Source organism: Shewanella sp. SG44-2 (assembly GCF_014164215.1).
GTDB classification, from domain to species: Bacteria; Pseudomonadota; Gammaproteobacteria; order Enterobacterales; family Shewanellaceae; genus Shewanella; species Shewanella frigidimarina.
The window spans coordinates 1-44327 of sequence record NZ_JACJEU010000034.1 but is presented as its reverse complement, the minus strand read 5'-3'; the positions used below and the strand labels follow the sequence as shown (position 1 = coordinate 44327).

At 41.1% G+C, this 44327-nt stretch carries 35 protein-coding genes and 2 tRNA genes; 14 read left to right on the top strand and 23 right to left on the bottom strand.

All coding sequences use genetic code 11. The features are described from left to right. Positions 1 to 655: 655 nt before the first annotated feature. Positions 656 to 1489 (bottom strand): CDP-diacylglycerol--serine O-phosphatidyltransferase, encoded by an 834-nt coding sequence (gene pssA / locus H5181_RS18300; protein WP_182751699.1) that lies wholly within the window; start codon positions 1487 to 1489, stop codon positions 656 to 658. Positions 1490 to 1588: 99 nt separating this feature from the next. On the opposite strand from pssA, the gene H5181_RS18295 reads away from it, so the two are divergent. Further along, positions 1589 to 2032, top strand: coding sequence for a DUF4124 domain-containing protein (locus tag H5181_RS18295; protein ID WP_011636157.1), 444 nt, complete (start codon positions 1589 to 1591; stop codon positions 2030 to 2032). A gap of 61 nt (positions 2033 to 2093) precedes the next feature. On the opposite strand, the gene clpB is transcribed toward H5181_RS18295, so the two are convergent. The 3 genes from clpB to rluD all read right to left on the bottom strand — a co-directional run bounded on the left by clpB (position 2094) and on the right by rluD (position 6534). Further along, entirely contained in the window at positions 2094 to 4667 is a 2574-nt protein-coding gene (gene clpB / locus H5181_RS18290) for an ATP-dependent chaperone ClpB (protein WP_182751698.1), read from the bottom strand. 164 nt (positions 4668 to 4831) lie between these two features. Further along, positions 4832 to 5560, bottom strand: a complete 729-nt coding sequence (pgeF, locus tag H5181_RS18285) for a peptidoglycan editing factor PgeF (protein WP_123777941.1) — start codon at positions 5558 to 5560, stop codon at positions 4832 to 4834. Beyond that, a complete protein-coding gene (rluD, locus tag H5181_RS18280; protein ID WP_059746300.1) occupies positions 5560 to 6534 on the bottom strand; it encodes a 23S rRNA pseudouridine(1911/1915/1917) synthase RluD in 975 nt (324 codons plus the stop codon). Before rluD ends, pgeF begins: the two co-directional genes overlap by 1 nt. Positions 6535 to 6657: 123 nt before the next feature. Between rluD and H5181_RS18275 the strand changes: the two genes are divergently transcribed. From H5181_RS18275 to H5181_RS18265, 3 genes are all read left to right on the top strand, one after another. Beyond that, positions 6658 to 7419, top strand: coding sequence for an outer membrane protein assembly factor BamD (locus H5181_RS18275; RefSeq protein ID WP_182751696.1), 762 nt, complete (start codon positions 6658 to 6660; stop codon positions 7417 to 7419). A 325-nt stretch (positions 7420 to 7744) separates the two neighbouring features. Continuing rightward, a tRNA-Phe gene (locus H5181_RS18270) sits at positions 7745 to 7820 on the top strand. A gap of 59 nt (positions 7821 to 7879) precedes the next feature. Next, positions 7880 to 7966, top strand: a tRNA-Leu gene (locus tag H5181_RS18265). 283 nt (positions 7967 to 8249) lie between these two features. Here H5181_RS18265 and recJ read toward each other — a convergent pair. The 4 genes from recJ to brnQ form a co-directional block, all read right to left on the bottom strand. After that, complete coding sequence (gene recJ / locus H5181_RS18260) at positions 8250 to 9974, bottom strand: single-stranded-DNA-specific exonuclease RecJ (protein ID WP_182751694.1); 1725 nt, start codon at positions 9972 to 9974, stop codon at positions 8250 to 8252. Between the two features lie 115 nt (positions 9975 to 10089). Continuing rightward, positions 10090 to 10818, bottom strand: coding sequence for a bifunctional protein-disulfide isomerase/oxidoreductase DsbC (dsbC, locus tag H5181_RS18255; protein ID WP_041412766.1), 729 nt, complete (start codon positions 10816 to 10818; stop codon positions 10090 to 10092). Between the two features lie 144 nt (positions 10819 to 10962). Continuing rightward, the gene (xerD, locus tag H5181_RS18250; RefSeq protein ID WP_182751692.1) at positions 10963 to 11868 is read right to left on the bottom strand and encodes a site-specific tyrosine recombinase XerD; all 906 of its coding nucleotides are present in this window, start codon (positions 11866 to 11868) and stop codon (positions 10963 to 10965) included. 89 nt (positions 11869 to 11957) lie between these two features. Next, entirely contained in the window at positions 11958 to 13289 is a 1332-nt protein-coding gene (brnQ, locus tag H5181_RS18245; protein WP_041412764.1) for a branched-chain amino acid transport system II carrier protein, read from the bottom strand. Positions 13290 to 13770: 481 nt separating this feature from the next. Between brnQ and H5181_RS18240 the strand changes: the two genes are divergently transcribed. The 6 genes from H5181_RS18240 (at position 13771) to H5181_RS18215 (ending at position 23725) form a co-directional block, all read left to right on the top strand. Beyond that, positions 13771 to 14526, top strand: a complete 756-nt coding sequence (locus H5181_RS18240) for a tRNA1(Val) (adenine(37)-N6)-methyltransferase (protein ID WP_123777943.1) — start codon at positions 13771 to 13773, stop codon at positions 14524 to 14526. 53 nt (positions 14527 to 14579) lie between these two features. Next, a complete protein-coding gene (gene srmB / locus H5181_RS18235; RefSeq protein WP_011636147.1) occupies positions 14580 to 15800 on the top strand; it encodes an ATP-dependent RNA helicase SrmB in 1221 nt (406 codons plus the stop codon). A gap of 453 nt (positions 15801 to 16253) precedes the next feature. Continuing rightward, positions 16254 to 17453, top strand: coding sequence for an efflux RND transporter periplasmic adaptor subunit (locus H5181_RS18230; RefSeq protein WP_123777944.1), 1200 nt, complete (start codon positions 16254 to 16256; stop codon positions 17451 to 17453). Between the two features lie 2 nt (positions 17454 to 17455). After that, on the top strand, positions 17456 to 20608 hold the full coding sequence (locus H5181_RS18225) for an efflux RND transporter permease subunit (RefSeq protein ID WP_182751690.1): 3153 nt from the start codon (positions 17456 to 17458) through the stop codon (positions 20606 to 20608). A 144-nt stretch (positions 20609 to 20752) separates the two neighbouring features. Next, complete coding sequence (locus tag H5181_RS18220) at positions 20753 to 21385, top strand: TatD family nuclease-associated radical SAM protein (protein ID WP_182751688.1); 633 nt, start codon at positions 20753 to 20755, stop codon at positions 21383 to 21385. Between the two features lie 90 nt (positions 21386 to 21475). After that, on the top strand, positions 21476 to 23725 hold the full coding sequence (locus H5181_RS18215; protein ID WP_011636143.1) for a PAS domain-containing protein: 2250 nt from the start codon (positions 21476 to 21478) through the stop codon (positions 23723 to 23725). Positions 23726 to 23885: 160 nt separating this feature from the next. Here H5181_RS18215 and H5181_RS18210 read toward each other — a convergent pair whose 3' ends face one another. From H5181_RS18210 to tkt, 9 genes are all read right to left on the bottom strand, one after another. Next, the gene (locus tag H5181_RS18210; protein ID WP_011636142.1) at positions 23886 to 25328 is read right to left on the bottom strand and encodes a hypothetical protein; all 1443 of its coding nucleotides are present in this window, start codon (positions 25326 to 25328) and stop codon (positions 23886 to 23888) included. A gap of 89 nt (positions 25329 to 25417) precedes the next feature. Next, positions 25418 to 25993 carry a hypothetical protein gene (locus H5181_RS18205; RefSeq protein WP_182751686.1) on the bottom strand — a complete coding sequence of 192 codons (576 nt, stop codon included), beginning with the start codon at positions 25991 to 25993 and terminating at the stop codon, positions 25418 to 25420. Continuing rightward, a complete protein-coding gene (locus H5181_RS18200; protein WP_123777948.1) occupies positions 25986 to 26633 on the bottom strand; it encodes a hypothetical protein in 648 nt (215 codons plus the stop codon). Before H5181_RS18200 ends, H5181_RS18205 begins: the two co-directional genes overlap by 8 nt. A 619-nt stretch (positions 26634 to 27252) precedes the next feature. After that, positions 27253 to 27993 carry a DUF481 domain-containing protein gene (locus tag H5181_RS18195; RefSeq protein WP_011636139.1) on the bottom strand — a complete coding sequence of 247 codons (741 nt, stop codon included), beginning with the start codon at positions 27991 to 27993 and terminating at the stop codon, positions 27253 to 27255. A gap of 115 nt (positions 27994 to 28108) precedes the next feature. Continuing rightward, positions 28109 to 29449: an MATE family efflux transporter gene (locus H5181_RS18190; RefSeq protein WP_011636138.1), complete on the bottom strand. Its 1341-nt coding sequence runs from the start codon at positions 29447 to 29449 to the stop codon at positions 28109 to 28111. A gap of 192 nt (positions 29450 to 29641) precedes the next feature. Next, positions 29642 to 30706 (bottom strand): class II fructose-bisphosphate aldolase, encoded by a 1065-nt coding sequence (gene fba / locus H5181_RS18185; RefSeq protein WP_011636137.1) that lies wholly within the window; start codon positions 30704 to 30706, stop codon positions 29642 to 29644. A 156-nt stretch (positions 30707 to 30862) separates the two neighbouring features. Then, positions 30863 to 32038: a phosphoglycerate kinase gene (locus H5181_RS18180; protein WP_011636136.1), complete on the bottom strand. Its 1176-nt coding sequence runs from the start codon at positions 32036 to 32038 to the stop codon at positions 30863 to 30865. Positions 32039 to 32117: 79 nt separating this feature from the next. Then, the gene (gene epd, locus H5181_RS18175) at positions 32118 to 33137 is read right to left on the bottom strand and encodes an erythrose-4-phosphate dehydrogenase (protein WP_011636135.1); all 1020 of its coding nucleotides are present in this window, start codon (positions 33135 to 33137) and stop codon (positions 32118 to 32120) included. 189 nt (positions 33138 to 33326) lie between these two features. Further along, positions 33327 to 35321: a transketolase gene (gene tkt, locus H5181_RS18170; RefSeq protein WP_102037803.1), complete on the bottom strand. Its 1995-nt coding sequence runs from the start codon at positions 35319 to 35321 to the stop codon at positions 33327 to 33329. A 539-nt stretch (positions 35322 to 35860) separates the two neighbouring features. Between tkt and metK the strand changes: the two genes are divergently transcribed. Both metK and H5181_RS18160 read left to right on the top strand, forming a co-directional pair. After that, positions 35861 to 37012 (top strand): methionine adenosyltransferase, encoded by a 1152-nt coding sequence (gene metK / locus H5181_RS18165; protein WP_011636133.1) that lies wholly within the window; start codon positions 35861 to 35863, stop codon positions 37010 to 37012. Between the two features lie 147 nt (positions 37013 to 37159). Continuing rightward, the gene (locus H5181_RS18160; protein WP_102036212.1) at positions 37160 to 37750 is read left to right on the top strand and encodes a GNAT family N-acetyltransferase; all 591 of its coding nucleotides are present in this window, start codon (positions 37160 to 37162) and stop codon (positions 37748 to 37750) included. Positions 37751 to 37900: 150 nt separating this feature from the next. Here H5181_RS18160 and H5181_RS18155 read toward each other — a convergent pair whose 3' ends face one another. Genes H5181_RS18155 through H5181_RS18145 form a run of 3 tightly spaced genes read right to left on the bottom strand, consistent with a single transcriptional unit; the run spans position 37901 to position 39074 of the window. After that, the gene (locus tag H5181_RS18155) at positions 37901 to 38257 is read right to left on the bottom strand and encodes a hypothetical protein (protein ID WP_102036211.1); all 357 of its coding nucleotides are present in this window, start codon (positions 38255 to 38257) and stop codon (positions 37901 to 37903) included. A 46-nt stretch (positions 38258 to 38303) separates the two neighbouring features. Then, positions 38304 to 38852 carry a GNAT family N-acetyltransferase gene (locus tag H5181_RS18150; RefSeq protein WP_011636130.1) on the bottom strand — a complete coding sequence of 183 codons (549 nt, stop codon included), beginning with the start codon at positions 38850 to 38852 and terminating at the stop codon, positions 38304 to 38306. Between the two features lie 3 nt (positions 38853 to 38855). Then, on the bottom strand, positions 38856 to 39074 hold the full coding sequence (locus H5181_RS18145) for a hypothetical protein (protein ID WP_011636129.1): 219 nt from the start codon (positions 39072 to 39074) through the stop codon (positions 38856 to 38858). Positions 39075 to 39196: 122 nt separating this feature from the next. Here H5181_RS18145 and H5181_RS18140 point away from each other — a divergent pair, with 122 nt between their 5' ends. Next, positions 39197 to 39622 (top strand): META domain-containing protein, encoded by a 426-nt coding sequence (locus tag H5181_RS18140; RefSeq protein ID WP_102036210.1) that lies wholly within the window; start codon positions 39197 to 39199, stop codon positions 39620 to 39622. Between the two features lie 166 nt (positions 39623 to 39788). Further along, positions 39789 to 40259 carry a transcriptional regulator ArgR gene (gene argR / locus H5181_RS18135; RefSeq protein WP_011636127.1) on the top strand — a complete coding sequence of 157 codons (471 nt, stop codon included), beginning with the start codon at positions 39789 to 39791 and terminating at the stop codon, positions 40257 to 40259. Between the two features lie 62 nt (positions 40260 to 40321). On the opposite strand, the gene H5181_RS18130 is transcribed toward argR, so the two are convergent. From H5181_RS18130 to H5181_RS18120, 3 genes are all read right to left on the bottom strand, one after another. Next, positions 40322 to 41260 (bottom strand): Dyp-type peroxidase, encoded by a 939-nt coding sequence (locus H5181_RS18130; protein ID WP_011636126.1) that lies wholly within the window; start codon positions 41258 to 41260, stop codon positions 40322 to 40324. Positions 41261 to 41579: 319 nt separating this feature from the next. Next, a complete protein-coding gene (locus tag H5181_RS18125) occupies positions 41580 to 42611 on the bottom strand; it encodes an ABC transporter ATP-binding protein (RefSeq protein ID WP_102036209.1) in 1032 nt (343 codons plus the stop codon). 2 nt (positions 42612 to 42613) lie between these two features. Further along, on the bottom strand, positions 42614 to 44245 hold the full coding sequence (locus H5181_RS18120; RefSeq protein WP_011636124.1) for an iron ABC transporter permease: 1632 nt from the start codon (positions 44243 to 44245) through the stop codon (positions 42614 to 42616). Positions 44246 to 44327 lie beyond the last annotated feature (82 nt).

The window sequence follows — 44327 nt, the reverse complement described above, 5'->3', positions numbered from 1 at the left end:
TCATCGTTGCATTGAGTTTAAATTTTTTGATTGCCAACATTCCGAAGAACAGAAGACAATTTCGAATAACTCAACACCTGTGAATGTCCACACAGATTTCTTGTTTAGATTGTTAAAGAACGTTGCTAGCATGAACATCTTTCGATTTTTCATTCAGCGGCCGTTGACGCTAGGTCGTTGGCTTGGGGTGCGTATTCTACGCTTTCCCGTGTTGGCGTCAAGTGTTTTTTCAAACTTTCTTTTCACCTTGAACTCAATGTTTTGAAGCACTTAATTCAATCTGACTGGCTAACCGCTTGCGCTGTCTGCCGTGTCAGTGGATGCGCATTATAGGCACCACACGTTTTTGCGCAAGGCCTTTTTTATGGCTTTTAGTAAAAAAGTAATCAACTGGATACTAATCAAACAAGACGGTATTAAAAATAAACAACCACGTTCGATTTTGCTTAATTAAACTCCAGTTAATATACAGAAGCGCATTAACGAATATAAAACTGGATAAGAATTATAGTACATATTTACTATTTCAATAAAAAAGACGTGATTTAATGAATACATTGGCGAATAACAACGATTACCTCAGCTACCTATATAGTAGATGAACTAATTACGTAAACTCTACAGTTAGATGCTATTGAAGAAAATCACTCTATCGTTAACTTTCATTTTTCTCGTTGCTACTATCAGTACTATTGATGTCATCGATGGTCGAGTGTTGTTGTGTCTCTGTTTTATTCAATTCACCGCCAACGATGTGGGCCACTTTTAACTTCTTAATAGCGTTAATAGTGATAACAGGTCCAGATAGTGCATATATGTAGAAACCAAGACAAAGAATAATTGCTGGTTCTACAGAAATAATAACGAACACACCTACGAGCAATAACATCACCACGAAATTTACTTTCCCTCGCCAATCGACTTCCTTAAAGGAGTGATAGCGAAAGTTACTGACCATGAGTAGTCCTGTTAAGGCAGTAATCAATGCAGCAAGGTAATTTATATTGGTAGGGTCAAGCTCATATTTAGAACCACTCCAAATACTTCCAGCGATTAAGGCTGCTGCAGCGGGACTAGCTAGACCTTGAAAATAACGTTTATCGGCAACACCAACTTGGGTATTGAAACGAGCTAATCTCAATGCCGCGCAAGCGCAATAAATAAAAGCCGCTAACCAACCTATTTTACCTAAGTCTTGTAATGCCCAATTGTAAGCAAGGATGGCTGGAGCCATGCCAAAAGAAACCATATCGGCCAAACTATCATATTCAGCGCCAAAATCACTTTGAGTATTGGTTAATCTTGCGACTCTGCCATCGAGTCCATCGCAAATCATAGCAATAAAGATAGCGATTGCCGCTGACTCGAAGTGACCGTTCATTGATGAAATGACAGCATAAAAACCAGAGAACAGCCCTGCTGTAGTAAATAAGTTGGGTAATAAGTAAATACCTTTATTTTTTACTGGGTGATTAGGTGAATTTTGCATACACTTTACACATTATCGTTTTAGTTGTTGGATTTATACTCAAAGATAGCATATTTTGAAACATTCAAGCATGTCGTCAATTAGCTCTGGGATACTCACATGGGAATTATGCGTTTAGTTTTTGGCTTAGCTACTTTTGCATTTAGTGCATGCTTATATGCCGCGACGATTTACACTTGGGTGGATGATGCTGGGGTTGTGCATTACAGTCAGCAACAACCTTTAAATGTAGATGCTAGCAAGATTTATAGTGAAGATGTGGAACCCGCTAAAATTGGCACTTACACACCACAAAAAAAAACCGCTGTTAACGCGGAGTCTGAATTAGAAACGTCAGCAAAGATCATTAATGAAAAAGACAAACAACAAGCCAAAGACATCTGTAAAAGTGCTAAGCACAGCCTTAGTGTGTTGAAGACTCACAGCAAATTAAATCAACAAGACAAAGCTACTGGTGAAACTGTCGCCATGACAGAAGAACAGAGGCAAGCTGCTATTGCTGAAAACACCGAGCGAGTCAGGTTATTTTGTCAAAGCAAGTAATAAAAAAGGGAGCTAATGCTCCCTTTGTTCAAATAACTTCAGCTAATAATGCGGTATAACATTATTGATTGAAAGCTAGCTTGCCATCTTCTACTACAACTTTAATCATTTTACCTGGCAATAATTGGCCTCGAAGTAATTTTTGGGCTAAAGGATTCTCCACTTCTTGTTGCAATGCTCGTTTTAAAGGCCTTGCACCATAAACAGGATCGAATCCAGCTTCGGCAATTAATGATAAAGCGGTATCAGACAACTCAATATCAAACTCTTTCTCAATAAGACGCTTGCGCAACAATTCAAATTGAATGCTGGCAATGTGTTTGATATTTTCTGCATCTAAGGGATGGAATACCACAGACTCATCAATTCGATTCAAAAACTCTGGACGGAAGCTTTGTGTCACAACATTCATGACCCCAGCTTTCATCTCTTCATAACTCGTATGACCAAAGCCCTCTTGGATAATATCTGATCCAAGGTTAGAGGTCATGATGATTACCGTGTTTTTAAAATCAACCGTTCTGCCTTGACCATCTGTTAAACGGCCATCATCTAATACTTGCAACAACACGTTAAATACATCTGGATGTGCCTTCTCAACTTCGTCTAACAAAATCACTGAGTAAGGCTTACGGCGAACCGCTTCAGTTAAATAACCACCTTCTTCATAACCCACATATCCTGGAGGGGCACCAACTAAACGCGATACGGTATGTTTTTCCATAAATTCAGACATATCAATGCGCACAAGAGCCGATTCTGAATCAAATAAAAACTTAGCTAGCGATTTACATAATTCAGTTTTACCGACACCAGTAGGCCCGAGGAACAAGAACGAACCGATTGGGCGTTGCGGATCGGCAAGACCGGCGCGGCTACGGCGAATGGCATTAGATACTGCATCCACAGCCTCGTTTTGGCCAATTACACGTTCATGTAATGCGGTTTCCATATGCAATAGTTTTTCACGTTCGCCTTCGAGCATTTTTGAAACAGGTATCCCTGTCGCTTTCGATAGTACTTCTGCAATCTCGACATCAGTCACTTTATTACGTAACAGTGTCATATCTTGCATTTCGGCTTGTGATGCTAAATCCAACTGTTTTTCAAGTTCAGGAATACGCCCATACTGTAATTCAGACATCCGCGTTAAGTCACCAGCACGTCGAGCAACTTCTAAATCCATTCTCGCCTGTTCGAGATCAGCTTTAATATGTTGAGTACCTGCTAATGCTGCTTTCTCGGTATGCCAAATCTCATTCATTTCAGCCGCTTTACTTTCAACATCTCTCAGTTCATGTTGTAAAAACTCAAGACGTTTACGACTGGCTTCGTCTGACTCTTTACTTAACGCTTGTTCTTCCAGCTTAAGCTGAATAGCACGGCGCTCTAATCGATCAAGCACTTCGGGCTTAGAATCAATCTGCATCCTGATACTCGATGCGGCTTCATCAATTAAGTCGATAGCTTTGTCAGGCAGTTTACGGTCTGAAATATAACGATGCGACATGGTTGCAGCTGCAACAATAGCAGGATCAGTTATTTCAACATGATGATGTAATTCGTAACGCTCTTTTAAACCACGTAAAATGGCAATGGTGTCTTCAACGCTCGGTTCATCAACAATTACTTTTTGAAAACGGCGTTCAAGTGCAGCATCTTTCTCAATATATTGACGATATTCATCAAGTGTTGTTGCGCCGACACAATGCAAATCACCACGTGCTAAAGCAGGCTTAAGCATATTACTAGCATCCATTGCGCCCTCGCCCTTACCTGCGCCAACCATGGTATGCAGCTCATCAATAAACAGAATGACCTGACCTTCTTCTTGTGATAGCTCATTTAATACTGCTTTTAAGCGTTCTTCGAACTCACCGCGATATTTGGCTCCCGCAATTAACGACCCCATGTCTAATGACAATACCCGTTTATTTTTAATCCCTTCAGGGACTTCACCATTAACAATACGCTGAGCTAAACCTTCAACAATGGCGGTTTTACCGACACCAGGTTCACCAATTAATACCGGATTATTTTTAGTACGGCGTTGTAGCACTTGAATCGTGCGACGAATTTCCTCATCACGACCAATAACAGGGTCTAACTTACCTTGCTCTGCGCGCTCGGTTAAATCTACGGTAAATTTTTTCAATGCTTGGCGTTGATCTTCAGCATTGGGATCATCAACTTTCTGCCCGCCACGCATGTCTTCAATGGTTTTTTCCATTAACTCTTTGCTTGCACCAGAATCTTTTAATGCTTTGGCAAGGGGGTCATTATTTTCCAATGCAGCCAAGACAAACAATTCAGATGAAATGTATTTGTCTTTGCGCTTTTGCGCTAACTTATCGCATAGGTTTAGTAAACGAATTAACCCTTGTGATAACTGAACATCACCACCAGTACCTTCAACTTGTGGAAAACGCTCCAACTCTTGGCTAACCGCAGAGCGAAGCGCGCTAACACGAATGCCCGCTTGCGTAAGTAAAGAATGGATAGAACCAGAATCTTGATTTAACAGCGCCATCATTAAATGAATAGGTTCAATAAATTGATGATCGCGTCCCAATGCTAATGATTGGGCATCAGAAATGGCAATTTGAAACTTATTAGTCATACGATCGAGTCTCATACAACCTCCTAGGATCTGATACATGTGGAATGGGAAATTAATTCAGAAATGAATAATTTGTTAACTTAAAGATGGGGGCATTTAATGTAAACTCAAGGTTAAAACTTAATCTGGATCAAAAAATTGTTGATTTTTTATACTTGAAAGTTGTTACCAATAATAACTTAAGATTTTAGCCAAATGAGAGAAGCCATTCGTCCAGTTTGCTTGTCACGACGGTAAGAAAAGTAATCAGGTTCAGAAAAGGTACACACATCTGCGCTATAAGTTTGAGTAACGCCTGCTGTAGATAAACGCAACTTAGCTAAGCCGACTAAATCAGCTAAATATTTAGCATTATATTGGATAAAATGAGTTGCCGCTTGCGGATTTTTATTGATAAAAGCATCACGAACATCAGGACCAACTTCAAATGCACAAGGACCAATTGCAGGACCTAAGTATGCGATTAATGTTGACGGTGGTGAATGAAACATCGCCAATGCTTGCTCGATGACGCCCTCACACAAACCGCGCCACCCGGCATGAACAGCGGCAACTTCGGTACCTTGTTGATTACATAATAATATTGGTAAGCAATCGGCCGTCATTACTACACATACATGGCCAAACTGATTACTGTAACAGCCATCAGCTAACGCTATAGCACTGCCTGGGATCAATGTTTGTACATCAACAACATTAGTACCATGAACTTGTTCAAGCCAAGTTGGCTCAGCCGGTAATGATAATTGCTGAGTTAATATTGCACGATTAGCGAATACATCTTGAGGCTTATCACCAACATGTAGCCCTAAATTCAAACTATCAAATGGGCTAACGCTGACGCCACCAAAACGATTTGTCATCGCAATGGCAACGTTAGCTGGTATTGGCCAATCGTGCTCAAGCATTATAAATACACTATCGGATTAAGCTCAGTATCGACTCGTAGTGCTTTTGTCAGCTCAACCATGTCATCAGGGATCGGCGCATGCCAAGTCATGATTTCACAGGTAAATGGATGAGCAAGTTCTAAACGCACTGCATGTAAAGCTTGGCGCTTAAAGTTTTTGAGTAATTCAAAAAACTCTGGGCTCGCTGATTTAGGCGGACGAGGACGACCACCATAAACCGGATCGCCAACTAACTCATGACCAATATGCGCCATATGAACACGAATTTGGTGAGTACGACCAGATTCCAGACGCAAACGTAAACGCGTATGAGCTCGGAACTTTTCAGACACACGATAATGAGTCACCGATGGACGACCTCCATGGATAACGGCCATTTGAGTACGTCTAGTTGCGTGACGTTCAATAGGTTCATCAACCGTGCCACCTGCCGTCATAGTGCCTAATACAATCGCTTCATACTCGCGAACAATATCACGCGCCTGTAATGCGGCAACCAAATGTGTTTGTGCTTCAACTGTTTTAGCAACAACCATTAGCCCTGTAGTGTCTTTATCTAAACGATGAACAATACCCGCTCTTGGTACATGTTCAATATCTGGACAATGGTATAATAAAGCATTCATCAACGTACCGTCTGCATTACCAGCGCCAGGATGAACAACTAAACCAGCTTGCTTGTTAATGACAATAATATGGTCGTCTTCATAAATAATATTTAAGTCGATATTTTGCGCTTTAGCACTCACTTCTTCTTCAAGTGTTGCCGTCACTTCTATCAACTGAGACTCGAAAACCTTTTCCCGTGGCTTGTCGACTGTGATACCGTCAATAGTAATTGCACCAGATAGGATCCATTCCTTGATGCGTGTGCGCGAGTAGTCAGGGAACAAACCAGCTAATGCTTGGTCTAATCTCAGACCGGTTTGTGTTGCTGTGATCTCGCTTTTTAGATTAATCTCTTGTGTCATAGGAACCGTACCCCAGTTTAGGGGTCCAAAGTGAATGTGCTATCTGTTACAATCGGATGTTTTCTATTTTACCGTGAAATGGAAAAATTCTTAACAACAACTTAAAAAGAATTGAATTCAAGTATGTATAAAATTGCCAAAGGTGCCGCCCTAGTATTACTTTCACTGGCTATAACAGCCTGTAGTAGCAGTCCAGAAGACGATGATGTTGCCAGTAAAGCATCACCTGATGTCCTGTATTCTCAAGCAAGAACGTCAATGGAATTAGGTAATTACTCTAAAGCCGTTCGTTCACTTGAAGCATTGGACTCTCGTTTTCCATTTGGTCCGCACAAAACTCAAGTTCAATTAGACTTGATTTATGCGTATTACAAAATGGATGATGCTGCCTCAGGACTTGCCAATATTGATCGCTTTTTACGCCTCAATCCAACACATCCTAATATAGATTACGTCTATTATATGCGTGGTTTAACGAATATGCAGGCAGATAATTACTTATTTCACGATTTAATGAATATTGATCGTACCGATCGTGATCCTAAAAATGCTCAAGATGCATTTAAAGATTTTGATCGATTGATTAAATCGTATCCAAATAGCAAGTATTCTGCCGACGCTCAACAACGCATGCAGTTCTTAAAGAACCGTTTGGCTAAATATTCAATTCAAGTTGCAGAATATTATATCAAAATGAATGCATGGAGTGCAGCTGCTGTTCGTGCTCAATCAGTTATGGAAAAGTTCCCTGGAACACCATCAACTGAACGCGCGTTAGAAATTATGGTTAAAGCGTATGGCGAATTAGGCCAGGAAAAATTACAACAAAACGTTAAAACCGTAATGAAAGCAAACTTTCCAACTAACGAAGTATTATCTAACTAGTCATCATTCAAACTCACGACTATTAATTAATGTTTCGCATTAAACGCTCCTCGGAGCGTTTTTTTATATCTGATTTTTCAATATTGAATAATTGAGTCGCCATTATTCAATATTTTTACTTGTTATGGTTATCACACAAGTAAAACGGCACCATAACACCATTTGCTGTAGCAACCATCATATGAATGAAGTATTTATGACAATATGATACTTAGGCTGAATTACATTCGATACGCCCAAAATACATCCAAACAAATCGATTTTTGATATAAATATTAAAAACAGGTTGACTCAATGGGTCAAAATCCTTTAAATTGCGTCCGTAGCCCGAATAGCTCAGTCGGTAGAGCAGAGGATTGAAAATCCTCGTGTCCCTGGTTCGATTCCGGGTTCGGGCACCATATTTACATTGGTGGCGACAGCGACTAATAGAATAAAGTTATTTCGCGATACATGTTTTGCAGGTGTGGTGGAATTGGTAGACACGTCAGCTTCAGGTGCTGATGCTCGTAAGGGCGTGGAGGTTCAAGTCCTCTCACCTGTACCAAATAACTTTATACGATTTAACAAAAAGGCCTCGCATTGCGAGGCCTTTTTGTTTTTGTTGCTTGTATCACTTTAAAGAGTGTTAAAGCCACATATTATTTAGCTGCTCAGATAACATATTAACTTGATTGCTTCACTGTATCGCTAATAGTTAGTGCATTGACAATAAAATCAGTTGGATGTTAACGCTACAATATCGCTACCTCGTTATGCTCCATCAAACAGTTGGTTCACTGACGAGTCCGTCAACTCGCCAGAAAACCTGCGACAACATAAAACAGTGATTACATGGGCTCAATATAATCCACCATTAGCTGCACAGTTTGATTTCCTCTAAACTCGTTCACATCAAGCTTATAGACCACACGCGCATGTTTAATGCTTGCATCAGGCCATATGGCTAAATCCACATTAAAAGCAATGCCGTCTAACATCGTACTGCCACATTCAGTCTCAAGTAATAATTTTAAGTGTTTTTCACCTACGATACGCTGTTGCACGACCTTGAATACGCCATCAAAGAGCGGCTCTTCAAAGGACTGCCCCCATGGTCCTGCATTTCGTAATAAAAATGCTGTATCAAGCGTCATTAATGGGCTCGATAACTCACCATCAGAGAGCAACTCTCCCGTCAGCTGTTCATAATCTAATACTTCTCTTACCGCATCATCATAAGCTTGCTTAAACTGCTCGAACACATCTGCTTTTAACGATAGCCCTGCTGCCATAGCATGACCACCAAACTTGGTTATCATTCCAGGATAGAGACCATTAATGCGTTCGAGTAAATCTCGCATATGCAGGCCTTTAATCGACCGGGCAGAACCTTTTATCGCACCATCACCGGCATCGGCAAAGGCAATAACCGGCCGATGATAACGATCCTTAATTCGTGAGGCCAAAATGCCAATAACACCTTGATGCCAATCTTCCTGAAAAATGGCGATACCCCACGGCAAATCTTCTTCATTGAGCGACACTTTCGATAAACTCTTTAATGCCTCTTGCTGCATACCCGTTTCAAGTTCGCGGCGCTCTTGGTTTAATCCATCTAATTCGGCTGCCATTCTTCTGGCTAACATAATGTCTTCACACAGTAAGGTTTCAACCCCTAGTGCCATTTCATCTAAACGACCAGCAGCATTGAGCCGAGGTCCAACTGCAAAACCAAAATCAGCAGCAACAATCTTTTCAGGACTCCGCTTAGCCACTTCAAGCAATGCTGTAATGCCAACACGACAGCGGCCACTTCTGACTCGCTGCAAACCAGCATTGACTAGAATACGGTTATTCGTGTCTAGCGACACAACATCTGCGACAGTACCTAAAGCGACAATATCAAGCAATGTGCCCAGATTAGGCTCAGTAATTTGCTGTTGTTGATACCAATTACGCTGCCTTAATTCTGCACGTAAAGCAGACATCAGATAAAACGCTACCCCAACACCGGCAATAGACTTACTGGCAAACTGACAACCGGGCTGATTTGGATTAACAATAACATCAGCATTGGGCAAAGTGCTGCCAGGTAAATGGTGGTCTGTCACGATAACAGTCATTCCCAGCAACTTTGCTGCTGCCACCCCTTCAATTGACGAAATACCATTATCAACGGTAATGAGTACATCTGCATTTTTAGTAAAAGCCACCGCAACAATTTCAGGGCTTAAGCCATAACCATAATCAAACCGATTGGGAATAAGGTAGTCAACATGCTTAGCCCCCATCATTTTCAGCGCCAACATACACACACTAGTCGACGTGGCACCATCAGCATCAAAATCTCCAACAATCAGAATCGATTGCTGCGCAGCAATAGCATCCGCAATAATCACAGCGGCTTCTGCAAGCCCTTTCATGGTATCTGGGCGCAATAACTTACTTAGCACTAATTCGCAGTTATCTTCATTGACGCCACGGCGAGCATAGAGCTGTTTCAGTAATGGTGATAAAGAAGCAGGTAAATGACTATCATCAACCTGAGGGCGACGGACTATTTTATGAGACAAAAGGCAACCTTAAACGGGTAATTAGAGAAAAGAGCATAACAAAAAGGTGAGCCTAAGCTCACCTTGATTTTACGTTTTTAGCACACGCTTTACGACGTTGATTTACTAGTCTGAATTATAAATTCGATTCAATCGTACGTAATAAGTCTGCCGGAGCTTGATAACCAGGTACCATCACACCATTTTCTAAAATCAACGCTGGTGTGCCGTTAACACCGAATGACATACCTAACTTATACTGCGCTGCAATATCAATATCACAACTAGCCGCTTTAACATTGCCACCATTTTTAGCTTCTGTCATCGCTTTTAAAGGATCTTTAGCACACCATACCGCTTGCATCTCGTCTGCATTAGCAGATGGAATGCCCGCACGAGGATAAGCTAAATAACGAATCGTAATACCTAAATCATTATAGCCTTGCATTTGATTATGCAGCTTACGGCAATAACCACAATCTACGTCGGTAAATATTGTGACCACATGCTTTTCGTTTTTCGCTTTGTAAACCAACATCTCATCTTCAAACGGCTTAAGTAACTCTATACGAGGTCCAGCTAAAGCTGCCTCAGTTAAGTTTTTCATGCCTTTATCCATGTCATACAGATTGCCATGAAATAGCTTTGCGCCATCTTTGGTGACGTATAGGACTCCGCGATCTGTTAGTGCTTGATATAAACCATCGACTGGAGATTGTTGAATGAGCATCACGTTGACCCCTAAGGTTTCAGTGAGTTTTTGCTTTAATGCTGATTCATTGGATACATCGGTCGCAGTTGCCGCTGACACAATAGGGGCAATAATAAGGCTGGCAACAAGGGCGAATGCTTTAGTTAACTTCATGGTAATTCCTATATTACACGGGTTCATAATCAATAGACCCGACTTCGTAAGCAAAACTTACAGATTTAATTTCGCTAGCGCAACAAATACTCATTATCTTAAATGTAAGAATTTGAAACCCACACGGATACACAACCCGCTAAGCTAACCGCGTGGATGATGTTGGCTATGTAGTTGCTGTAAGCGTACTTTAGCAACATGTGTATAAATTTGAGTGGTCGATAAATCACTGTGACCGAGTAACAATTGTACCACACGTAAATCTGCGCCATGGTTAAGTAAATGGGTAGCAAAAGCATGGCGTAACGTATGTGGAGATAGATGACATTGAATACCGGCTCTGGCCGCATACAATTTAATTCGATGCCAAAAGGTTTGTCTGGTCATCATTTGCCCACGGCGAGAGGGAAACAAAACATCAGACTGTTTCATACTTAATAGTTCAGCACGAGCAAACTTGATGTACTGCTCAACAGCTGTAATGGCCAGTTCACCTAAAGGGACCAAACGCTCTTTGCCTCCTTTACCCATCACCCTCACTAAACCTTCGCGCAAACTAATCTGCTCCATCGTTAAACTTACCAATTCAGTTACCCGCAGCCCTGTGGCATACAAAAGCTCTAACATGGCTTTATCTCGGTGCTCGATCGGATCATCAATATTTGGCTCTGATAATAAATTGTCTATTTGCGCTTCAGACAATGTATCCGGTAATTGGCGAACGAGCTTAGGTGACTTGATTAAAGCAGTCGGGTCTTGGCTAATTTTCTGCTTAACTAATAAGTAAGCATAAAAACGCCGTAAACTACTGAGAAGTCTCGCTGTACTACTTTTAGCAAATTGCTTATCAAAACGTTCAGCAAGATAATCACGCAGTAAGGCCTGGTCAACTTGCAGTAAATCCTTACCTTTAGTCAAAATGTAACGTTCTGCATTTTGTAAATCTGTACGATAAGATACCAAGGTATTATCACTTAGCCCGTTAGTTGACCATAAATCATCAAGAAACTGGTTAATTAAAGGATCGGGTTGATAAACAGGTTTGGCCAAAGCGGTATCCAATAAATAATAAAAAACGACGTTAGATAATCTATCATAACGTCGTTATATTGCTCTGTTAATTATGATCTATTTAACAATTAAGCATCCGCTTTTTGATCCAGATTTTTGGGTATAAACAAACACACAATTGCCGTTAACGCAGTAGGTAGCAACCAAGCCATCCCCTCTACATGCAGTGGCATAAAGTCTAGGAAGCTCATATCCATGCCTGCCGTTTGTAACCCATCAAAAATACCGAAAAATAATGCCACACTCAGCACGACACGATGCGAAAATGCCGGTCTAGCAAAGCGTTCTGTCAAAAAAGTCACCAATACCAATGCTATCGCAACTGGGTAAATCGTCATTAACACAGGAATACTGATGCTTATTAATTGCGATAAACCTACGTTAGCGACAGTGGCACAAATCACACTTAATAAAACCACCAGCAACTTGTACGATAATCTAGGCATTAATTCATTAAAAAATTCAGAACAAGCGGTGACTAAACCAACCGCAGTCGTTAAGCAAGCAAGCGTCACAACCGTTGACAGCATTAAGGTGCCAATATTGCCAAAATGATGAGTCACATAGTTTGTTAAAATTTGGCCACCATTGTCGGCACCAATAGCAAAATCACCTGCTGAAGCACCAAGATAAAATAACGACACATACACAAATGCTAAACCACCAGCAGCAATAAATGCTGCACGAACTAAATACTTAGTTTGATCGGCCGCATCGTTAACACCTTTTTTGCGCAACAAATCGATGATTAGCATACCAAACATCAATGATGCCAAGGTATCCATGGTGTTATAACCTTCAATAATCCCTTTGGTTAATGGACTATTAATATATTCACCAACCGGCAGGTTCACCTCTGCGCCAGGAAGAATAATCACAGAACTGGCTAATCCCACCAATAGTAGAATCAATACAGGCGTAAGTATTTTACCAACGCTATCGAGTAATTTTCCTGGAAATAAAGATAAAAACATCACAATGGAGAAAAACACCAAAGTATAAATAAGTTGCGCAATACTGAACTCTTTGCCGCCGAGCATCATTAACGCATCGGGATTACTAATAAAAGGTCTTGCGCCAATTTCAAATGCCACCAATGCAGTACGTGGGGCGGCAAATGCTGGGCCAATGATGATATAAATCGCAATGGCTAATGCTGTAGCCGCAAACGCAGGTAATAACGCCATCACTTTACCGTTAGCTTTAGCAACGGCAATTAAGCCTATAAGTGGCATACCCACTGCGGTAATTAAGAAACCGAACATCGCAAAAGACATATTCTCGCCAGCAAGCATGCCAGCAAAAGGTGGGAAAATTAAGTTACCCGCACCTAAAAAAAACGCAAAGGTCATAAACCCTAACCCTAGCGTATCAGTCACACTCATTTTGGTTGTTTGCACTACTAGCCTCGTTTTATTGTTATGTTTTTTAACAAACCTAATTGATTACGCCATAATTAGCTACTGCTGAGCTGAACGAATAATAAATTGTAAAGTTAAAAATACACTTAAAAAATAGTAAACTTTGTTAAGAGAGTAACGAAAATGACTCGTTAACTCAGTATTCAGCGTTACATCCCTGTCAAATAGCCTTAATTAGACTTTTTACTCGATTTAATTCGTAAAAAAGCGCGCAAACTAATACCAAATATCGCCTTAATACTCAAGCTCCAGCCCCCTAAACAATAAAAAAAACCAGTTTAGTTACGATTTATGGCAAGACTTGTGTACATATTCACCACATCTATGATTTTTAAGTTAATTGACCATAACAAAAAGTCAACCATACAGGCTGGAGACAATTAACACGCGACAGTAAAAATCAAAGCAGTTATGATCTTATCCGAGTCGTCCACACAGCCCAAAGAGTAATCAATTATCTATGTCTTTTACGTTTAAACAATTTCATATCGATGATCAACAGTGTGGTATGGCAGTCAGTACTGATGCCGTTTTACTCGGAGCTTGGGCTGAATTAACTCAATCAAGTCATATTTTAGATATCGGTGCAGGAAGTGGTTTACTCAGTTTAATGGCTGCACAACGAAGTCCTCATCACACCAGTATTATTGCAGTAGAAATAGACAATGCTGCAGCAAAGGCTTGCCAATTTAATATTAAGCAAAGCCCTTGGTCAGAGACAGTGCAACTATTTCACGGTGCTATTCAAGACTTCCAACAACGGCACAACAACAATGATGAGCCATTATTCGACCATATTATTTGTAACCCTCCCTACTTTGAACAGGGCACACAAGCGAAAAATAGTGCACGTGCTGACGCCAGACATACTAATACCTTGTCCTTTGCAGAATTACAGAACGTGATTAGCCAATTACTAGCCCCGCAAGGCACGGCAAGTGTTATTTTACCGCTGCAAAGTTTAGCCAGTTTTATCCAACAACTTAACGCTTATGGTCTATTCGTTGCTAAGCAGCTTGATATCATTAGCATTGAGGGAAAGGTAGCTAACCGATCAATATTAGCAATCCAACACGACCCAACAACAGCTGAACCACAAACACTAACCAATCCTGCTGTGGAAACTCAGTATCATCAAATGACGATCCGCGATAAACAAGGGCGATACAGCGAAACGATGATAGATTTATGTCGTCCATTCTACTTAAAGCTTTAGCCTGCTCATTAGGTCAGCTATAATACTCAACTATTTTTCAGCGAGACCAGCGCATGCAATTTGAAGATTTCCAGCTCGACCCTAGCTTATTAGAGTCACTCAAGGCCATGGGACACAACACCCCTACCACTATTCAGCAGCAAACTATTCCATTGGCCATGGATCAGCGGGATATTTTAGCGCGTGCGCCAACCGGCACCGGTAAGACAGCCAGTTTTTTACTGCCTGCTTTACAGCACCTTATTGACTTCCCACGTCGTTTTGAAGGCCAAGCACGCATTTTGGTGCTAACGCCAACACGTGAATTAGCCAGTCAAATTCATCGTTATGCAAGCCATTTAGCCACTGGGCTTGAGCTTAATATCGCCATTATTACTGGTGGTGTGCCATATGGCCCACAAGAAGAAGCACTTGCAGACAATGTTGATTTATTGATCGCCACCCCTGGTCGATTAATGGAATACCTAGATAAAGACAAATTTGACGCCACTGAAGTTGAAATTTTAATTATTGATGAAGCTGACCGTATGCTTGATATGGGTTTCTCATCAGTAGTGCAATCAATTGCCATTGAAGCTCAAGGCCGCAAACAGAACATGCTGTTTTCTGCCACGCTTGAAGGTAATGGGGTTAACCGTTTCGCTCGCGACTTATTAACCGATCCAGTAATGGTCGATGTTGAAGCGCCACGCAGTGAAAAAGCCAAAGTACACCAGTGGGTTCACTTGGCTGACGATCAAGCACATAAATTTGCGTTGTTATGTCATATTCTTCAACAAGAAAATGTTACACGCACCATTGTGTTTGTTAAAACTCGCGAAATGGTTGCCAGCCTTGAAGGTTTATTGCTAAAAGCGAATATCCCATGTGCATTTATGCGTGGCGATATGGAGCAGAAAAAACGCTTCCAAGCACTGGGTCGTTTTTCTAAAGGCGAAGTGAATGTGCTTTTGGCGACAGATGTTGCAGCTCGAGGAATCGATGTTGATGATATTACTCATGTGATTAACTTTGACATGCCACGTTCTGCTGACGCGTATGTTCATCGAATTGGCCGTACTGCGCGTGCGGGCGCAAAAGGAACAGCGATTTCATTAGTTGAAGCGCACGATATGCGTATTGTGTCTAAAATTGAACGTTACATTGAGATCCCACTGAAACGCCGTGTGATTGAAGAACTTCGCCCTAAACACAAAGAAGCTAAAGTGCCTGGTAAGAAAAAAGCCAATGCAAAAGATGCTCGAGTTAAATCGAAAAAATATAAGAAAAAGTAACTTTTAGGCAGACTTATATTACGTCCTAAAATACATTGACCAACTAGTATTAAAGCGAATTACTCTGTAATTCGCTTTTTTTATCCCTAAAGCCTATAAATCATCACTAACTAGACCTAATACCACTGCAAAGTGTCAAGATATGTCAATTTATGCACAAAAAACACCCACCAAGTAAATCAATTCTAAGCCGCTAATTACTATGAATTAAAACGTTAACAGTACATTTCATCCTAGCTCAAACATCTCAAAAATATCCGTTTATTAAGCTTTAATCGTAGAATCATAAAAAACACAAAATTTTGAAACATTTTATTTACATCAAACTATTTAGATAAACGTCATACTCTGTTAATTTAGATGTAATGAGTCATAAAAATGAATCTGAATGAACATGTTAGCCAACGAAGTTAACTGTCTTTAGCATTATTTCAGCATGGATACGCAAAAGAAATGATAAAAATCATACTAAGAAGGTTGTCACCACTCTTGATCATTATTGTATTTGTTGGGTTAGCCCTGGCACTTATTAGCACCCAAGAAGCTCCAGAGCAAAAAGATGAAGCTATCAGTGTACCTATTATTGATGTGCAAACTGTTACGCCGCAAACCTTGTCACTTAACTTACCCTCTTATGGCGTGGTAAATCCCAAATATAAAACTCAGCTTGTCACCGAAGTTCAAGGGCGCATGTTGGGTATTTCAGCCAATTTTGTTGCCGGTGGCGTGGTTAAAAAAGGCGAACAACTGGCTATTATCGAACCATCTGATTACGAAGCTGACCTTATTCAGGCCGAAGCGACTGTCGCTCAAGCAACAGCTGCATTAAATGAAGAAAAAGCCCGCGGTGTAGTGGCTAAAATTGAATTTAAAGACTTTGGCAAAGGCTTACCGCCAGAGCTAGGGTTACGTATTCCACAACTGAAAAAAGAACAAGCCAACGTCAAGTATGCAGAAGCTGCATTAGCACGCGCACAACGTAACTTAGCGCGCACCGTTATTCGCGCGCCATTTGACGGCATAATTAAGGCCCGCAATGTCGACTTAGGCCAATATGTCACGTTAGGCACAAACTTAGGTGAGCTATACGACACCAGTATTGCCGAAATCAGATTGCCGTTAGCAAATGAAGATCTCGCTTATTTAGAGTCTGTCGATAATCCTGAAACCGCAGTGACACTCACAGCATTGCTGGCGGGTAAGCAAGTCTCTTGGCAAGGAAATATAGTGCGCAGCGAAAACGTCATCGACGAACAAACTCGCATGGTATACCTCGTTGCTGAAATTCATGACCCGTATCTGCGCAACAACAAAACCGAAGGTCAGTTACCCTTAAAATACGGCAGCTTTGTTAATGCCGTTATCACAGGCAGAACCGTTAATGATGTAGTAAAGCTACCTCGTCATGTGGTGCGTAATGGTCAGGTTGCCGTAGTGAGTGCAGATAATATTATCGAAATGCGCAAGGTGAACATTATTCGCTCAGACGTTGATACCATTTATATTCAAGGCAGTTTCAAGGCAAATGAGCGCGTATCAACCACTAGCATTAACAGCTTGAATTCAGGACAGGCTATCAAAGTACTGGGTGAAGAAACCAAGACTGAACCAGTCGATACTGACACCCAAGCCGCTACGACTGCAGGTGAATAATAATGGATACTAATAAAGGAATTATCGCCTGGTTTGCCCGCAACAGTGTCGCCGCCAACTTACTGATGGCAGCCTTGCTTATTGGCGGTTTGTTTAGTGCTGTACTGATTAATAAAGAAATATTTCCAACATTTGAATTAAACCTCATCAATATCAATGTGGCCTACCCCGGTGCTGCGCCACAAGAAATTGAAGAAGGGATTAATATAAAAATTGAAGAGGCTATTCAAGACATAAGCGGGATTAAAAAAGTCACTTCTGTTGCCAGTGATAGTGTTGGCTCAGTGACGATTGAAGTCGAAGACGGCTACGAAGTACAGCAAGTTTTAGATGAAGCCAAGCTGCGTATCGATGCTATTGCGACCTTTCCAGATAACATCGAAAAACCCAATATTTACCAAATAAAGCCAGAAAACAATGTCATTTGGGTGTCGGTCTATGGCGACATGACCTTGCATGACATGAAAGAAATGGCGAAGAGTATTCGCGACGACATTACCGATTTACCCGCGGTCACTCGAGCAAAAGTTACTGGTGTTCGTGACTACGAAATAGGCATTGAACTGTCTGAAGACAAATTACGTGAATATGGTATTACGTTTACCCAAGTCGCTTTAGCAGTACAAAACTCATCGATTGATTTACCCGGTGGCTCGATTCGTGCCCAAGACGGTGACATCTTACTACGTACAAAAGGCCAAGCTTATACTGCAGATGACTTTGCTCAAATTGTAGTAGAAACCCGTGCTGATGGCAGCCGGATTATGTTACCGCAAGTGGCCACCATTAATGATGATTTTGAAGAACGTTTAGAGTACACCCGCTTTAACGGCAAACCTGCTGCCGTGATTGAAATTACCAGTATCGACGATCAAAATGCGTTAGATATTTCTTCGCAAGTTAAAGCTTATGTTGCCGAACGTAAAAAGAGCTTACCAAGTAATATTCAACTTGATACCTGGGGTGATTTAACTCACTACCTGCAAGGCCGTTTAAACATGATGTTGTCGAACATGTTTTATGGCGCCCTGCTGGTATTTATTATTTTGGCTTTGTTCTTAGATCTTAAACTCGCTTTTTGGGTCATGATGGGCTTACCGGTGTGCTTTTTGGGCACCATGCTACTGATGCCACTTGAGCCGTTTAACATGTCGATTAACATGCTGACCTTATTCGCGTTTATTCTGGTGCTGGGGATCGTCGTCGACGATGCCATTGTCATCGGCGAAAGTGCCTATACCGAGTTAGAGGAAAACGGACACTCGTTGGATAACGTGGTAAAAGGAGTACAAAAAGTAGCAATGCCAGCCACTTTTGGGGTTCTCACTACCATTGCAGCCTTTATCCCGATGATTATGGTCTCCGGACCCATGGCCATTATTTGGAAATCCATCGGTATGGTGGTGATTTTGTGTTTAGCGTTTTCGCTGATTGAATCAAAACTGATTCTACCCGCGCATTTAGCTCACATGAAAATCAAAAAACGCAGAGCACCGACTCATTTTTTATCGCGGTTTAAATTTTCCCTCAACGAATGGTTACAGCATTTCATTCATAACGTCTATCGTCACTTTTTAGAGCGTTGCATTAAACAACGTTACAGCGTAGTGGCAGTGTTTATTGGGGTACTGATTTTGTCGATTGCGTTAGTGCAAAGTGGCAAAGTGCGTTGGGTTTTCTTTCCTGATATCCCATCCGATTTTATTCAAGTACAACTTGAAATGGAAGAAGGCAGCTCTGAACAAAACACCTTAAAAGTGCTACAACAAGTCGAAGATGCGTTGTACAAGATGAACGCCAAACTTGAAGAACAATATGGTTACCCAATGGTGAAACACAGCTACATTGAGCTTAGCTCACGCAGTAGTGCGTTTGTGTTTACCGAACTGACCAAAGGCGAAGACCGCGAAGTAGACGGCGTCGCAATTGCAGAAGAATGGCGTAAACAACTGCCCGAGTTATTGTCAGTTAAAAAGCTTAACATCAATGCCAGTACCAACGATGCTGGCGGCGACTTATCATTCCGCTTAACGGCAACCGACCTAGGCCAATTGTCTGAAGCGGCCAAAGTGCTTAAAGCTAAATTAGCCACTTATGAAGGCGTTTATGATATTACCGATAACTTCTCATCGGGCTCGCACGAAATTCGTTTAAACATTCGCCCAGAAGCAGAAGCACAAGGACTAACACTGTCTGATTTAGCTCGCCAAGTCCGTTACGGCTTTTATGGTTATGAAGCCCAACGTATTTTACGTAATAAAGAAGAAGTGAAAGTTATGGTGCGTTACCCATTAGAGCAACGCCGTACTGTGGGTGATCTTGAAAACATGCTTATCCGCACTCCGTCAGGCGCGGCGGTACCATTCTCAACAGTAGCAGATATTGAATTAGGCGAGTCATATGCGTCTATTACTCGTGTCGATGGCCGACGAGCTATCACCATTACGGCTAATGTGAATAAAAACAATGTTGAACCATCAAAAGTGATCGCTGAAATTCAGGAAGATTTTTTACCTGAATTAACCGCACGATTCCCTAAAGTGGCTTCAGCATTGGATGGCGGCAGCTTGGATGAACAAAATGCCATGCTAGGGTTAGCGCAAGGCTTCTTTTTTGCCATGTTTACTATTTATGCCTTAATGGCTATTCCATTAAAATCGTACACTCAACCGCTCATTATCATGTCTGTGATCCCGTTCGGCATAATTGGCGCCTTGTTTGGTCACTATATTCTTGGTTTATCTATGAGCGTATTAAGCTTATGCGGAATTGTGGCGCTAGCAGGGGTAGTGGTAAACGACTCGCTTATTTTAGTCGACTTTGTTAACCGAGCTCGTGAAGAAGGTAAGTCGCTAATGCAATCGGCTATCGACTCTGGTTGTTATCGCTTTAGAGCAATTATCTTAACCTCGCTAACCACCTTTGTTGGCTTGGTGCCGATTATTATGGAGAAAAGCTTACAAGCTAAAATTGTCATCCCAATGGCAACATCGTTAGCTTTCGGTATTTTGTTCTCTACCGTAGTAACGTTAATTTTAGTGCCGATTTTGTACATTATTCTTGATGATATAAAACGCCTATTAAGACGATTTTATATTTGGTGGTGGCAACCTAAACCTGCTGAAAGTGAGTTCAGCTCTGACGAGCACCATTAATAGAATTAATCCCGATTGTTAACAAAAAAACAGAGCTAACTTAGCTCTGTTTTTTTTGCAGTAAAATCTGCGAGCTGAGCAACATAGTCACTATTAAAATTCAGCTAAAATGACCGCTATAATCTCCATGAAAGAAAGCCTGACATGACCGACACAACGTTACCAATGCCAACCTCACCTATACCAACATTAGTTTACGATATCGGCAAGCACCGTTATCTCAATATTACTGCTAGGTGCACCTTAAGATGCCAGTTTTGCCCCAAACATAATGGCTCCAAACAAGTGCATGATTATGACTTATCACTCACTAAACGCATTATCGCTGAGGACGTTTTACCCTTGCTAGGCAATGTACATGAGGTTGAAGAATATGTTTTTTGCGGCTTTGGTGAACCGACTTTAAACCTTGACTGCTTACTGCAAGTTGCTCATGCAATAAAAGCGCAAGGCGGCAAAGTGCGATTAAACACTGACGGCCTCGGTAACCACTTTCATAGAAGGAATATTTTGCCAGAGCTCAGTCAATGTATAGACAGTTTGTCTATTTCGCTTAACGCCGATACACCAGAAAGCTATCAACAACATTGCCGCCCTAAGCTTGCCAATTCGTATACTGCATTGCTGGATTTTATTAAGCTTGCACCGAGTTATATCTCCCAAGTTCAAGTGAGTGCCATTAACGGACTCGCTAATGTCGACATTGACCGCTGCCGTGATATAGCAGAACGAAATGGCGTAGTATTTAAACAGCGGGAACTTGATAACATTGGTTAAACAAATAGCGCCTAATCGCAGCTAGACGTTTTCGCGACTGCCGGCTTCATGCTAGTATTGCCACCAAGAGAATGCTAAAAAAGTGGCACCATGTCTAAACACACAGCTGTGAGTTCTTCAAACTCGTTATTAATTTCTTCACAGGCGACTCATTGGTCGCAACAGCACATTCTTTCGCTGTTAAGCCAATTGATTATTTTATTAATTGCGGTGTTTATTGTCACTAGCATGGTGGTCAATTTAGGCGAGCGTCGCCTACAAGAAGATTGGGCAGATCAGCGCTATAGTGAGTTACAAACTGTCGCGTCCTTAGCCTATGACAAAGTGTCATTTTTACAGTTTAGAACCCAAATCATAGCCAAAGGTGAGTTACTGAGACAATACCTGCAAAACCCATCAGAAAAGCTGCAATTAAAAACCATCGAAAACTGGGATTCATTAACTGACAATATTCCAGAACTGCTTGGGCTGGCATTGTTTAACCCTCAAGGGCAACTCCAATTTGCCACTACCGGTAGTTTCAATAACATGCAACTCCCCGCTGCATTATTAGGCTCGGGCAGAAATATGGGCGGCAACGACATTTACACTTCACCAATGGCATTTACGCCGATTGATGGCATCTTAGAACCCTATTTTTATCAGTTATCATGGATTGAAAATCCAGACCAAAGTATTAAAGGCTATTTGGTCACTTACAATTCGATCGTTAAATTACTTGAAACAATAAAACCGGCTTTTTTTAATCAAAATTCACCATTGCTCATGCTAGATACTCAAGGGTTCCTCTATGCAGGAGCCAACCAACCTGCACCACTAGACAATATGCCCGATGCACTAGGCGCAAGTTTAAAGCAATCTTACCCAGAATTGTGGCGAGTGATGGCCATGAATAACTTTGGCCAATTTCACAGCCATGATTCCACTTTCGTGTATTTAAAAGTCGAGTTAACCAGTCAATACGAAACCAAAAGAGAATACTTTCTATTGTCTTATATTCGTCATGACGACATTGCTGCTCGATATGCACAATGGCGAATAGTGATCATTATCGCAGGATGTTTAATCGCTCTGCTCGCCAGTTTACTGATAATACTAAGGCATAGATTTGTACTTGAGCGACGCGCAAAGCAAAATAGCGTTCAATTGAGTAACGGTTTGTTTAACAGCGAATTGAGCTGTTTAATCGTTAACGATAGCGGTCGAATCCAGAGCATAAATGCCAAAGCTGCTGCTGCACTATCTTTACCAGCTGACGTTCTTAAAGACCGCAGCTTGCAACGAGTATTGCATCTTGATGATGAACGCTTTAATCACATTAAAGAGGCGTTAACCCATCATAAACAATGGCATGGTGAGATCAGTTTAGAGACGCTAAATAGTAGTATGCTACAAACACATATTCGCAGTAAAAAGTGCCCTAACAGTAATGAACATTACTGGTTAGTCACATTTGAAGACATTACCGCATTGTTTGAAAGTCAACGCCAAGCCTATCTCTATCAATTAATGAGTAGCGGAGCGGTTGCTATGGCACTCACCGATGCCAGTGGATTAATAATAAAATGTAATAACCAATTTGATCACCTGATGTCTTTACACGGAGACACCAATATTTCGATCACCGAACTACTCGGCGATGAGCTGAAAAATCAATGGCAAAATATTACTGCACAAATTAGCCTACAGGGAGAGTGGACTGCGCAAGTTATGCCATTTAACCATAGTCGTTATGACCATTGTTTAAAAACGACGCTAGCAGGCCAATTGACATTTGAAGGTGATATTGAATACCTTATTTGCACATTTGAAGAGACCACACCAGCGGTGTCGACCCAAAGTAACAGTAACGTCATTGGCCATAGAAGCGCCATAGTGCTTCGTTTAAATGAGCTTGAAAATTACTTTTTCAAGCTCAGCGAACTCACTAAAGAACACTCAAGCTTACTGGTAATGGATATTAACCCAGAAGGAATTTTCAGTAATATGGGTAATATGAGCCAGCTTGAAAAGCGTCAAAAGGACATTGAACTGCAATTATTGATTGAGTTACCGCTTAATTATCAAATAGCACAATGGCAACTCGGAAAGCTCGTCATCTTGCTGACCGAAACAAATGCAAACTCTGCACATCAATATGCGATTAATATGCTTCAAAGTCTTGAAGAAAAGAATTTAGGTGAAGGGATTAACATTGGTATCGCCAGCTACTTGCAGCCACAAAGTTTAGATACATACCTAGCTAACGCTGAAATAGCATTAAAAAGAGCTAAACAATCTGTTGACCAGAACATTTGCCAAGCCTTTACGCGCCCCACGAACAATCAAAGTAATCATTAAACTAACAACCGCCGGTGAAATTGATCGATAAAATCACCTGACGCAGTATTGTGTAACGTCAGGTGATATTCAATTGGAACCGTTGTTTAATGACAGGATAACTCCCATCCATTAGCGACTCGATGAGCACTTAAATACGAGTATTGCGTTCAATCGAACCTTAAGCGTGTGGTTTCGGATGACTAACCACTTCAGGAAGGATCTCATCAGATTCGAGCCTGAAAGGCTGAACATTATCAGGCAGTTTACTTTCGGTAATTTCAACAATGCTTGAACGATTCATGGTCACTTTAAAGCGAGCATATTCAGGTTGTTGCTTTCCGTCACGTAACACCGCAACCAAATTGACTTGATAACGACGCTCAACAGATTCATTGCTAATATTGCCTTCACTTTCTGAGTATATTTTAGCTTTTCCGCGCTCTAAATGGCGTGCAAAAGGCACTAAACTGAAATTCACTTGTTCTTGTATCTGTGAATAATCTGCCTCAAAGGGCTTATTGGTTACCTTAGTTGCAATACGATAATGCAGTACTTCCGAGTCCACTTTATTCTGGCTGTGGCGTTGCCTCATAATATCTGAAACCGCTTTAGGAATATCTTGGCTGCGCATAAATTCAAGCCAAACTAACTGCTTGGCCACCACTGTTTGAGTGGTGGTATCACGTAAAATACGGCTCCACCTTGGACGACCGCGTTGGATAAGGCGCCACATCGCATTACGAAAATCCTCTTTAAAGATTTCCCTGAAACCATAAATGACTGCTAACGTCAGTAGCAAGGTCAAGGTTAATCCATTAAAGAAACCTTGCGCTTTTATAATCAACGCCGATACCACTAGCATTACCAGCCCAGTGGCGACGCCAGTAACAAACTTCTTTAGCCCTACCCCAAGCGGTTTTAATTCTTCTTTTAATACTACGCCTTGTTGAATGAGTCGACGCAATAGCAACATCTTATTAGAAATACGGTTGGCGTCTTGCTGGGTTTGCATAGAGTTGTATTTACATACTTGCTCGCGGTAGTGATTTTCGTTACGACATAAGTTAAGTACTTTTTCTTTAACATCACTATAGTCAGCACTTCTAGGACTACGTGCTAATGTCTTTAATAACTGCTGTTCACAAAACCAAGACAAGTAGTTATCTGCATGCTCAAAATAAGATTTCCACTTAGGATCATTCGGTTCATTGCGACGAAACTTTTTCAATAGTTGCGTAACCACATCACAAAGTTCATCTAAAGCAGGATAAAACTCATTGAGATCAAGTTTTTGGTGTAGCTCTTTTACGTCAGTTTCAATGGCAACAGCAAATTGATAAGCGAATAAATTAAGGTATAAACGAAACTCTTCTAAGGTTCGTTTATTTAAACTGACGAAACGAGACTGAACTAATGGTAAATGCAGCCCTTTAGAATAATAAGAGCGACGTCCAAGAATACTACTGTGATAATAATCCTCTTCATCTAAGGTATGCGAACCAATGCCCATTTCTGTTGGCAAATAAAAATACAGATCAAATACCCGCTGATCACCAGGGCCCATTTGATGACTGAACTTAATTGATAACGCTTCTTCTTGTTTTACTTTAACTTTTGCCACTATATATTTCACACACCTTTTAAAATTGACACTGATCTACTATACCGCAAAGGGAATATTAAGCTAAAAGTTAATTTATTCAATCAAAATTAGTCTGAAGTATTTGCGGATAGTAACTGACAGGACCAGGTGTTATTACTTGGAAGGAATTTTAACGTTGCTTTGGTCAATGTCTGATCTAGGTCAATCACTTGAATCTTCTGAGATACACTAAAACCATCCTTAAAGTCAGGGGTAGTTATGCCATATTCGTTACGTAAATATGGATGTAGTCGACTGTTTTCTTGCCAACTGATAGGTTGTAGTGTTAATTCTAGATGATAAGTAAATGAGCCCATATCAACACGCTTGACCTTACCTAATAGATTAGCAATTTCAGTAACATCTGTTGAGGAATCAAGTTTATAAGTCAATTGAGCTTGATGATGATCAATGTCTAACATTAACCATAAATTGCTTTTATCAACCGTTAATAACGATTCTCCTTGTTGACTAAAATAGCCATCAGCATGGCAATTGAAATACCAAACATTATGGGTATTTGCAATACGATTCAGAACACTAATAGCAATAAATATGATAAGCAGAAAACTTAATACAAAAAAAAGCTTACCGCGTTTTGACCGCAGTAATCGGTGCATTTTAATGTGTATTAATCTAGCCACAAATGTGTACCTTTTGTAGCCATTGCTGGGTGATAAATGGCGTACTCATATCATCGATACTGACTTTAACGCTATTAACTAATGGTGTCGTTTCACTCGCGTCGGTCAATGTGAAACTCATATAATCTTGATTGGCAGACAGAGCAACGTGAATTGAATCCCAGCGAATATTATGACAAAGACGTAATTGCGATGATAAGCAGTCCGCATGTAATATGGCATCTTGCTGATTATTATTGCCAAATACAAATAGCTGAACAATATGCCCATCAGGGGTCAACACTTGACGCAATACATCGGCCTGGGCAAACTCCGGAGGGTTTAGCTTAGAGTAAACAAATAACAACACACCTAATAGAATTACAATAATAAACAGATACTGACCTAAAGATAATAGCCGCTCAGGTAGTTCCAATATTTTGGTACGCTTAGCGGTGGCTGTGGTATATAAAATCACCCCCTGTTCTGGTACATATTCAATAAGATTGGTATGGCGCTGACACATGTAATTGATAATTTTGCTGATAATATCGAGTAGTTCAGCATGGGATAATTGGTGAGGACAGTCGCCTGAAATAGCCACAGTTTCAAGCATAGATAAGGGAACAACTTGACCACGATGTTGGACTAACTGGCTCAAAACCCAATACTCGTGATCATTTAAATGCCACTGAGTTGCCGTGGTCTGATCGACCAACAAACGTCGTGTATTGTCGAACCAACAACATCCTATTTGCATCGCACTGTCTCAGTGTATCGACCGATACAAAAAGTATACTCTCAAAGTGAGAGTTGCATGGTTGTTAAGTCGGCTATCCTGTGGATAATATTGCATATTCGTGAACTAGTTCGCGAATATGGTGATTATTTGCGCAAGGTATAATTGCATGATAATGAATGTAGAAATCGCTAATTTATATCATTGTTGATTCGACCGTATTTGGAATGAGAAAGGTTAAAGCAAGGTAAATACAGGCCTAATAAGGAGTGCAGTTAATCAAGCAGGCAATAGTATAAATAGAGTCATCAATAGCGAGCATTTTAAGATAGAATCAACTCAATCAGTGATGAATAACGGTTGGAGGTATATTTTCAAGCGAGTTAATGCCGCGATTGAATAAGGCTACGGATTAACAGTGGCTCATCAGCAAGTGTTTCTGGTATACCAATAAGATAATATTACGGCTAACGGTCCATAAAAAAAGCTGGCAAAGCCAGCTTTCTGTTACTTACACTCAAGTTAACTTAAGGCTATTAACTTAAAATGCGTAAAGTAATGTCATGTTTGTTTCAGTGTCAGTACTTTCTTTGTCATCAAGCGGTTCACTGTTATAACGAACAATAACGGCAAATTTCATCGCTAGAGCACCAACGATATTTGCAGTTAATGACGTTTCAGAACGCGCATCTAATTTACTACCCCAATCGGCAACAAATTTCTGCTGGAACTTAGATGAATCACTGATCTTGGTTTGGAAATCAATCACCGCGTGAGCAACAACGCTGTCGTCGCTATCATAACCTTCTGCCAGTGCTGATTCTTCATCAAGTTGCTGATAAATATAACCAGGACCCGCCTCTGCTTTTAAAGACATTCTGTCGGTGTCAATAAAACGGTGACCATAACCAGCTGAAGTCGTTGAAGTGAAATCGTAACCCGTGAATGGATCAACTTCATAGTTAGTGTTAGCAAACAAATAGCTCACATCATTAATTTGATAGTCGCCTTGCACACCAAGGAAATAACGCTTTGCCGTCACTTCTTCTGTGTCTTCTTTGTATAATCCTTCAAACACATACTCGTTTTCCCAGTCACCTAATTCTTGTTTCAACGCTAGGCGCGCTTTAAACGAAGAAGTATCGGTATTACCTGTGGTTAAAGTCGCACCTAATTCTGCTTCACCAGCAAGAGTGGCATCACCTTCAACAAACTCACTTCCAGCATGTGCTGCAAATGGCATGGTTAGTGTAATTGCTGCAGTAAGTAGCAGTTTTTTCATGTCATTTCGTCCTTTATTTACTATTTACAAAATCTAATGGGGGGCATGCGCTTAAAATTCCCACGCATACTAACACTTTGATCGCAGAATTGAAAAATAGTCATCCCCTTAAGCGCTAAGCTACAAGGCTCTTAGATTGCCAACGGCCACTGCGCCAACGCCACAACATCGCCAACCCTCTAACCCATTCATCAAGCGCTAAAGCGGCCCAAATGCCCAGCAAACCAAACTCTAAGTGGATCCCGAGATAATAAGCTCCAGGCACCGCAATACACCACATTGAGAATAAGCCCATAAAAAATGGGAACTTGGCATCTCCACTAGCTCTTAGTGCATTAATCACCACTAAGTTAAAGGTTCTACCGGGTTCCATAACTAACGTGAGCACAAATAATTGCCCCACAAGGACAATAATGTCCTGTTCATCCGTAAACAGACCGACAAGATTAGGTCCCCATATTGCAACGAATAAAGCCACAATACTGGTCACAATCAAACCCAACTTTAATGCGCGATACATTTGGTGCTCTGCGGCTTTTAATTGCTTAGCCCCCACCATATGGCCAATGATAATTTCGTTACCAATGCCTATCGACAGGCCAAACAATAAGATAAACATACAAATCTGAAAATATAATGACTGCGCCGCTAAGGCCTTATCACCCATTAAGCCAACAAATGACGTGACTACCATAAATTGCAGCATCCATGAGACGTTTTCACCCGCTGCAGGCAAGCCAATGTGAAACACTTTTTTCAGCATGGCTTTATCTGGACGCAAAATACTCGGAATATGTAATGGTATTTTGGTATAGCGTACAAACAACACCATCATAATGCTCACACCCACTAGTCGCCCGACAACAGTACTAATAGCGACACCTGCTACACCCATTTGTGGCAAACCAAACCAACCATAGAGTAATAATAAGTTGCCGATAAAGGTGATCACATTCATCGATAATGTTACCCACATGGCTTGCTGGGTAAAACCATGAGCACGCATTCCCGCCGCTAAGCACATGGCCATTGCTTCAGGAATTAAACATAAACCGACAATTTGTAAGTACAATTTACCATCGGCCATAAGCTCGGCTGGTAAGTTCATTAAATTCAACATCATGGTTGAGCCGGTTAAAATACCTACCGCTGCGACCAAGCCAACTAAGAAATTGAATCCGATAGATGAATACACCACGGCACTGGCTGCAGTTTTATTATTGGCGCCTAAATACTGGGTAATGACAACACTAGCGCCAATACTAACGAAACTAAATAACGTAATCGCTAGCTCAAACACCATGTTACCTACAGACAACGCCGCCACTCCCTGATACGACACATGACTTATCATAAAGGTATTAATTGCTGCTGTTAAAAAGTGCAAAGCAAAGTCGACGAACAATGGCCAGGTCAATGAAAATAAGGATAAGGGAGTATTTGGCTTAACAAGCATATGAGTAATTCAACTATTAAGATGGCTAACAGAATAAGGTTATATCAGTAAGCGATGATGTTTAGGGTCAATTTTTTGAGGCGAGGATGATGCTCGATAGCGTTTAAAAAAACAACGCTTTTCGTTATTTATTGAAAAAAAATCAGCTCATTCGAAAAATGAGCTGATTTGTTATTCTAGCGTAAAACAGGTTTACATGATTTTAGGGTCAAGTTCACCAGATTGATAAGCTTTATACATTGCTTGCAGTGACTTAGGCTTAATTTTAGAGCCCATACCCGCACAACCAAATGCTTCATAACGAGTCGTACAAATGTCAGCCATCGCTTCCATTGATGCTTTCAAGAATTTACGAGGGTCAAACTCTGCAGGATGTTCAGCTAAGAATTTACGCACTGCACCTGTTGACGCTAAACGTAAATCGGTATCAATGTTCACTTTACGCACGCCGTGCTTAATACCTTCAACGATTTCTTCTAATGGTACGCCGTAAGTTTCTGGAATTTCACCACCATACTGGTTGATGATTTTCAGCCACTCTTGCGGTACAGAAGATGAACCGTGCATGACTAAATGCGTGTTAGGGATACGCGCATGAATTTCTTTAATACGGTCTATACGTAATACATCACCAGTAGGCTTACGACTAAACTTATAAGCACCATGGCTAGTACCAATCGCAATGGCCAATGCATCAACATGAGTATCGGCAACAAAACGCGCTGCTTCTTCTGGAGTTGTTAGCATTTGGTCCATGCTCAAAATGCCTTCTGCACCCACACCATCTTCTTCGCCTGCTTGGCCAGTTTCTAAACTGCCTAAACAACCAATTTCACCTTCAACAGACACACCACATGCATGAGCAAAAGCCACAGTACGACGAGTCACATCAACGTTGTACTCGTATGACGCTGGTGTTTTACCATCGGCCATTAACGAGCCATCCATCATTACTGATGACATACCTAACTGAATTGAACGCTGACAAATGTCAGGATCAGTACCGTGATCTTGATGAATACATACCGGAATATCCGGATACTGCTCAAGTGCAGCAGCCATTAGATATTTTAAAAATTGTGGGCGAGCATATTTACGTGCACCAGCAGATGCTTGCACAATTACAGGGCTGTCAGTCGCTTCAGCCGCTTGCATAATTGCACGCATTTGTTCAAGGTTGTTCACGTTAAATGCAGGGACGCCATAACCATGCTCAGCAGCATGATCAAGCAGTTGTCGTAGAGAGATAAGAGCCATTTTGTTCTCCATTAATAGGGTGATTACTCACCTAGGTCGCTATCGTTTGGACGGATTTTACACTCTGGCACAACCTACATCCTGTAGGTTATGACAGAGCATTTTTTTTATAATAATTATTATTAGGTTTTACGGTACAAATACTTGATGTGTGATCTAAGCGCCACGCTTTTCAAGCATTGCTACAGCAGGTAATTCTTTACCTTCTAAAAACTCAAGGAAAGCACCACCGCCAGTTGAAATATAAGACACTTTGTCAGCAATATTGTACTTATCAACTGCAGCTAGAGTGTCACCACCACCAGCAATAGAAAACGCTTTAGAATTAGCAATGGCTTGGGCAATACGCTTAGTGCCTTCGCCGAATTGATCAAACTCAAACACGCCTACTGGGCCATTCCAGACGATGGTTCCAGCTTGTTCAATAATTTTAGCCAGGGCTTCTGCACTGTCTGGGCCGATATCAAAAATCATATCGCTGTCGGTCACGTCCGCAACTGACTTTAATGTTGCGGCTGCTGTTGGGCTAAATTCGCTTGCTACAACAACATCTGTTGGTACTGGAATATCACCACCACGGCTTCTAGCATTTGCCACAAGACGCTTTGCTTCTTCAACTAAATCAGCTTCATACAATGATTTACCAACTTTATAGCCCGCAGCTGCGATAAAGGTATTGGCAATACCGCCACCCACAACAAGTTGGTCAACCTTAGTTGATAAGCTTTCAAGCACGGTTAATTTTGTCGACACTTTAGAACCACCAACTATCGCTACCATTGGACGAGCAGGGTTATCAAGCGCTTTGCCTAATGCATCTAATTCTTGTGATAATAATGGGCCAGCACAGGCAATCGGAGCATAAACACCCACACCATGAGTAGATGCCTGAGCACGATGAGCCGTACCAAATGCATCCATTACATAAACATCACATAATGCAGCCATCTTTTTAGACAGTGCTTCATCGTTTTTACCTTCGCCAACATTAAAGCGAACGTTTTCAAATACGACGACTTCGCCAACATTCACATCAACGCCATCAAGATAATCACTCACTAAGCGCACTGGGCAATCTAACGCTTTAGCTAAATAATCGACTACCGGCTGCATTGAATATTCAGCGTTAAACTCGCCTTCTGTTGGACGGCCTAAATGAGACATCACCATTACGGCGGCGCCTTTTTTCAATGCGAGTTGAATTGTTGGTAATGATGCACGTAAACGAGCATCACTTGTTACAACACCGTCGCTGACAGGTACGTTTAAATCTTCACGAATAAGCACGCGCTTATTTTGTAGATCTAAATCTGTCATGTTAATAATTGCCATAATTAGCAGTTCCTTTTTAAGTTAATACAAAGTCTTGCTGCGCAACGGGCTTAACCCATTGCGACATAATCTATTGATATTACCGATCTAACTTTGCTTGAATCATCGCTAAGCTAGTATCAAGCATACGGTTGGCAAAACCCCATTCGTTGTCGCACCATAATAATAATTTGACCAAGTGGCCGGCACTGACACGCGTTTGGGTTCCGTCTACAATACTCGAACGTGGATCGTGGTTAAAATCACACGATACCAGAGGCTCGTCAGTATAACCTAAAATACCATTAAAACTGCCGTTTGACGCACGTTGCAGCACACTGTTAATTTGCTCAATATTGACTTTTTTCTCTAACGTGACTGACAGGTCGATCGCGGTCACATTTATGGTTGGCACTCGAACAGAAATCGCCTCAAACTTATCTTTCATGTGCGGCAAAATACGCTCAATGCCTCGCGCTAATTTTGTGTCTACCGGAATAATAGATTGGCCCGCTGCGCGAGTTCGGCGTAAATCATCATGATAAGCATCGATCACTTGTTGATCGTTCATCGCCGAGTGAATAGTGGTAATGGCGCCACTCTTAACCTCAAAATGCTTATCCAATACGTCGATAACTGGGACAATACAATTAGTAGTACAAGATGCATTAGAAATAACGGTATGTTCTGCGCGCAACAAATCATGATTCACACCATATACAATGGTCTCATCAACATCTGCAGAAGAAGGATGGCTAATCAGCACTTGCTTAGCACCTGCATGAATGTGTGCTTCGCAAGCTTGACGATCAATTAAGCTGCCGGTGGCCTCATAAACAATATCGATATCAAGCTCTGCCCAAGGCAATAAATTAGCATCAGGTTGATTGAGTAACAAAATGCTGTCATCGCCGATAAGCAACTGATCACCATTTAGCTTAACGGTATGCTTGAAACGACCATGAGTCGTGTCGTATTGGGTTAAATGACAAATGGCTTCTGGCTTTGCCAACTCATTGATCGCCACAATTTGGATTTGTTGACGTTTTCCAGATTCGTACAATGCACGAAGTATTGAGCGGCCAATCCGGCCATAACCATTAATTGCAACTCGAATCATTTAGGGTCCAGAGTAATTAACCGAAGCACTTGTTATTTAATCAATTATGATAAAAACACTGATTAATAAGTGACTTAGCATATATTATTTTACGTGAATTAAAGACATAAAAAAACGGCCTACAATAGTATTGCAGGCCGTTATTATACAGATTAAACACCTAATAGATAAGTGTTTAATCTCAGTTGATTATCCTAAAGATTGGACAGTTTTTACTACATTATCAACAGTGAAGCCGAAATGTTTAAGTAAATCACCACCAGGAGCAGACTCACCAAAGGTGGTCATACCCACTACAGCACCATCAAAACCAATATATTTGTACCAGAAGTCAGCGTGTGCCGCTTCAACAGCAACACGTTTAGTGACTCCTTTTGGTAGTACAGATTCTTTATATGCTGCATCTTGCTTATCAAACTCGGTAGTAGAAGGCATAGACACTACCCGTACTTTTTGACCTAGTTTGGTTAGCTCTACTGCAGAATCCATAGCTAATTGCACTTCTGAACCTGTTGCAATCAAAATCACATCAGCAGTGCCTTGGCAATCAGACAGTACATAACCACCTTTAGCTACGTTAGCTAATTGCTCAGCGGTACGCGCTTGGGCTTTAAGACCCTGACGACTAAAGATTAATGATGTAGGTGCATCACGACGTTCAATGGCCGCTTTCCAAGATACAGCAGTTTCCGCTGCATCACATGGACGCCATACTGCCATATTAGGCGTTAAACGTAAGTTAGCTAATTGCTCAACCGGCTGATGAGTAGGGCCATCTTCGCCTTGACCAATAGAGTCATGGGTATAAACGAAAATGTTTTGAATGCCCATTAATGCTGACATACGTACCGCGTTACGTGCGTACTCCATGAACATCATGAAGGTTGCGCCATAGTTAATAAAACCACCATGTAACGACGCGCCGTTCATAATACCGCTCATACCGAATTCACGAACACCGTAATAGATGTAGTTACCGGCAGGATCGTCTTGAATACCTTTTGAACCAGACCAAAGCGTTAAGTTAGAGCCGGCTAAGTCTGCGCTACCACCAAGTAATTCAGGCAACATAGCACCAAAGAAACCAATGGCATTTTGAGACGCTTTACGGCTCGCAATACCTTCGGCTTTATCTTGGCTTTCTTGAATAAAGGCTTGTGCTTTAGCTTCAAAATCAGCTGGTAAATCACCTTTTAATACGCGACGTTCATATTCTGCAGCAAGTTCTGGGAACGCTGCTTGGTAAGCCGCAAACTTGTCATTCCATAATGACTCGTTAGCAACACCTTTATGTTTTGCATCCCAACCAGCATACACATCAGATGGGATTTCAAAAGGAGCGTGTGGCCAGTTTAAGAACTCACGAGCTGCTGCAATTTCAGCATCACCTAATGGTGCACCATGACAATCATGGCTACCCGATTTGTTAGGCGAACCAAAACCAATAATGGTTTTACAGCAAATCATTGATGGCTTATCTGTTACAGATTTAGCTTCTTCAATTGCTGCACGGATAGCATCTGGATTATGACCATCTACATCAGCAACAACATGCCAGCCATAGGCTTCAAAACGCTTAGGAGTATCGTCAGTGAACCAACCTTCAACATGACCATCGATAGAAATACCGTTGTCATCCCAAAATGCCACTAACTTACCAAGGCCTAATGTTCCAGCTAATGAACTGACTTCGTGAGAAATCCCTTCCATTAAACAACCATCGCCTAAGAAACAGTATGTGAAGTGATCCACAATGTCGTGTCCAGGACGGTTAAACTGAGCCGCTAAGGTTTTTTCAGCAATCGCCATACCAACTGCGTTACTGATACCAGCACCTAAAGGACCCGTTGTGGTTTCAACACCAGGGGTATAACCATATTCAGGATGACCAGGTGTTTTAGAATGCAACTGACGGAATTGCTTTAGCTCTTCGATAGGCAATTCATAACCAGATAAATGCAGTAAAGAGTAGATAAGCATAGAGCCATGACCGTTTGACAGAACAAAACGATCGCGATCGACCCAGTTAGGATTAGTTGGATTGTGCTTTAGAAAATCATTCCATAGCACTTCGGCGATATCAGCCATCCCCATTGGGGCACCTGGATGACCAGAATTGGCTTTTTGAACCGCATCCATACTTAGGGCGCGAATAGCGTTAGCGAGTACTTTACGAGATGACATGCTCTCTCCTGCTTGTTTGTAAGGTCTAACGGGCAATTGTGAAGCCATATTTTCCCCTACAAGGCGATGTGACGCAAATTAAAATTTCTCTCATTACATTTTATGTCTGTAATAAACGCCATTTTGCTTATATAAGGCATCAACACCGCTACATTTATTCACCATATAAGATGATCACATCACCAAAAAGTGCATTGATGCTGTGAGTAATTATTTATTGACAGTCGAGCACGAAACTAGCTTAACATCATTAAAACAAAGGTTTTAAGGTCACATAAAGCTTCCTAACCATGGCTAACATTGTTCAATTAATAGTACTAAAGTAGTTAAATTCGATCAGTAAAAACTATAAAAACCGATTTTAATCATAATGTTAATTAGCCTCACCGCTAAACACACTCCTTGTGAATAAAAAATATTCATGCACCACTGCACAATTCTCCAGTTAAATTCGTATAAAGGGGTGTTATCAGATTAGATTTCGACTAAAATAGACGTCTAGACGTATATTCAAATGCAACCAACGAGATTTTCCTATTATGGCAAAGCACTTGTTTACCTCTGAGTCTGTCTCAGAAGGTCATCCAGATAAAATCGCCGATCAGATTTCTGATGCGGTATTAGACGCAATACTTGAGCAAGATCCAAAAGCTCGTGTTGCGTGCGAAACGTATGTCAAAACCGGTATGGTATTAGTGGGCGGTGAAGTCACCACTTCTGCTTGGGTCGACATAGAAGAAATTACCCGTAAAACGGTACGCGAAATCGGTTATACCAATTCAGATATGGGTTTTGATGCTGATTCATGTGCGGTACTTAATGCCATAGGCAAACAGTCACCAGACATCAATCAAGGTGTTGATCGTTCAGATCCTGCAGAGCAAGGTGCTGGTGATCAAGGGCTAATGTTTGGTTATGCCAGCAATGAAACCGACGTATTAATGCCTGCACCGATTACTTACGCGCACAAATTAGTTAAGCGTCAGTCTGAAGTCCGTAAAGACGGCACACTACCTTGGTTACGCCCAGATGCTAAAAGCCAAGTCACGTTTGCTTATGATGATGGCAAAATCATCGGTATCGATGCGATTGTATTATCAACTCAACATCGTGAAGATGTGACACAAGCTGATCTGATTGAAGCGGTAATGGAAACCATCATCAAGCCGGTATTACCAGCACAATGGTTAAACAAAGACACTAAATACTTTATCAACCCTACTGGTCGCTTTGTGATTGGTGGCCCAGTTGGTGACTGTGGCTTAACAGGTCGTAAGATTATTGTAGATACTTACGGCGGTATGGCTCGTCACGGTGGTGGTGCTTTCTCTGGTAAAGACCCATCAAAAGTAGACCGTAGCGCGGCTTATGCTGCACGTTATGTTGCTAAAAATATCGTTGCTGCTGGTCTTGCTGACCGTTGTGAACTACAAGTGTCTTATGCTATTGGTGTTGCAGAGCCAACGTCTATTAGTATTGAAACATTCGGTACCGGTAAAGTATCGGAAGAAGTATTGATTAAATTAGTACGTCAACACTTCGAATTACGTCCATACGGCTTAACGGCAATGTTAGATTTGGCGCGTCCAATCTATCAGCAAACTGCTGCTTATGGTCACTTTGGCCGTGATATCTTCCCTTGGGAAGCGACTGATAAAGCTGAAGCACTTCGTGCGGATGCAGGTTTATAATCAGCCAGCATAATTATCGTCTTAAGCTAGTATCTGTATTAAGCTAAAACGATAAAAAATAAAACCGCCAACTGGCGGTTTTATTTTATCTAATTGGCGACACAATAATTCAATCTCAATATTTGATCTCAACATTTGGTCACAACAATGGCTCTGGTTATGTATCAACCCACTTGGCTAAACACAAAGATAACAGCAAACCACCAGCCGTCAACGGCAACTAACGCCAGTGCGATAAACAGCCCTGTGACTAACATTCCAGCCATTAACTTGCCAGCCATTAAACAGTGGTCTGCAATCAAGTTATTCTATCGTCAGCATATGCCTTATGCTCGGTTAGCTCAGAAAGAGTCTGTGGCTGTTATTCATCATCTTAGCTCATCCACTATTGATGGAACTGATGAAGTTGATATAAGTCAGCAAAAAATAATCGCGGCGATAAGAGTTAAACCTATTGGCCAATATCAATTAATCAATGGATTGTTGGTTCATCCTGACTACCGTGGACAACAGCTTTCAACTCAGTTATTGAAATTTATAGCGCCTCAATTAATCACTAAAAATTGCTTCTTGTTTGCTCATCCGTGGTTAATCGACTTATATCAACAGCAGCACTTTATCGTTATAGATCAACATGATTTATCAGCAATACCAGCAGACATCATTCAGTTGTATCGCCGCTATCACAGCGAACAACGGCCACTCGTGTTGATGCAGCTTAATGAACCCGATAAATAATCTAGCTCAATAATCCAGTTCAATAGCCTAATCCAATGAAATATATAAGCAAAGTTCAGACAAAATCAAATGATTTTGGAGACACTTAAAGTCTATTAAGCAGCAAGAAACGCAGCACTGGTAGTGTTGAGTACGAGGTTATTTAACCCGTTAACAATGATCGAAATGCGAACTTTCTATACACATAAACGACACTTGTTGCATTGTCATTACTGGCACTACTTTGACACTGATAGACGCTAAGTTAATCCGCTCGACATCGGTAAATAGTGTAATCCCTGCTTGATAATTATTGGTTACGCCACAAAATAGCCACATGTCTTGCCAGCGGACAAAATACCCCGATTGCTGCAATTGCGGATTATCTGGATTTTGTACATCCGCTTCAACACACTCATACAACTCTGTTGCGTCTGCCAACACCGCGGCTATCAGCTTCATATTGTCAAATGCAGACAGCCTTAAATCCAAGTAAGGCGAAAAGAGTGTGTCAAAGTTAGTACTCATCACGTTCCTCATAAATAATCACTTTAACAACTCCCATAAATGGCACTTACGTAATATTAGTCGTAGCCAACAAACAATAATCACGTTGCTCGAAACTGAATTGATCAATCTCTGTCATTGCGGCTTTTTGTTGATGGGCTGCCAACGAACGCGCATTATCAGCGGCAACATACGTCACCATAAATGGAAAGGTATCCGCTACTTGTTTCTTTAATTCTGTAACCAATGCAGAAAACACTCCCTGGCCACGTTTTGATTCTTGTATCCAAACGGGTCCATATTGACAAGTGTTAGTCGTCGATAAAGCTTGCCCTTGTAAATCGGCAAACTTAAGTTTTTGAATAATATGTCGGTACAATGGTTGCGCGGAAAAAAATGACCATTTCGCTGCCATCACATACCCAATGATCACCCCTTGCTCTTCAGCTACGATAAACCAATGTTGATTTATCAACTGGCTCACCTCTGATTTGGTAAATGAATGAGCATGAAGTTGGCTGTTTGAACCTAACAACTCATCATCAACATGAGCACGCTCTAGCTGCACAATAGCAGCAACATCGGTTAATAACGCCTTACGGATAATAAATGACAATGATTATTCCTTTGACCCTGAATTGGGAGATTGTTTCTTAGCCCATTCTATCACTAGCGCAACAGGCAGCGGAGACATAATTAATGTTCCCACGCCAATGAGTAACGCAATGACCAACATTCCACTGACTTGTTGACCTATATCACTTTGCCAATATAAGCCGATGCCCACCAGCAACATAATTAAACCGACGAAATGCAACACTTTAACTAATTTGATCATTTGCGACTCTTTGATACGTTAAATAATGTTCATTAATCCAAAACATTAGAATTATTTACGCTCTTATTCACACTCAAGTAGTAGAATAACGGCAATTTTTTCGTATATGGAACTCTCTCAACATGATAAAGCATATTCTCGGCGCCACTGTTATATTTTTAGGCCTTAGTGCTTGTCAAAGCCATACTCAAATTGTCTCAAATGAACAATTAATTGGTACTTGGCATGTAGAAGTCGTCCTCGACACACCTACCATTAATAATAGCCCAGCAACTTTAGTGTTTGCTCCAAACGGTGAATTAACAGGTAATAATAGTTGTAATCAATTTTTTGGTCGTTACATCCAACAAGGTCATCTGCTTCAACTTGCGCCATCAGGTTCAACCATGAAAGCCTGCATTGATAGTTTAATCACCCAAGAAGCCGAACTGATGCAAGCGATTTCATTGGTACAACAAGTTGATTTCTCTAAAGGAAAACTCAATCTATTGTCTTTAAATGGTGATACGCTATTAGTGCTGACAAAACAATCGTTACCCGTATCCTAAAGCTTATGGTTCAGATGAGTCGCCGGATGAGTTATTAGTGTCAGTTTAAAGTTCCACTACAAAATGAATTTTTATTCAATAAATCTGATTCTTTCTTGACTTAATAAGTCAATCTATTCAAAATGTGCTAGATTTTTGAATAACAACTATAAGATGAATTATCACTATGCCAGCGACAAGAAATCAGGATGAGCTCGTACGAACTTTTAAAGCGATTCTCAAAGAAGAACGTTTTGGAAGCCAAAGCGAGATTGTTAATGCGCTTCAAGCCGAAGGATTCGGTAATATTAATCAATCTAAAGTATCACGCATGCTCAGCAAATTTGGTGCTGTTCGCACTCGCAATGCTAAGCAAGAGATGGTGTATTGCCTCCCTGCCGAGCTAGGTGTACCTACTGCAGGTAGCCCAGTTAAAAATTTAGTACTGGATGTTGATCATAACCAAGCCATGATCGTGGTCAGAACTAGCCCAGGTGCAGCGCAATTAATCGCCCGTTTGCTCGATTCAATAGGCAAACCAGAAGGGATATTAGGTACTATTGCTGGTGATGACACAATTTTTATCTGTCCAGCAAGTATTAAAACGATTGATGAGACATTAGAAACCGTTAGATCTTTATTCAACTATAGTGAATAAAAACTCATTAAAATAAAAAAGCAATGCCATGGCATTGCTTTTTTATTGCCTAAAACGGGCTTTTACGCATCGTCAAATTGAGTTAAAAAATCCAATGATGGCACAAAGAAAGACGACCCTGTCAGCGCTTTAGTAAACAACATCAAATGATCATGATTCCCATGACCATCACCGTGCACCATACTGCGCAGCATTTGTTCGAAGTGATCAGGTGTACGGCATACTGAAATAAACATCAAACCTTGTTCTCTAATCGAACCATATGGCATGCTTTGACGTAAAATTTCTAATGAGTTACCGTGTGGATCTTTTAAGTTAACTCGTTTTGTGTGGCTGGTTAATGGTTTATCTTCTGATTCATACTCAATATCATCAACTTTGGTACGACCAAAAATATCTTCTTGTTTTTTAAGCGGTAAACGATGCCACTTACTTAAGTTATGCATGTATTTTTGAACATGAACATAACTACCTGAGACAAATTCTTCATCTTCATCACCGACAAGCGCAACTTGTTGACGATGGCGTCCTTTAGGGTTTTCTGTACCATCAACAAAACCAGTTAAGTCACGGCTGTCCATAAAGCGAAAGCCGCGTTCTTCATCGACTAACTCGACCAAATCTTCAAACATTTGGTTAATTTCATTGGCGACGAGGTGCAAAATATCATAGCGATCACAACGGATATGAATAAACAAATCATATTCCATTGCTGGTGCATCACGGTTACCTTCACTCATGGCAGGAAAAGGTTTTAATAATGCTGGGCGAGCTTCTGGATAAAAGGTATCCCAAAAATTAGCGCCAATCCCCACAAAGCCATTAAAAGCACTGTCGGCATATTGATCCGTGAGTTCATAAATATATTGGGCTACATTAGCAATAGATGGGCGTAACTGATCTTCAACACCGTCGTTGGCATTAAACATCAAGTACACACTGTGTAAATTCCCTTCTGCGCAAATCCCTAACTGTTCACGAGGCATAACTTGGTTACCCATATTAACTTCATCCACCTTAATACTATATTTCGGCCTAAACGGTGATAATTTAACGCTTTGATACGACTAGAGAACGATTAACATCTCTCATCAGTTAAGCTGATCATTAGCTTAACTTAATCAAATGTAAATTACTTGAAGTGTACTCACATTTAGCCAGCTTGTAATATCTATTGTACTCATATTCGTGCAGATAACAGCTTGACCATTCATTGCAATTATTGACTAGCTCACTAAAGTTAGAGATCAAAAAATAAAACCTAACCAGCTATTTAGCTTATTTTGCCCCGAACTAAGATTAAGATGACAGCATTGATAGTTAATTAAAAATCACCAGTGGATGCGCTGTAATATTTATATCCACTCGTTGACCTGCCATTAATGTTGTTAATTGGCTACTAACATTCAAAATATCAGCGCCAATTTGGACTTGATAATGGCATAACGTACCAAGAAAATGCCTTTCTACAATGCACCCTCGGCCATTGATGCTAGGATGTAATTCAATTTGCTGTGGTCTCAATAATAATTGCCCTTGGCTGCCAATAGGCAAAGACAATGCTTCTGTGCTGCTAAGATCGCCCAAGGAATAGTGCACTTGATGGCTGGAGGTAACCGTAACAGGTAAGTAATTACCCGCCCCTAAAAAATCGGCAACGTAGCGATCAGTTGGTGCACTGTATAAGGTTTCGGCTTTACCATGTTGAATAATGGCGCCATCTTTAAATAAAGCCAGTTTATCTGCAAACACAAATGCTTCATCTTTACTGTGAGTCACAAACACGGCACTAACATTACGTTGTTTTAATATGGCGCGAATTTCTAACATCATATCGTTACGGACTTGCGCATCGATATTAGAAAACGGTTCGTCTAACAATAATAATTCTGGCTGATATGCCAATGCACGCGCAATCGACACTCGTTGCTGTTGACCACCAGATAATTCATGTGGGTAACGAGACGCCAACCCGGTTAATTTAACCAGCTCGAGCATTTCTTCTAATCGAGCTAACCGCACAGTACGATTGAGTTCATTAACCCCAAATAAAATATTGTCTGCCACGGTTAAGTGCGGAAATAAGGCATAATCTTGAAATATCATTCCAACACCACGCTGCTCACTCGCAACAAACACACCATCACCACTCAACGTTTGCCCATTGATGCTGATGCTACCTTGGCTAATGGCTTGTAAACCCGCAATCGCACGCAGTAGTGTGGTCTTGCCGCAACCGCTGGGGCCTAATAATGCGACAATTTCGCCTTGCGCCAGGGTAAGATCTAAATGGCGCAACACCACTTGACCGTCATAATCACTACACACATTTTCAATGGTTAAGGTTGACATAATTAGCCTTGTTGCTCCAATGAGCGATTAAGATAAATCAAGGGAACAAGCCCAACTAACACAATAACAATAGCAGCCAATGCGCCATGTTCTAGTTTTTCATCTGACACAAATTGGAAAACATAAGTCGCTAAGTTTTCAAATCCTATAGGACGCAATAATAACGCTGCGGGTAATTCTTTCATACTTTCAATAAACACTAACAAAGCACCAGCAAATATCCCTTTGCGCAATAAAGGTAAATGTACTCGCCATAGTAACTGAGTAGGCGTTCGCCCAAGGGTAATGCAAGCCATGTCTAAAGAAGGGGAAATACGCTTATAACTGTTTTCTAAACTGCCGATGGATATTGCAATAAAACGAACACAAAAAGCAAAAATCAATGCGAAAACACTGCCAGTCAGTAATAAACCTGGGCCTCGGGCGCCAAACCAATCGTAAATATCGTTAATTGCAAAGTCGATAAACGTCAGCGGTACCAAAACACCAATCGCCAACACTGTACCCGGTAAAGCATAACCAGTGCTGCTCAATCTTGCGGGAATCTGATCACTTTTTCGCGGACTCACACGGCGCACAAACATCAGTATCAATGATAAAACCACGCACACACCACTAACAATAGCGGCAATATATAAACTGTTTAGACTGTATTGCCAAAAACGAACATCCCAACTCTCATTGAAATAATCAATAGCATAGGCACACAACACCATAAAGGGCAGCAAAAAGGCAATAAACAACAATAATGCGCAATATCCTAGTGCGACCCAAGCCATTTTCGATGACAACACATATCTGTCAGCTTCGTTGAGGGAGGATTGTTTTTGAAATAATTGCTGTTTACGACGAGCAAACCGCTCAACGCCAATCATAGAAAATACCACCAACAGCATAATGGCTGACAGCTTTGCTGCCGCCGTTAAACTGCCATAGCCAAGCCACGTGTCGTAAACTGCTGTCGTTAATGTTGGTACGGCAAAATAACTCACGGTGGCAAAGTCTGCTGCGGTTTCCATTGCAACAAGTGCCACGCCGACAGCCAAAGCAGGTCTTGCCATTGGCAGTGCAAGACGCCAAAAACTGCGCCACGGACTGCATCCCATTACACGCGATGCGTATAATAAACTGGAAGACTGCTCCATAAACGCAGTACGCGCTAATAAATAAATATAAGGAAATAATACTAACGACAATATTATCGCTGCCCCGCCAAGACTACGTATCGCGGGGAAATAATAATCGTGGGGAGATTGCCAGCCAAACCAAGCCCTTAATACACGTTGCACTGGACCTGCATAATCAAGCATATCGGTATAAACATACGCCACAATGTAGGCTGGCATCGCTAATGGAAGAAGGAGTAACCATTGAAAATAACGGCGAAAGGGAAAATCACAACGGGCAATTAACCAAGCAGCTGGAATCGCTAAAACCAGTGTTCCAAGTCCAACCAACAACATGAGCAATAAACTATTGGCGATGTATGTCGGTAATACTGTATTGAATAAATGGCTAAATACAGCTTGATCAGGAAGAGTGGACTGCACAATTAAGGCAATCAGTGGCAAGATTAATATTGCCGTAATAATATAACCAGCAAGCGACCAGCTTCTGGTTAAACCTAAAATCATAAATAATACCGAGTTAACTCAACGCACTATCGATAAATCTGTAAATCTGTAAATCTGTAAATCTGTAAATCTGTAAATCTGT

Bases quoted from the DNA above. Each gene is read 5' to 3' on its own strand.
- pssA (WP_182751699.1), bottom strand. From the start codon at position 1,489: ATGCAAAATTCACCTAATCACCCAGTAAAAAATAAAGGTATTTACTTA.
- H5181_RS18295 (WP_011636157.1), top strand. From the start codon at position 1,589: ATGGGAATTATGCGTTTAGTTTTTGGCTTAGCTACTTTTGCATTTAGT.
- clpB (WP_182751698.1), bottom strand. From the start codon at position 4,667: ATGAGACTCGATCGTATGACTAATAAGTTTCAAATTGCCATTTCTGAT.
- pgeF (WP_123777941.1), bottom strand. From the start codon at position 5,560: ATGCTTGAGCACGATTGGCCAATACCAGCTAACGTTGCCATTGCGATG.
- rluD (WP_059746300.1), bottom strand. From the start codon at position 6,534: ATGACACAAGAGATTAATCTAAAAAGCGAGATCACAGCAACACAAACC.
- H5181_RS18275 (WP_182751696.1), top strand. From the start codon at position 6,658: ATGTATAAAATTGCCAAAGGTGCCGCCCTAGTATTACTTTCACTGGCT.
- dsbC (WP_041412766.1), bottom strand. From the start codon at position 10,818: ATGAAGTTAACTAAAGCATTCGCCCTTGTTGCCAGCCTTATTATTGCC.
- H5181_RS18240 (WP_123777943.1), top strand. From the start codon at position 13,771: ATGTCTTTTACGTTTAAACAATTTCATATCGATGATCAACAGTGTGGT.
- srmB (WP_011636147.1), top strand. From the start codon at position 14,580: ATGCAATTTGAAGATTTCCAGCTCGACCCTAGCTTATTAGAGTCACTC.
- H5181_RS18230 (WP_123777944.1), top strand. From the start codon at position 16,254: ATGATAAAAATCATACTAAGAAGGTTGTCACCACTCTTGATCATTATT.
- H5181_RS18225 (WP_182751690.1), top strand. From the start codon at position 17,456: ATGGATACTAATAAAGGAATTATCGCCTGGTTTGCCCGCAACAGTGTC.
- H5181_RS18220 (WP_182751688.1), top strand. From the start codon at position 20,753: ATGACCGACACAACGTTACCAATGCCAACCTCACCTATACCAACATTA.
- H5181_RS18215 (WP_011636143.1), top strand. From the start codon at position 21,476: ATGTCTAAACACACAGCTGTGAGTTCTTCAAACTCGTTATTAATTTCT.
- H5181_RS18195 (WP_011636139.1), bottom strand. From the start codon at position 27,993: ATGAAAAAACTGCTACTTACTGCAGCAATTACACTAACCATGCCATTT.
- H5181_RS18190 (WP_011636138.1), bottom strand. From the start codon at position 29,449: ATGCTTGTTAAGCCAAATACTCCCTTATCCTTATTTTCATTGACCTGG.
- fba (WP_011636137.1), bottom strand. From the start codon at position 30,706: ATGGCTCTTATCTCTCTACGACAACTGCTTGATCATGCTGCTGAGCAT.
- H5181_RS18180 (WP_011636136.1), bottom strand. From the start codon at position 32,038: ATGGCAATTATTAACATGACAGATTTAGATCTACAAAATAAGCGCGTG.
- epd (WP_011636135.1), bottom strand. From the start codon at position 33,137: ATGATTCGAGTTGCAATTAATGGTTATGGCCGGATTGGCCGCTCAATA.
- tkt (WP_102037803.1), bottom strand. From the start codon at position 35,321: ATGTCATCTCGTAAAGTACTCGCTAACGCTATTCGCGCCCTAAGTATG.
- metK (WP_011636133.1), top strand. From the start codon at position 35,861: ATGGCAAAGCACTTGTTTACCTCTGAGTCTGTCTCAGAAGGTCATCCA.
- H5181_RS18160 (WP_102036212.1), top strand. From the start codon at position 37,160: ATGGCTCTGGTTATGTATCAACCCACTTGGCTAAACACAAAGATAACA.
- H5181_RS18155 (WP_102036211.1), bottom strand. From the start codon at position 38,257: ATGAGTACTAACTTTGACACACTCTTTTCGCCTTACTTGGATTTAAGG.
- H5181_RS18145 (WP_011636129.1), bottom strand. From the start codon at position 39,074: ATGATCAAATTAGTTAAAGTGTTGCATTTCGTCGGTTTAATTATGTTG.
- H5181_RS18140 (WP_102036210.1), top strand. From the start codon at position 39,197: ATGATAAAGCATATTCTCGGCGCCACTGTTATATTTTTAGGCCTTAGT.
- argR (WP_011636127.1), top strand. From the start codon at position 39,789: ATGCCAGCGACAAGAAATCAGGATGAGCTCGTACGAACTTTTAAAGCG.
- H5181_RS18130 (WP_011636126.1), bottom strand. From the start codon at position 41,260: ATGGGTAACCAAGTTATGCCTCGTGAACAGTTAGGGATTTGCGCAGAA.
- H5181_RS18125 (WP_102036209.1), bottom strand. From the start codon at position 42,611: ATGTCAACCTTAACCATTGAAAATGTGTGTAGTGATTATGACGGTCAA.
- H5181_RS18120 (WP_011636124.1), bottom strand. From the start codon at position 44,245: ATGATTTTAGGTTTAACCAGAAGCTGGTCGCTTGCTGGTTATATTATT.